Source organism: Pseudomonas sp. PGPPP1, from assembly GCF_002255865.1.
In the GTDB taxonomy this organism is placed as follows: domain Bacteria; phylum Pseudomonadota; class Gammaproteobacteria; order Pseudomonadales; family Pseudomonadaceae; genus Aquipseudomonas; species Aquipseudomonas cremoris.
Window position 1 is genome coordinate 1 of record NZ_NKIG01000032.1, and the last position, 56434, is coordinate 56434.

The following is a 56434-nucleotide window of genomic DNA, read 5'->3' on the forward strand; positions in this document are numbered from 1 at the left end:
GGGGTACCTGTTTTTACTCATCTCACGACCTCTAAAGCAGCTTGCGCAATGCAGTTGGGTTTTGATCGCCAACACTTCACCCTGCCAAGGGTTGGCATTTCTCTTCGATTGAATAAGAGCCTGCCCGTCACGCCATAACTGTACGTTTCACGGACCTGCGGTGAGTTCTTATTCGATTTCGTGGTTAAAGGCCTTGTTACAGACCAATTCCATTTGGTGCGGGTAGTTGAAAGGCTGCCGGAACCTTGGGGTCGCACAGAGCCATCCATCTGCCCCTCGACCGCTCCAGTGCTCAAATATTGAACAGCACCGGACATTCAGTGCGGGCGATTGTAGTTAGCTAGCGATGTATAAACCATGTCTTATAAAGAAATAATTTTTATCGATTACAGCAATAATCCTTCACCATTATTGCAAGTGTTCGCGATCTTATCGCGTTCGATTCTCAACAAAAACCACAAAAATTGCCGTGTTATTGGGCAACCCACCCCATCCCTTACGCGCTGTAAGGGCATGCAAAACCGGTGCAACCCCCCATAAAACAAGGCATTCGGACATTACCGAATGACTCACGTGGCGCACGCCTTGTGGCGGCGTGTAAACGACGAACTGACAGCACAATTTACCCTTGCGATGCAAATTTAAGCGCCGGTTTATCGGGTCAGAAACGTCCTGCGGCAACCTCCGTGTGACAACATGTCGCACACTGCGCACACCTGAAATTGTCCTGCGTCACGCTCCGTTCACAAATCCCCGCAAGCAAAAACGCCCCGGCCTTCCCTCAAGAAGGACCGGGGCGTTTTGGAGGCAGCGACTCAGGCGTTGCGTTGGCGATTGCGATAGATACCCAGTGGCACCAGGATCACCGTCAGCACGAACGCCACCAGCGCCCATTGCGCCAAGGACAGGCCCAGCACCGGCGGGTAAGGCGTGCTGCAGAAGCCATCGACCTGGAAGCCCAGCGGGAACACTTTGGCCAGTGGCAGTTCATCGACAATCGGTTGCAGCACATCGACGCCGCAACTGACCTCTGGGAAGAACTGGGTGTACACATGGTGACCGGCTGCCGCCACGCCGCCGAGGGCACTGAGTATCACCAGCCCTTCAAAAAACGTGAGGGCACCCTTGGTGCGCATGGCTGCGCCGATGAACGCGAAGATCGCGATCAACAGCAAGGCATAACGCTGCAGGATGCACAGCGGGCAAGGTGCCTCGCCCAGTACCACCTGCATATAAAGTGCACCGCCGATCAGCGCCAGGCAGATGATGCCCAGCAACACCAGAAAGCGCCGCTCCCTGCCTAAACGCAATTCGTCACTCATCTTAAGTTTCCCTTTGTCTGGTCGAGCCAATGGCCGCAAGTTTACACACAGAGAGTGGTTTAAACAGAGAGGCGTTAACAGCGGATTAATCAGGAGGAATGTTGTGAATGGACGAACGCCATCGCGGGCAAGCCCGGCTCCCACAGAGGACCCCATTTCCCTGTGGGAGCCGGGCTTGCCCGCGATGGCGCCGACTCGATGTGACGGTTAAAACTTACTCCAGCGCAGCAGCCGGCCCAAAGAACTCATACCGGCTTTGCTTCTCCGGTACACCCAACGCCTTGAGGTGGCGCTTGATCGCCGCCATGAAACCTTTAGGCCCCAGGAAGTACGCGTCCACATCCCGCTGCTCCGGCAACCACGCCGCCAGTTGCTCCTGGTTCAGCAGGCCGACCTTGTCCGCCGCCGGGCTCACGCCATCGTCCTCGGCGTAGCAATAAAAACGCTTGAGCTGCGGATGCTGCGCCGCCAGGCCATCGACCCAGTCACGGAAAGCATGCACCCCGCCGTTGCGCGCGCAGTGGATGAAGTGCACCGGGCGCTGTGTGGCCAGGGCCGCTTCCAGCATCGGCAAGGTTGGAGTGATACCCACGCCGCCGCTGATCAGCACCAGGGGCTTGTCGCTGGCGGCCAGGGTGAACTCACCGGAGGGCGGGAACAGGTCGATGGTTGCACCGACAGGCACCTGATCATGCAGGTAGTTGGACACCCGCCCACCCGCCTCACGCTTGACGCTGATACGGTACAGGCCCGAATCGCTCAGGGCCGACAGCGAGTAGTTGCGGCGCACTTCTTCGCCATCCAGCACCAGTTTCATGCCGATGTATTGGCCTGGGGCTGCGGCCAGGATCGGGCCGTTATCCACCGGGGCAAAGTAGAAGGAGATGATTTCGTCGCTCTCCTCCACACGCTTGACCAGCAGAAATGGCCGCGCCCCCCGCCAGCCACCCGGCGCCTGGGCTTTCTCGTCGTAAATCGCCGCTTCAGCGCCGATCAGGATATCCGCCAATTGGCCGTAGGCCGCACCCCAGGCACTCATCACCTCAGGGGTAGCGATCTCATCGCCCAACACTTCGGAAATGGCCCGCAGCAGGCACGCGCCCACGATCGGGTAATGCTCCGGCAAGATCTGCAGGGCCACGTGCTTGTTGATGATCTTGGCCACCAAGTCGCCCAGTTGGTCCAATTGGTCGATGTGCCGTGCGTACATCAGCACGCCATTGGCCAAGGCACGGGGCTGGTCGCCGCTGGCCTGGTGAGCCTGGTTGAACAACGGGCGAACTTCTGGGTACTCGGAGAGCATCATGCGGTAGAAATGGGTGATCAGCGCTTCGCCGCCGCTTTCCAGCAGGGGCACAGTGGATTTGACGATGGCACGGTCTTGGGCACTAAGCATGGCAGACTCCTGGGTCTTTTGACTGATTACCCTTGCTTACTCAGTATTCGTGCCAACTTATAAATCGTTATTTATCAATGACTTAAAATCAATGTAGTCAGTATGACTTCCTACGCCGTATAGTCATAAGGACTACAAGGAGTCATTATGACTGCGCAATCGTTGCTCACCACCCTGCTGCCTCTGGTCGCCGACCTGTCCCGCGAACTGCCTGAAGGCGAGCGCTACCGCCGCCTGCTGCAAGCCATGCGCGCCCTGCTGCCGTGCGATGCCGCCGCCCTGCTGCGCCTGGACGGTGAATGGCTGGTGCCGCTGGCGGTGGATGGCCTGAGTCCCGACACCCTGGGCCGGCGCTTCAAGGTCAATGAGCACCCGCGCTTTGCCGTGCTGCTGAGCAGCCCTGGTCCGACGCGCTTCGACAGTGACAGCGAACTGCCCGACCCCTATGACGGCCTGGTCGATGGCCTGCATGGGCATCTGGAAGTCCACGATTGCATGGGCTGCCCGCTGTTCGTCGACGATCAGCCTTGGGGGCTGTTGACCCTCGATGCCCTCGACACTGAGCGCTTCGAACGCGTCGAACTGGACGCCCTGCAAGCCTTCGCCAGCCTCGCCGCGGCCACCGTCAACGTGGCCGAACGTATCGAGCGCCTGACCCTGCGCGCCGAAATCTACCGCGAGGCCAGCGGCCAGCAACACAAGGAAATGATCGGCCAGAGCAAGGCGCACAAGCACCTGGTGGAAGAGATCAAGCTGGTGGGCGGCAGCGACCTTACCGTGCTGATCACCGGCGAAACCGGGGTGGGCAAGGAGCTGGTGGCCCAGGCGATCCACGCTGCCTCAACGCGGGCCGACAAACCGCTGATCAGCCTCAACTGCGCCGCCCTGCCGGAAACCCTGGTGGAAAGCGAGCTGTTCGGCCATGTGCGCGGCGCCTTCACCGGCGCGCTGAACGAGCGGCGCGGCAAGTTCGAGCTGGCCAATGGCGGCACGCTGTTCCTCGATGAAGTGGGCGAGCTGTCCCTGTCCGTACAGGCCAAGCTGCTGCGGGTGTTGCAAAGTGGCCAGTTACAGCGCCTGGGTTCGGACAAGGAACACCATGTGGATGTGCGCCTGATCGCCGCCACCAACCGCGACCTGGCCGACGAAGTGCGCAACGGCCGCTACCGCGCCGACTTCTACCACCGCCTCAGCGTCTACCCGCTGCAAGTGCCAGCCCTGCGCGAGCGTGGGCGGGATGTGTTGCTGCTTGCCGGCTTCTTCCTCGAACAGAACCGCTCACGCATGGGCCTGGGCAGCCTGCGCCTGACCGCCGATGCGCAGGCGGCGCTGTTGGCCTATAACTGGCCGGGCAATGTGCGTGAATTGGAACACCTGATTGGCCGCAGTGCCCTGAAAGCCTTGGGTAACTGCCGCGAGCGGCCGAAGATTCTCAGCCTGAGTGCCCAGGACCTGGACTTGCCGGACGTTAGCGCGCCCGCCATCGAAGCACCGGCCGAGGTGATCCCCATCGTCACCGGCGACCTGCGTCAGGCCACCGAGCACTATCAGCGCCAGATCATCAGCGCCTGCCTGGAACGCCATCAGCACAACTGGGCCAGTGCCGCCCGCGAACTCGGCCTGGACCGCGCCAACCTGGGGCGCATGGCAAAGCGGCTTGGATTGAAATAACGAGCACACTGAGTTCTAAGGTGGGAGCTGGCTTGCCTGCGATAGCATTGGGTCAGTTAAAAGTGAGCTGGCTGATACACCGCTATCGCAGGCAAGCCAGCTCCCACATTAGACCTGCTGTACCTTGAGGATCGTGTTCACAGGCTTAGGCTTCCTGAACACCAACACATTCCCCAACATCACCAGCACCAACCCCGCCAGCGCCGGTGCCGTCCACTGGTAGCCCTCGGCAAACGCCGACACATTCAACGCCACCACCGGGAACAACACGGTGCAATACGCCGCACGCTCCGGCCCCATGCGCCCGACCAGGGTCAGGTACGCGGTAAAACCAATCACCGAACCCGGGATGACCAGGTACCACAGCGCGCCGATGTACCGCGCACTCCAATCCATCTCGAACGGAATACCGCGCACCGCGCAGTATGTGGCCAACATCGCTGAGCCGTAGGCCATGCCCCAGGCATTGGTGGTCAGCGGCTTGAGCCCGGCCTTCTGTTGCAGGCTCGAGAGCATATTGCCCGCCGAGAAACACATCGTCCCCAGCAACGCCAGGCCCAGGCCGAGCAAGGTCTGCGGGCTGGCGGTATGCCCCACCAGTTCTGGCCAGAACAGCAAGCCCAGCCCTGCCAGACCAAGCCCGCCGCCCATCAATACGTTGCGCGCCACCCGCTGGCCGAAGAACACTCGGGCATTCAGCGCGTTCCACAGGGTGGCCGTGGAAAACACCACCGCCACCAGGCCGCTGGGGATCCATTGGCTGGCGGTGAGAAAGCACATGAAGTTCACGCAAAACAGGCACAGCCCCTGGGCCAGGCAGATCAAATGCCCGCGCCGGTTCATCACCTGCAACTTGCGGCTCACCAACAACAGCGCAAACAGCACCAGCGCCGCCAGGCCAAAGCGATAGACGATGGACACCGGGATCGCCACTACGCCCAACTGCCATTTGAGGGCGATCCAGGTGGTGCCCCAGATCAGCACGGTGAGTAGGTACAGGGAAAGGTTCATAACGGGCTCCATCGATTGAGCCACAGTGTTGCCCTGAACCCGCGCAAGGCGCTTGCACAATCTTGCGCTTTTGTCGGGAGGTGGGATCACAGCCATCGCCGCGCGGAGTAGGATGCAAGGCGTCAAAGAGTAATCACCATGCCTGATCTGGAATCGCTGCAAGTCTTTCAAGCCCTTAACCGCTCGCCCAACGCACGCCTGGAGGCCTGCGCCGAGCTCGGTGACGGCTTGTCTGCGGCCTTGTGGAGCAACCATCACGATGCCCAGGACTACCAGGCGCCAAGCCATCACACCTTGTCGTGCTACATCGGCGGTGGCACCGGCACCTTTCGGCGTGACCAGCCGGGCACCAAGGGCGGGCCCGACAAGCTGTGCATCCTGCCAGCCGAACATCAATCCGCCTGGGTGATCAACGGCGAAATCCGCCTGGCACACGTGTATTTCAGCCCGGAGCAATTCGCCCTCGGCTGCGTCACCCTGCTGGACCGCGAACCGCGCACGCTGCAATTGCGCGAAAGCACGTTCCTGGAAGACCCCAGCCAAGCGCGTCGCTTCCATCAGCTTATTGCGTTGAACTGGCATGAACCCGCCGAACGCCTGCTGACCAGCAGCCTGGCCCATGAAATGCTCAGCCACACCCTGCTCAGCCAGGTCGGCGCTCGCGAAGGGTTGCGCTTGAAAGGCGGATTGGCCGCGCACCAACGGCGGTTGTTGGTGGAGTACATCGACCAGCACCTGGAAGACCCGATCAGCCTCGGGCAACTGGCCGGGATGTGCGCGCTGTCCGAATACCATTTCGCGCGGATGTTCCGCCAAAGCTTCGGCTTGCCGCCTCACCAATATCTATTGGCGCGCCGGCTGACCCGCGCCCAGGCCCTGCTGCGCAATGGCGCCCTGCCCTTGGGTGAGATCGCCTGGATGTGCGGTTTCTCCAGCGCCAGCCACTTTACCCATCGCTTTCGCCAAGCCATGGGTGCCACGCCCGGCGAGTACCGCCAGGCGTTCTGCGCCTAGACCATCAAGCCCAACGTCTTGGCCTTGGCCACCGCTTGCGTGCGCCGCTCCACACCGAGCTTGCTGTGGATACGCCGCGCGTGCGTCTTGACGGTGTGCAGGGAGATAAACAGCCGGTCGGCGATTTCCAGGTTCGAGCTGCCCTGGGCGATCAGTTGCAACACTTCCAACTCGCGCTGGCTGAGAGGGTTTTCCACGGTACCCGGCGTTGAGGCCTGAGGCTCCATGCCCAACTCACTCAACAAGCCCGGCGAACGCAGACGCAGCTCGCGAATGGCCTGCTGAACCTGGCACCGCGCCGCCAGCTCCAGCCCGGTTTGCAGCGACCGTCGGGCAAGAGCGGGATCGCCGACTCGCCAGGCCACCTCCCCCAGCACCAGGTGCAACTCGGTCTCCAGGCAGAGCATGCCGCGCTGATGAGTGCTTTCCAACAATGCCATAAGCCGGGCCACCGGCTGCTCGGCGCAGCCCACTTTGACCTCGGCCAACACCAGCAGGTACTCGAGCCGTGGGATCAGCTCCAGGGTTGCCGGCGGCGCTTGCTTGGCCGTGGGCCCACGGAAATGGCGCAGTACACGGCGCACCGCTTCCACCGTCAACTCCGCACGGCCCTGCTGCAACCAGAAGTGCCCGCTGACCAGCAGCAATACCGCGCGGTATACCGTGTCCGGTACCTGGCGTTGCTGCATCAGGCGCTCGGCGTCGCGTAACTGGACAAAAGCCTGGGCATAGTCGCCGCGGTTGGCAGCCAGCAACGCCAGGCCAAGAAACCCGTAGAGCACACGTTTGTCCTGACTGTGCAGGCACATCTTCAAGCCGTTCTCGAAACATTCTGCGGCCAGGCTGTCCTGCCCCTGGCGCAATGCCAAATGCCCACGCCGCAAAGCGATACGTCCTACCAAGGGCCCGGCCTTGAGCCGCTGTTTGAGCAGTATCCCCTGCACATTCTCCAGCAAGCTTTGCGCGCGATACGGTGCGCCACGCTGTTCCAGCAATTGTGCATGGTCCAGCTCAAGCAGCGCTTCCAGCAGCAACGAGCCATGGGCACGCGCCAGGCACAGCGCCTCACGATTAAGTGACTGGGCCACGTCCAGCTCACCGCGCAACAAGGCTTGTTGGGTGAGCCCCGACAGGCACATCAGTCGCGACGTCCACGCGCTGTCGGGCAACGCTTGCAACGCTTCAAGAAAATGCACACGAGAACGCTCGGCATCACCGCCCAAATGCAACAGCCAACCCCATTGCGCCTGCCAGCGCGCCAGCAGGTAGCGTTGCTGCGCGGCCGTCGGCTGTGGCGCAAACCGCGCCAACTGGTCGATGCACTGCGCGGCCTGGTCAAAACGCCCGGCAAACAGCAAAGCGGCGGTGACCAGGCCCACCAGTTGCGCCGAGCCGAGCATCAGCTCATCGCCATGTTGTTCATGCAGGCGCAACAGCAACACGGCGTTCTGTTGACGGAACAGGTCCTCGAAACTGAAGTGCTGCAACAGGCTCACCGCCACTTCGTACTCCTCGGCCAGCAACGCCTGCTCGAAGGCGGCCTGCCAGTCCTGTTCGGCGGTAAACCACTGGCAGGCGCGTCGGTGCCAGGAGCGCTTGGCTGGCCACGGCTCGTCACGCAGCAATTGCGCAAGCGGCGGGAAGACCTGCAGCCAGTCAGTGTCTTCCCACGGCTGGATGAACGCACCGAGGGCCTGCAAATCACGCAAATATTGATCACCGTCGCCATAGCCAAACAGGTGCTCACACAGCCCGGCGTTGAAGCGCGGCAGGTGGGCGAGCACGCGCCAGGCGTCGGCCAATTCGATTGGCAAGGTGCTGAACAGTTCGTGTTGCAGGTAGTCGAGCAAGGTCTTTTGCGGATGACCATCGCCCAGCAACGCGATGCGCACGCCGGCGCACCAGCCGGCGCTGAACTGCAGCACGTTGTCGACAGACTGCCCCGGCGAATGGTTTAACAACTGCTGGATTTCGGCAGGGGTAAACGCCAGGTCGGCGCCGCATTCAAGCAGTTCATCGTCGAGCAGCAAGCGCGGCCAATTGCACATGGGGCGCCGCCGCGCCCCCAACCACCAGGTCAGCGCCGGGCTGCTGGCGGTGAGCAGACGGTCGAGCAAGGCATCGGTGTCCGGCGTGGGGAGCCGGCAGAAATCATCCAGGAACAGCCATGCAGGCGACAGCCAACGGGAGAGGTCCCGCAGCAGTGTGGCTTCATCGATAAACGCCAAGCCCAGGTTTTGCGCCAGGCGTTGGCAAAGTTCGAGGGGACTTAAGGCCACGCCATTGAGCGGCAGCCAGTACACCTGGCAGCCCTTGGGTGCCTGTAAGGCGCATTCGGCTAGCAGCGCGCTCTTGCCGCTGCCGCCAGGGGCGCACAGCAACTTGACCCTGGCTTGCGCTGCCAACAAAGGCTCGGCCAGGCGCGGACGCAATAAATGATGGGAGGACAGCCGGGGCATGAATCCAGGACGGTCCAGGCAGCGTGTCATGGCGGTCATTGCTGCATCCTGCTTTTTTATTGTTTTGCAACCTGGCGCCTACCCTAGTCCTGTGGCTGGCGGTTGTTGAAGAAGTATTCAGCAGGGTGATTGAAGGACATGCACAGAACCAGAGGTGAGAGGTGTTTGTGTGGGAGCTGGCTTGCCTGCGATGCAGGCACCTCGATCTGTCAGTGACACCGAAGCGATGCTATCGCAGGCAAGCCAGCTCCCACTTGTTGGTCCCACTTTGATTGGAAGTTAACGTATGCCCTCGGACCTCAGGGCAGCCGGGGTGTAGTCCGCCGCCTTGGCGGCGAAGCCGAACACGAAGCTGCTCTTCTCCTCGTTCTTCATGCCCAGGGCGATGTAGCGACCGGCGATGATGTCGTACAGGGTTTCCACGGTGTACGCCGGCACCTGGTGGTCGTAGTAGAACTGCGCATGCCCTTCGGCGACACGCCACAGTTGGCCACGGCCGTCGTAGTGGTCCACCAGCGCGACTTGCCAGCTGTCTTCGTCGATGTACATGTGGCGCTTGGCGTAGATGTGCCGCTCACTCGGCTTGACCGTGCCGACCACTTCCCACACGCGGTGCAACTCGTAGCGGGTCAGGTCCTGGTTGATGTGGCCGGCCTTGATGATGTCGTCGTACTTGAGCGTCGGCTGATCCAGCTTGTAGCTGTTGTAGGGAATGTACATCTCCTTCTTGCCCACCAGTTTCCAGTCGTAGCGGTCGGGGGCACCCGAGAACATGTCGAAGTTATCCGAGGTACGCAGGCCGTCGGAGGCGGTGCCCGGCCCGTCGTACGCCACTTGCGGCGCACGCCGAACACGGCGTTGGCCGGCGTTGTAGATCCACGCCAGGCGCGGTTCCTTCACCTGGTCGAGGGTTTCATGCACCAGCAGCACGTTGCCCGCCAAGCGCGCCGGCGCGGTGACCGATTGCTTGAAGAAGGTCAGCACGTTGGCGCCCTTGGCCGGGTCCATGTCGGGGATCAGTTGCGGCACGGCCACTTCTTCCTCGAAACGGATCGGCGTGTAGCTGCCGTTGGTCTGCGGGGTGGCCTGGGTGATGATGCGGCGCAGGTTGCCGCCGTGGTAACGGGTGATGTGGTTCCACAGCACTTCCACGCCGTTCTTGGGAATCGGGAACGCGTAGTAGCGGTTGCCGGTGAAGTTTTCCAAGCCATTGCCGTCGTTGATCGCATGCACGTTCAAGGCACTGCGCTTGATCGACTCGTAGATATCCGGCGGCAGGTTGACCGTGCGGTGGGTCGGGTACACCGGGATCTTATAGGTCTCGGGGTAGCGCTTGAACATCGCCACCTGGCCCTCGGAAAGTTTGTCCTTGTACTTGTCGACCGTCGCCGCGGTGATTACGAACAGCGGTTTTTCAGTGGCGAATGGGTCGGCGAGAAAGCCCTTGCTGTCCACGGCACCGGCGTTTTTCGGGATGCCACCGGTCCAGGCCGGAATGGAGCCATCGGCGTTGCCGGCTTTTTCGGCGCCGACCGGGGTCAGGGTGGTACCCAGCTTGGCGGCTTCTTCCGGTGTCACGGCGGCCATGACGTTGGCAGCCAACAGGCTCAGGGCCAATACGCCGCATTGCAGAATCATCTTGCGCATGAAGTTGTCCTTTTCAAACCGTGATCAGAAGTTCGCGCCGACGCTGAAGGAAAGGAAGTCGCGGTCGGTCAGGGTGTTGTAGTCGCCACCGAAAAAGTCGGTGTAGCTGAGGCTGGCGGTATAGGTGCTGCGGTAATCCGCATCCACGCCGATGCTGATGGCCTTGGCGCCTTTGTTGAACAGGCCGTTGGGACCATAACCGGCCACGTCATGGGACCACGACAGGTTGGGCTTGAGGTTCACCCCGAACAGCGCGTTGTTGTAGTCGAGGATCGCCCGGGCGCGGTAGCCCCAGGAGTTCGCCGTGACAAAGCCGTCGGTGTCGCCTTGGAAACCATAGGCGCCGTAGACCGAATCACGGCCGTAGCGAAGCTTGGATTTGTCTTCCAGCCCGCCGACGTGCACGTAGGCCGCCTCGCCCACCAGGGTCAGACGCTCGGCACCGAGCACCTGGTCAAAGAACTGGGTCATGGTGCTTTGGATCTGGGTGATTTCCTTGCGGCGGTAACCTTTGTTGTCGTCGCCGAAGTTGCTGCGGATGGGTGAGGCCAGTTGGCCGGAGACTGGGTTGATCAAGGCCAGGGTCAGATCAGTCGTATTGAGCTGCACCGGCGCATTGGGCCGGTAGCTGATTTCCCCGGTCCACGCCGTGCCGGTGGGCAAGGTGGTGGAAAAGCTGGCACCGAACAGGCGAATATTTTCCGGGTAATCGAGGTAGTACTGGCCGCGTCCGAGCATCAGACTCTGGACCAGGCCGGGGCCGCTGGTGGGCGCACGAGCGTTGGCGGCGGCGGAGATCGCGGCAAGTGTGAGTGGGTTCGCGGTATTGGTGATGGTGCCGACGGTGGGTGTACGACTGTGGTAATTCATGAAGTACAGGCCGTACTCGGTGTCATCCCCCAACCAGCGCAACGCCGCACCGAACTGCCCGCCATCACGGGCATCCCGATCCCGTGCGCGCTGCACAATCACACCTTCGCGCGTTACCTCAAACCCCTGCCCAAATGCTGCAGCCACAGGTTGCAAGGGCGCGATGGCCGGATTACCCACGGTGTAATTGCTATTGCACCCATGGGCTGCCACATCCCCACCGAAGAATGTGCCGCAGTTATCAAGCACCGTGTTTTCCCAGTTCAACTGGTAGAAGCCTTCTACCGTCAGTTGGTTGGTCAGGCTCTGGGAGGCAAACAGCATGTTCACCGGAATCAGCCCTTCCTTGATCTCGGCCCCCGGACGGCGGAAAGCCGAAACGTCGATGGGGTTGATGCTGTTGATGGAGTTACCAATAAAGGTACTTTCGCCCCAACTGACCACTTGCTTGCCCAGTCGCACGTTGCCCGGCTGATCGCCAATGGCGTAGTTGTGATACACAAAGGCATCGAGCAACTCATAGCCGGATGAGCGTGCGCCCTCGTCGCGATGGTGATTGCTGATCTGTTTGAATTCGCGGTCTTCGTCCTGCAGCTCAAAGTCGTACCAGTACTTGCCGCGCACGAACACGCCGCTGTCGCCGTACTTGAGCTCCAAGTCGTGAATGCCCTTGAAGATCTTGGAGAAGGTCTCGCCCTTCTTGAAGTTCAGCCGGCCGTCATCCCCGGTAGACGCCTGCCCGGTGCCACCGTTGACGGTGCCCACCAGCTTCTTGTCGGCGTCGCGCATGCCCCAACTCGCGCCCACCGAGAGTGATGAGTCGAATTGCCCTTCGATCTCATCGCCAATGTTGAACGAAACAGCCTGTACCTGGGCACAGCAACCCAGTGCAACCGCAGCGGCCAGCGCCTGTGGCCTGAAGATGGCGCGCATTGTTGTTTTTGTCATGCGTCTTCCCCGGTGAGTGACAGAAGGCCCCACCCTACTGCCGCGCATCAGGAGCGATAAGCGCACCAAGGAGGGATTCGTGTTGTCGCTCAAAAGGATTAACGGGCGCTCTGGCCGGCGTCTTGGCGCGGGCATGGATCGGGTGGATGGCGGGTTATCAGGGGAATGGATAGCGCCCAGACCGACTATTGCCAGTTTCGCAACAGTCCTTGTCATGAATCGGGATTACTCATTTTGTTACAAGCGACTATTCTTATCTCGCTTTCAGGGCAAACGGCCCGCTTCCCCAACCGGAAGAAAAGCCAGTCTTGAATGGATTGATGCCTGTTTTCAATCTGTTAACGGTGTTCACTGACGTTGATTTGTCGCTCCTTGATCCAACGTCTTACTTTGGCCGCTGCCTTTGCAGCGGCCTTTTTTATGCCAAAAATAAAACGGGGCGCCATCAGCGCCCCGCAGGATTCAAATCTTTTCAAGCAACGATCAGAGGCTGTACTTCTGTAAGTTGGCCATCATCTCCTTCAACGCCTCGATGTTGTCCTTAGGATGAGCCGCACCGTCGAAGTCGCAAATCTGCTGCCAATGCGCTGCCACATCGTCGGGGGAGAAACCTGCCTCAGGGTCAAAGCCCACCCCCAGGCTGCGTTCCCAACGGGTCTTGCCGATCCAGCCGCCGCCCACTTCGAACAACCCCGACGTTTCCTGGCACGCTTCGCTGCCCAGGTACACCACCAACGGGCTAACCAGCTCAGGTTTGAGACGCTCGAACACCTGCGGCGGGATCAGGCCTTCGGTCATGCGCGTGCCGCCGGTGGGGGCAATGGCGTTGACCAGGATGTTGTTCTTGCGCCCTTCCAACGCCAGGGTGCGAGTCAAACCGTACAGTCCCAGCTTGGCCATGCCGTAGTTGGACTGGCCGAAGTTGCCGTAGATGCCCGAGGTGGACGCGGTGAAGATCACCCGGCCGTAACCTTGCTCGCGCAGATGGGGCCAGGCGGCGCGGGTGACTTTGTAGGCGCCTTCGACATGCACCCGGTAAACCAGGTCCCAATCGCTGTCGTCCATTTTGTGGAAGGTCTTGTCGCGCAGGATGCCGGCGTTGTTGACCACCACGTCGATACGGCCGAACGCGTCGAGGGCGTTCTGGACGATCTTGTCACCGTCGGTGACAGAGTCATGGTTGGCTTCGGCAGTACCGCCTGCTTCGCGGATTTCAGCAACCACCCGGTCGGCAGCCGAGGCATTGGCGCCCTCGCCCTGGGTGGAGCCGCCCAGATCATTGACCAGCACTTTAGCCCCGTGTTTGGCGAACAGCAGCGCATGAGCCCGGCCCAATCCGCCGCCGGCACCGGTGACGATCACGACCTTATCCTGGAACTGCACTGACTCACTCATACCGAACTCCAATGGCGACAATGGGAATGGGTCGAGTGTCAGGCACACAGGCGCGGGTCACAATAAAGTCGGCTGGGGCTGAATGGTGCGCGATAAGGCTGGGGGATGATTGTGGGAGAGCAGGCTTGTGTGGGAGCTGGCTTGTCTGCGATAGCATCACCGCGTTTTTTTCATATGGACCGAGGTGTTTTCATCGCAGGCAAGCCAGCTCCCACACAGGGCCGGCAATCCGCTCGCGAAACGCCCAGTAATGCTTGAGCACCTGCACCGGTGCCTCGATCTGCGGGTAGTGGCCGATGTTGGCCAGCAACACCGTGTCAGCGTGCGGGACCAGCTCGCAGTACCGCTCCACCATGTGCGCGCCGGAAATCGGGTCGACTTCACCGTCGATCACCCGCAGCGGTACTTCATCGCGCTGCATGGCCTGCACCCAACGCTCACGCATGCGCCTGCGCTGCGGAATATAGGCAATGAGCTTGTGCAGGATGCGCGTGCCTTCGTTGCAATTGATCAGGCTCCAGAAATCATCCAGGGCGCTTTCGCTGGGGCGGGTGTTAGGGCCGAAGATCTGGCTGAAGCTGTTGGACAGCGCATTGCGACCGAACGCGCGACCGATCATCCAACCCAGGGGGCTGAGCAGAAGCTTCTGCACCAGCGCCGGGCGATGGGTTTCGGGGAACAAGCCACCGTTGAGAAACACGCAACTGGCCATCTGGAAACGGCCTTCATAGTGCCGGGCCAGCAGTTCCTGGGCCACGCTGTCGCCGTAGTCATGGGCTAACACATGCACCGCCTGGTCGACCCCAACGTGTTCCAACAAGGCCTGCTGCAAATCGGCCTGTTCCAGCAAGCAGTACGCGTGATCCAACGGTTTGGCCGAATCGCCAAAACCCAGCATGTCGCAGGCGATGACCAGGTTGCGCTGGGCCAGGGGTTGCCACAGGTAATGCCAGTCCCAACTGGCGGTGGGGAAGCCGTGGATCAACAGCAGGGGCTCACCCTGCCCCGCCACCCAATAACGGATGGTGCGACCACGGAACACAAAGCTCTGCCCGCGCTTGCGCCAGGCTCTGAGCGGGATCTCGGCGAGTGGCATCAGCTTTTATACCCCGGGTCTTGGCTGTCCAACTTGCGCAGCAACGCTGGCCACGCCAGCGCGCCACCCATACCTTGTGCGCTCTTGGTGACGGCGGCGACCATCGCTTTAGCGCCTGCGAGAATCTGCGGCCCGATGGGAATCAACTCCGCACCGCCATTCTGCGCCAGCACCTGGATATCGCAGGCGCGCTGGAAGGTGAACATCATCAGGAAAGTGTCGGCGATGGTGCTGCCACAGGTCAGCAGGCCGTGGTTGTGCAGCATCAGGAAATTGTTGTCGCCGAGGTCGGCCTGCAAGCGGGCCTTCTCTTCATGGTTCAGCGCCACGCCTTCGTAGGCGTGATAGGCCAGGCTCGACAGCACGAAGATCGATTGCTGGCTGATGGGCAATACGCCCTGCTTCTGCGCGGCCACCGCAACACCCGACGCAGTGTGGGTGTGCAGCACGCAAGTGACGTCATGGCGTACTTCATGGATGGCACTGTGGATGGTGTAGCCCGCCGGGTTGATCTCGTAGGGGCTGTCCATCAGCTTGTTGCCGGCCTGGTCGACCTTGACCAGGCTCGACGCCGTGATCTCGTGGAACATCAGCCCATAGGGGTTGATCAGGAAGTCTTCGGTGCCCGGCACCTTGGCCGAGATGTGGGTGAAGATCAGGTCGTCCCAACCGTGCAACGCCACCAGGCGATAGCAGGCCGCCAGGTCGACGCGGGCCTGCCACTCGGCAGCACTGACCTGATCTTTGACATTCTGTGGCGATAGAACGGGGGCTAGGCTCACGACAATGACCTCCTTGGCGCATTTTCTTATTATTTTTTTAGGTGAAGGGCCAGTCTAGTCAGACGCCCTGCCCGCCGTAGTTGCCTTGGCAGCCAGCTTGATGACCGTACGAGTCAGCGTTGAGAATAGTTTAAATCTGGCGAACCGGCGTCAGAGAAGCGCCGCCAATAAAGGCGCTGCAAGTAGGTTGAGCAAGCCCGTCAACACCATCACCAAGCCCGCCACAGAACCTTCTTCGCCGCCCACTTCCCGCGCACGGCTGACACCCACGCCGTGCGCGCCAACGCCAAACAATGCGCCCCGCGCCATCGGTGTACGCAGCGGCAGCCACTTAAGCAGCACGCCGCCAAGCATGGCGCCGAACACACCGGTGAACATCACAAAGACAGCAGTGAGTTCCGGCACGCCGCCGAGGTCGGAAGACACCGGCATGGCGAACGGCGTGGTGATCGAACGGGGCACCAGGGACAGCGTCACCGAACTGTCCAGCGCCAACGCATTGGCCAAGCCGAACGAGGTGGCAATCGACGCCACGCTGCCCGCGATCATGCCGAGCAACAACGCCGACCAGTGACGCGCGAGCAAGCGACGCTGTTGCCAGATCGGCACGGCAAACGCCACGGTGACCGGGCCCAGTATCAACATCAGCCAATGGGTGTCGGCGGCATACTCGGCATAAGCAGTGTTCAGTGGCACGGCCACCGCCAGCAGCAGCACCGGCACCAGGATCGCCGGTGACAACAGGTAGCGCCCGGTGCGACGGTAGATCCAACGGCTGAACACATAGGCGCCCAAGGTCAGGGCGAGCCAGAACAACGGCATCAGTTCAAGATTCATGGCGCAGCTTCCAGCGACACACCAGTTCCACGGTAAAGGCCGTCACCAGCATCACCGCCAACGTACTGAACGCGATCACCAGTAGGATGCGCCAGCCGTCGTTGCGCAACAGGCCGCCGTAGTCCAGCAGGCTCATCAGTGCGGGAATAAAGAACAGCAGCATTTCCGCCATCAACACACCCGCGCCCAGTTGCAGGGTCGCCGGCTTGACCAGGCCGCTGGCGAAGGTTGCCAGCAGCAACCCCAGCCCGACGACACCGCCAGGGATCGGCAACGCCAGCCACGTCGACAGTTGGCAGCCAAACAGGTAAATGGCCAATAAAACGACCAGTTCAATCAGCAGACGGATGAAACGTTTCATGAGCTTTGATTCCTCGTAGGCGCTCATTTTAAAGAGTCACCTCCCATCCCCACAGCGAATTGTTAGACTGCCAGCCATTCCAAACTGGAATTATGATCATGGAATTCAAACAGCTGCGCAGCTTTGTCGAAGTCATCCATCGAGGCGGTTTCACCCAAGCGGGCAAAACCTTGCACATCAGCCAGTCCGCCGTCAGCAAACAGGTGGCACAGCTTGAACAGAGCTTGGGCACGCCATTACTTGAACGCACCGGCTCGCAGATCCGCCTGACCGCCGCCGGCCAGGTGGTGTTGCAACGGGCCGAAGCCATGCTGCGCCTACAGGGCGAGTTGCTCAGCGAGTTGGATGACATGCAGCAACTGACCCGTGGCGAATTGCGCCTGGGCTTGCCGCTGCTGGCGGGCGACACCTTGTTCGCCGGGCTGTTTGCCGAGTACCGGCGGCGCTATCCGAAGGTCACCATTCAACTGCTGGAAGGCGGCAGCCGTACCATCGAACAGGCGATCCTGAGCGGTGAGTTGGATGTGGGCGGCAGCCTGATGCCCAGCGACCCGGCATTCGCCTGGCAGCCCTTCTGCGATGAACCGCTGGACGCCCTGCTGCCGATGGATCACCCGCTGGCGCAAAACGCCCAGGTACGCCTGGAGGAATTGGCTGACACGCCATTTTTGATGTACCAACGCAGTTTTGTGCTGAACGACCGACTGCTGCAGGCCTGCCAAGGGGTGGGCTTTACGCCGAAGGAAGTCGGGCGTAGCGGGCAGGCAGATTTTCTGGCGGCGCTGGTCGCGGCCGGCCAGGGCGTGGTGCTGTTGCCCAGCGTGGTTGCCCGTGCGCTGGTGCGACCGGGTGTGGTGCGCCTGACGCTCAAGGCGCCCGACTACCTGCGCTGGGACATCGCGTTTATCTGGCGTGAGGGCGCCTATCTGTCGAAAGCCGCCCAGGCCTGGCTGGCGTTGTTGCGCGAGTTTCCGGTCAACCGCGCAGTGCAGTGACCAACTCGGCCAACCAGGGTTCGGCGTCGGCCTCGGGGGTGACGCTTTCGCTGGCGTCCAGGCGCAGCATCGGCAGCACCTCACGCACACCCAACTCGCCGAACAGCTCGCGCATTTGCTCGCCGCCGCCGCAGAAGGTGTCGCCGTAGCTGGCGTCGCCCAGGCCAATCACTGCGCCGGGCAGGCCACGGAAGGCCGCAGGCAGTTGATCGCGAAGGGTGGAGTAAAGCGGTTGCAGGTTGTCGGGCAGCTCACCCATGCCGGTGGTGGATGTCACCGCCAGGAACGCATCCGGTGCAAACGCTTGCACATCCGCCAGGGTGGCGCGGGGGTTGTGCCAGGCGTCGAAACCGGCTGCGTTGAGGATACCGGCGGCGTGGCGGGCAACTTCTTCTGCCGTGCCGTAGACCGAGCCGGAAAGGATGGCGACTTTCATCAATCTGATCCTGTAGTTGAGCGAAAGCGTGGGATGTTAGCAGCTCAACTGCGGCGGACGAAAAAACGTCTCGATCACATGGACAGATTGCTACGTTGTCTTAGACTTGCGACAACCTTAAAGCACGGATTTGCCCGCAATGATTAACGCCCAACTGATGCAAATGGTCATCAACGCATCCAACGACGGTATCGTTATCGCCGAACGGGAAGGCAAGGACTTGCCGCTGATCTACGTCAATCCGGCTTTCGAGCGGCTGACCGGCTATTCCCGCGACGAGATCCTCTACCAGGACTGTCGTTTCCTGCAGTCCGGCGACCGTGATCAACCGGCCCTGATCGCTATCCGCGAAGCCCTCGCCAGCGGCGGCACTTGCCGTGAAACCCTGCGCAACTTCCGCAAGGACGGCACGCACTTCTGGAATGAGCTTTCGCTATCAACCACTTACAACCCGGCTGACAAGCAGACTTACTTCGTGGGCGTGCAAAAAGACGTCACGGTTCAGGTCAAGGCCCAACAACGTGTGTCCCAGTTGGAAGCCCAAGTGGCCGAGCTCAAGGCCGAGTTGGCCGCACTCAAAGCGACGGGCGGATCTAACATTAATTAGAAAAAACGGTCATTAAGAGGATAATGGCGTTTTAACACCTAGCCCTTGAGCAAGCCCCATGCAACGCGACACATTGTTGACGCAGGACGAGCTGGACTTCATTCAGATGATGCACCACAACCCGCAGCTCAACCTGCGGGATGCATCGTCGAGCCTGACCGTTAACGGCGGCGCACAGATTCGTGATTTGCTCACTCGCCTGGCCGCCCACGACCACGTAACGATCCAGGCGCAGTTCGACAACCAGCAACTCACGTTCCCCCTGCACCTGGTGGAAGATGAGTTTCACGCGGTGCACCTGCGCCTGGGCGTGCCGACGATCTTCGAAGACGGCCCCATGATTCGCCCGTGGCGCCTGGCGCTGGAAGCAGCGGTGGCGCTGGAAAACATCAGGGGGCACGCCAGCGCGTTGTGGGTGCATGAAGTGTCGTTCAAGGGTGTGTTGGTTGAGATACGTGGCCGGGTCAAACCGCCCAAAACCTTCTCCCTGTGGTTCAGTCCTTCGGGCTATGAGCGCATTGCGCTGCGCGGGACGTTCGAGCGCGAAACCGCGCGCGGGCTGTTCGCCTATCGGCTAAGCCAAGCCGATGCCGACGAAACCGAGCGCCTGCGCCAGTTCATCCTGCATCAGCACCGCCTGGTGCACCCCGAAGTCCACGCCTGAGATCAGGTGTCCAGGTGACCACTTAGAAACTGCTGCAAGCGGCGCTGCATCAGGCGCCCTTCATTGCCCAGGCAGCCGATGGAAGAACCCGACAAGTCGGGCTGGATCAGGTCTGACGCATCGCCGGCCAGCAGCAAGGGACAATCCAACGTCAGCGCCAAGCGCTGGAGCCGCAGCGGCAGCTCGCTGCTCGGGGAGCGGTTGGAAAAAAGCACCAACGCTTGGGGACGGGTCTTTTCACACACCAGCGTCAGTTCATCGAAAGGCTGGCCGACACCGACCACCTTGACCGAGTATTTCTCTCCCGACATCAACACACCGGCCACCAGTAGTTCCAGCTCACGGCACTCTCCGGCAATGGCCGACAGCAGTACCCTGGGTACCGGCGCAGCACAGGCCAGTTGCAGGCGTTGGGCAGTGCGTGAACGCAGGAAGTTGTCGTAGAACAGCCATTCACTGGCTTGGCCAAAGTGGCCCTGATGACGCAGCAACTGTTGCCACAGCGGCATCAAAATATCTTCAAACACCACGTCGATGGGATAGGCGCAGAAGATCTGGCCGTAGAGCCGGTCGAGTTGACGGTCGTCGAAAGCGCTGACGGCCGAACGCAGTTGGCTCTGCCACTGGGTCCAGTCCACCTCGGTGTCAGCTCTTGCGAGCGCAGCAGTTTCGGCGTGCTGAGCGTCACGGGCAAGGATTCTGCCGACTTTGCTCACCGCAACGCCGCGCTCGATCCAATCGAGGATGCGGTGCACGGTGTCGATATCAGTGCTTGAGTACAGCCGATGCCCACTTTCGGTGCGAACCGGCTGGATCAAACCGTAGCGCCGTTCCCAGGCGCGCAGTGTGACGGGGTTCACGCCTGTCATGCGCGCAACTTCGCGAATCGGGAACAACACCTCGCTATCGCCGTGGATAGCGGATGCGGTTTCGCGAAGAGGAGCAGTGATTTCGGGCATCTGGAGTCGAAAACGTCCATGTAGGGAGGGTCGCATTTAACGCTGTTTAGCGCACCTGATTCAAGGTTTTCGGCGGTCCGTCAGAAGTGTCTGGCGTATTTTGGCAAAACAGGAATAATCCTTGCCTGCTTTTTCAAGCGTAGCAGCTCTACCCGCCGCTATGCCTGGTGCACCGCCTACCCGGTCAAGTGCACCCACAAATACGGAGATACACAATGTCTACCTCTCCCGTCACCCTGATGGTTGCGCGTCGCGTGGCCAAGGGTCGCTACGAAGAATTGATGGCCTGGCTGCGTGAAGGCGAGCAATTGGCCACCGACTTCCCCGGTTACCTGGGTTCGGGCGTACTTGCCCCGCCGCCCAATGATGATGAGTTCCAGATCATTTTCCGCTTCGCCGATGAGAAGACCCTGCATGCCTGGGAATTTTCCGCCTCGCGCAGTGCCTGGTTAAGCCGTGGCAGCGAGCTGTTTGCCAACCCCTCGGAACATCGCGTGAGTGGCATTGATGGCTGGTTCGGCGCAGTCGGTGCACGCCCGCCACGCTGGAAACAAGCCGTGGCGATCTGGCTGGCGTTTTTTCCGGTGTCGCTGATCTTCAACTTTGTACTGGGCCCGTTGCTCAGTGAGTTGGACCTGCTCCCCCGTGTGTTCGTCAGCACCCTGGCCCTCACGCCGCTGATGGTTTACTTGTTCATTCCGCTGTCGACTCACCTGCTGGCCAACTGGCTGCACCCCACGCCCACACCGCGCAAGGCCACCGAAGCCGCCGCGTGAGTACAGGGGGCCCGGTCGCTGGTATGATTTGAGCCTGCCAGCGAATCGAGCCCTCCATGACTGCAACGAACGCCCCGATCCTGATCACCGGCGCCGGCCAGCGTGTCGGCCTGCATTGCGCCCAGCGCTTGCTGGACGAAGGCCACTCGGTGATTTTCAGCTACCGCAGCGAACGCCCCGGCGTGCAAGCCTTGCGCGAACGCGGCGCGATCGGTGTGTTTGCCGATTTCTCCAATGAGGCCGGCATCCTGGCGTTTATCGCAACGCTGAACACCCACACCCAAAGCCTGCGCGCAATCATCCACAACGCCTCGGCCTGGATCGCAGAAACGCCTGGCGAAGAAAGCCGCGCGTTTACCGACATGTTCAGCGTGCACATGCTTGCGCCGTACCTGATCAACCTGCATTGTTCACCCTTGCTGCAACGCTCGACACCCGCCGACATCGTGCATATCAGCGATGACGTGGTGCGCAAGGGTAGCCGCCAGCACATCGCCTATTGCGCCACCAAGGCCGGGCTCGACAGCCTCACGCTGTCGTTCGCCGCGCAGTTCGCGCCGTCGATCAAGGTCAACGGCATTGCCCCGGCAATGGTGATGTTCAACGAAGGCGATGACGCGGCCTACCGCGCCAAGGTGCTGGCCAAGTCGGCACTGGGCATCGAACCCGGGCCCGAGGTGATCTACCAGAGCGTGCGTTACCTGCTGGATAACCCTTATGTCACCGGTACCACCCTGACCGTCAACGGCGGGCGGCATATCAAGTAAGCCGTTTGTGAGGATGTTGTATGACCTTATCCCTGCCCCAACACTACCGCGAGATTCTCAAAGGCCTGGGCGAAGACCCGGAGCGTGAAGGCCTGCTCGACACCCCTAAGCGTGCCGCCAAGGCGATGCAGTACCTGTGCCATGGCTACGAGCAGAACCTGGAAGAAATCGTCAACGGCGCGCTGTTCACCTCCGACAACGACGAGATGGTAATCCTCAAGGACATCGAGTTGTACTCGCTGTGTGAGCATCATCTGCTGCCCTTTATCGGCAAGGCCCACGTGGCCTATATTCCGACCGGCAAGGTGCTGGGCCTGTCGAAACTGGCGCGCATCGTCGACATGTATGCGCGGCGCCTGCAGATCCAGGAAAACCTCACGCGGCAAATCGCCGACGCCATCCAGTCCGTGACCCAGGCCGCCGGCGTGGCGGTGGTGATCGAAGCCAAGCACATGTGCATGATGATGCGCGGCGTGGAAAAACAGAATTCAACCATGAACACCTCGGTGATGCTCGGCGCGTTCCGCGAATCGAACACCACGCGCATGGAGTTCCTGCAACTGATCGGACGGAGCAAGTAGCAATGCCACAACTTCAACCAGGCATGGCGCGCATCCGGGTCAAGGACCTGTGCCTGCGCACCTACATCGGCATCAATGAGGACGAGATCCTCAACAAGCAGGATGTGCTGATCAACCTGACCATCCTGTATGCCGCCCAGGAAGCCGTGCGCGACAATGACATCGACCACGCGCTGAACTACCGCACCATCACCAAAGCGATCATTGCTCACGTCGAGGGCAACCGCTTCGCCCTGCTGGAGCGCCTGACCCAGGAACTGCTGGACCTGGTGATGGGCAATGAATCGGTGCTGTACGCCGAAGTCGAAGTGGACAAGCCCCATGCGCTGCGCTTTGCCGAGTCGGTGTCGATTACCCTGGCGGCCAGCCGCTAACTCTAGAGATTTGCGTGAACCCTATGAACGACCAACAACGCCTCGAACTCGAAGCCGCCGCCTTCCGCCGGCTGGTGGCGCACCTGGACAGCCGCAAGGATGTGCAGAACATCGACCTGATGAACCTCTCCGGTTTCTGCCGTAACTGCTTGTCCAAGTGGTACAAGGCCGAGGCCGATGAGCGCCATATCGAGCTGAGCCTCGATGACGCCCGCGAAGTGGTGTACGGCATGCCGTACGCCGAGTGGAAAGCCCAATACCAGAAAGAAGCCAGCGCCGACCAACAAGCGGCGTTCGCCAAAGGAAAAACCCATGACTGATTTGAATGCCCTGCGCGCCAGCCTCAATAGCGGCGAACACGTTTTTGCCGACACCTTGGCGTTTGTGGCCGCAGGTTACGACTACCAGCCACAAGCCTTCACCAATGGCGACGTGGAAAACGCTGCTGGACAGAATGAAGGGTCGTGCAAGACGTTGGGCCTGGCGTTACTGGAAGGTTTGAGCGACCAGGAGGCACTGCTGGCGTTTGGCGAGCATTACCGTACTGTGGTGGCGACGCCTGAGGGGAGTGACCATGGCAACATCCGTGCGTTGATTGCGCATGGTCTGGCCAGGGTGAAGTTCACGGCACAACCCCTGACCCGCCGCTGATCCAAGAGCAGAACTCGGTCAATGTGGGAGCCGGACTTGCCCGCGATGGCGGTGGTGGCTGACACACCGCTATCGCAGGCAAGCCAGCTCCCACATTTATCCTGTGGTGTTGTTTGAATTGCGGACACAAAAAAACCGGCCTCGCAGCCGGTTTTTTAGTTCAACGGGTTTAGAACGCAGCGTCCTTCAAACCGTCGAGGTAACGCTCGGCATCCAGTGCCGCCATGCAACCGGCGCCGGCCGAGGTGATGGCCTGGCGGTACACGTGGTCAGCCACGTCACCGGCAGCGAAGATACCTTCCAGGTTGGTCGCAGTGGCATTGCCTTCACGGCCGCCCTGCACCACCAGGTAACCATCCTTGGCTTCCAGCACGCCTTCGAACAGCGAGGTGTTCGGGGTATGGCCGATGGCGATGAACACGCCGTCGACTGTCAGCTCGTCGAAGCTGCCGTCGTTGTTTTTCAGGCGGGCACCGGTCACGCCCATGTTGTCGCCCAGAACTTCGTCCAGGGTGGCGTTGAGCTTGAGGATGATCTTGCCTTCAGCGACACGGGCGTGCAGCTTGTCGATCAGGATCTTCTCGGCGCGGAAAGTCTCGCGGCGGTGAACCAGGGTCACGGTGCTGGCGATGTTGGCCAGGTACAGCGCCTCTTCCACGGCAGTGTTGCCGCCACCGACCACAGCGACCGGCTTGTTGCGGTAGAAGAAACCGTCGCAGGTGGCGCAGGCGGAAACACCTTTGCCCATGAACGCTTCTTCCGATGGCAGGCCCAGGTAACGGGCGCTGGCACCGGTGGCGATGATCAGTGCGTCACAGGTGTACACACCGCTGTCGCCAGTCAGGCTGTAAGGCTTCTTGGAGAAGTCGACCTTGTTGATGTGGTCGAAGACGATCTCGGTTTCAAAGCGCTCGGCGTGCTCTTTCATGCGCTCCATCAGCACCGGGCCGGTCAGGCCGTGGACGTCGCCCGGCCAGTTGTCGACTTCGGTGGTGGTGGTCAGTTGACCGCCCGCCTGCATGCCGGTGATCAGCAGCGGCTTGAGGTTGGCCCGGGCAGCGTAGACCGCAGCGCTGTAACCGGCAGGGCCGGAACCGAGAATAATCACTCGCGAATGACGGGTATCAGACATGACTCACTCCTATCGACCACCCGGACAACAAGGCGGCTGGAATAAAAAAGGACCGCGAAGCACTTGGGGAAGGCTTGAACTCGCACGTCCTGAAAAATAATGGGTGCAGCGTATAGAGGGGGGCAAGATTAAGGAAATACGGAATAACAATCCAGCTCATAGGTGGTCTCTATGCAGTCGAGTCGGTTGATCGACGCGTTTGTTACAGCTGATGTCGCCGCTTTCGCCTGTGTGGCAAAGCCGGTAAGGTCGGCGCGTTCGCCCCTTTGCTCGGAGTTTTCCATGCCCGCCCCTGCTCTTTCTGGCCCGCAATACCTGCGTGAAGGCCTCAAACTGGTGTTGAGCCCAGGCTTGCGGCTGTTTGTGTTGCTGCCGCTGGCGATCAACCTGGTGCTGTTCGTCGGCTTGATTTATTTCGCCGGCCATCAGTTCAGCCTGTGGGTCGATACCCTGATGCCGACGTTGCCGAGTTGGCTGAGCTTTTTGAATTACCTGCTGTGGCCGTTGTTCGTGGTGCTGGTGGTGCTGATGGTGTTTTTCACCTTCACCATGCTTGCCAACATCATCGCCGCACCGTTCAACGGCTTTCTCTCGGAGAAAGTCGAAGTGGTGGTGCGAGGCACCGATGACTTCCCGGCTTTCAGCTGGGGCGAGCTGATTGCCATGGTGCCGCGTACCCTGGCGCGTGAAATGCGCAAGCTGGGCTACTTCCTGCCCCGGGCCATCGGTCTGTTTATCCTGTCGTTCATTCCGGTGGTCAACCTGGTCGCAGCGCCGTTGTGGCTGCTGTTTGGCGTTTGGATGATGGCTATCCAATACATCGACTACCCGGCCGACAACCACAAGCTGGGCTGGAACGAAATGCTTGCCTGGCTGCGCCAGAAACGCTGGCAGAGCATGAGCTTCGGCGGCATCGTTTACCTGGTGTTGCTGGTGCCGGTGGTCAACCTGCTGATGATGCCGGCGGCAGTGGCCGGGGCGACGTTGTTCTGGGTGCGCGAGCAAGGCGCCGAGGCGATGGCACGGCAGACTGTAGCCAAGTCATAAATCCATCATCCCAATGACACAATGACGACATAGCCCACGGTGACACTGTGGGTCATGACAACAGCCTCGCTTCACATCACTCTGATTACCGAAACCTTCCCGCCGGAGATCAACGGGGTGGCCAATACCCTTGGCCGCCTGTGCGAAGGTTTACGCGCACGCGGCCATCAGGTCGAGTTAGTGCGCCCGCGCCAGGGCAGCGACCAGAGCCGCCCCAGTGACGACGAGTTGCTGCTATGCCGTGGCTGGCCGCTACCGGGTTACCCGGGCCTGCAATGGGGCCAATCGTCGATGCATAAACTGCTGCGGCGCTGGACCCGTCAGCGTCCGGACGTGCTGTACATCGCGACAGAGGGTCCTCTGGGGCTATCGGCTTTGCGTGCAGCCCGCCGCCTAGGAATCAGCGTGGTCAGCGGCTTTCACACCAACTTCCAGCAGTACTCGAACCAATACGGCTTGAGCATGCTGAGCCGGATGGTCACTCACTATCTGCGTTGGTTCCACAACCGTTCGACCTTGACCCTGGTGCCCAGCGCCAGCCAGCGCCTGGAATTGGAGCGACGACATTTCGAGCGCCTGGGGATGTTGGCGCGCGGGGTGGACAGTCAATTGTTCCATCCGGCGAAACGCGATAACGCGCTGCGGGAAAGCTGGGCTTTGAACAGTGAGCAAACCGCGGTGCTTTATGTGGGCCGATTGGCGCAGGAAAAGAACCTCGGTTTGCTCAAGCGCTGCTTCGAGACGCTGCAGGACACCTATCCATTGCGCCAGATGAAACTGATCATCGTCGGCGACGGCCCGCAACGGGCAACGCTGGAAAAGGAGCTGCCAGAGGCGATTTTCTGCGGTACCTTGCGCGGCGAAGAGCTGGCACGGCATTACGCATCGGGCGATGTGTTCCTGTTCCCCAGCCTCACTGAAACCTTCGGCAACGTGGTGCTGGAAGCGATGGCGTCAGGGTTGGGCGTGGTGGCCTATGACCAGGCCGCTGCGACCCAGCATATTCGCCACGGCTACAACGGTGTGCTGGCAATGCCGGGTGATGAGGGCGCTTTTTGTGATGCCGCCAATTGGTTGCTGGAGGACGCCGAAAGCTTGCGCCGCATGCGCCTGAATGCGCGCCAGCATGCCAGCCGCCAGGGCTGGCCGGCGATTATCGAGCAGTTTGAACGCCAGTTGCGGGGCGTGTGCAAGGACGGGCATCCACTGCCCGTCCTCTCGCCCATTACACCAGGGTCGTCAACGCCTCACGACTGAACGGTAAGATGTCGCTCTCGCGCCCTTCGCGCACTTTGACTGCCCAGTCTGGGTCCACCAGCAGTGCACGACCCACGGCAACCAGGTCGAACTCGTCGTTGTTCAGGCGCTCCAGCAGTTTTTCCAGGCTGGCCGGCTGCGCGACTTTGTCAGTGTTGACCATAAATTGCAGGAACTCGCCGTCCAGCCCGACGCTGCCAACAGTGATGGTCGGTTTGCCGGTGAGCTGGCGGGTCCAGCCGGCGAGGTTGAGGTCGGAACCTTCGAATTCCGGCTCCCAGAAACGACGGGTGGAGCAGTGGAAAATGTCCACGCCAGCGTCAGACAACGGCTTGAGGAATTCACCCAGCGCGTCAGGGGTTTGTACAAGGCGGGCGGTGTAGTCCTGCTGCTTCCACTGCGAGAAACGGAAGATGATCGGAAAGTCAGGGCCTACCGCTGCGCGGGTCGCCTGGATCAGCTCAATGGCAAAGCGCGAACGGTTGGCCAAGCTGCCGCCGTATTCGTCTGTGCGCTGGTTGCTGCCTTCCCAGAAGAACTGGTCTACCAGGTAGCCGTGGGCGCCGTGAATCTCCACACCGTCCATGCCGATGCTCTGGGCATCCTTGGCAGCCTGGGCGAAGGCGTTGATCACGTCTTTGATGTCTTGCTGGGTCATGCCATGGACGACCACATTGCCGTCCTTGAGTTTTTCCATCGGGCCGTAGGCCGGCACGCTGGCGTCAGGCTCGGTACCGATACGGCGCACACTGCCCACGTGCCACAGTTGCGGAACGATTTTGCCGCCTTCGGCGTGCACCGCGTCGACGACTTTCTTCCAGCCGGCCAACGCCGCTTCACCGTAGAAATGCGGAACGTTGGGGTAGCCGTTGGAGGCTGGGTGGCCGACTACGGTGCCCTCGGTGATGATCAGGCCGACACCGGCGGCAGCGCGGCGGCGGTAGTACTCGATAACTTTGGAGTTGGGTACGCCACCCGGGGAGAACGAGCGGGTCATGGGCGCCATGACTACGCGGGTCGACAATTGCAATGCACCGAGCTGGAACGGTTTGAACAAGGCTTGGACAGGCATGGGATGCTCCACGTAAGGCGGGTTTATGACGTGGATAATATTGGTCGCGCACGCCCTTGAACATCACTATTGATTTGAGTGATTAAGGGGTAAAAGCGAGGGTAGTCATGGACACTTACCTGTGCCGAGGGAGCTTGCTCCCTCGCCACAAAGAGATGTGTTCAGCTCAGCGCTTTTTCGATGGCTTGGACGATGGAGGGATCATCCGGAGCGGTACGTGGCGAGAAGCGCGCCAGCACTCGTCCATCCTTGCCCAGCAGGAATTTTTCGAAGTTCCAGGTGATATCACCCGGAAACTCAGCACCCTCACCCGCCAGCAAGCGGTAAAGCTGATGACGGTCATGGCCGTTGACGTCGAGCTTGCTACCCAGAGGGAAGGTCACGCCGTAGTTGAGGCTGCAAAACTCACGGATTTCCTCTTCGGTACCCGGCTCCTGGCCAGCAAATTGATTGCACGGCAGGCCAAGCACGGTAAACCCCTGGTCCTTGTACTGCTGATAGAGGTTTTCCAATGCCGCGTATTGCGGGGTCAAACCACATTTGGAGGCCACATTCACCACCAGTACAACTTGCCCCTTGAAAGGCGCCAATGGCAGCTCTTGTCCGTCCAAAGCTTTGAGTTTCAGGTCGTGGAAAGCACTCATGACGAACTCCAGATATCCCATGTTCTTAGCAAAGCGGCTTTCGAGATTACAACCCGCAAGCCTGCAATCATAGACGCCGATTGCAAAACTCGCTCGCGGGTTACTGAGCGGTAGGCCAGGGCAGAATCGGAATCGCCGTCACTGCGTTTTGCGGGCTGCCTTCGATCAGGCGGTCGCTGTAAACCAGGTAAACCAGGGTGTTGCGCTTCTTGTCGAGGAAGCGCACTACCTGCATGGTCTTGAACACCAGCGAGGTGCGCTCCTTGAACACTTCGTCGCCGTCCTTGAGCTCGCCCTTGAAGCGAATCGGGCCCACCTGGCGGCAGGCAATCGAGGCTTCGGCGCGGTCTTCGGCCAGGCCCAGGCCGCCTTTGACGCCGCCAGTCTTGGCCCGCGACAGGTAGCACGTCACGCCATCGACCTTGGGATCATCAAACGCTTCGACGACGATCCGGTCGTTGGGGCCCACAAACTTGAACACGGTCGACACCTGGCCGATTTCCTCGGCGGACGCCAGCAGCGGCATCGCCAATAACAGGCCGATTAATCCTTTCAATATGCGCATCGTGTAATTCCTTTGCTTAGACCAGGATCAGGTTATCGCGGTGCACCAGTTCGGGCTCCGCCATGTAACCCAATAGACCCACAATCGCGTCAGACGACTGCCCAATGATTTTCTGCGCTTCGAGGGCGCTGTAGTTGGCCAGGCCACGGGCGATCTCACGACCGTCCGGCGCGACGCACACCACCATTTCGCCACGACGGAAGCTACCCTGCACCAACTTGACGCCAACCGGCAGCAGGCTCTTGTTGCCCTGGGACAAGGCCGACACGGCGCCATCGTCCAGCACCAAGGTGCCACGGGTTTGCAGATGACCGGCCAACCACTGTTTGCGCGCCGCCAGCATGCCGCGTTCCGGCGACAGCAGCGTGCCGATGCGCTCACCCGCCTTGAGGCGATCCAGCACGCGCTCGATGCGCCCACCGACGATGATCGTATGAGCACCGGAACGCGCCGCCAGACGTGCAGCGCGCAGCTTGGTCTGCATGCCGCCACGGCCCAGGGCACCGCCAACGCTGCCGGCGACGGCGTCCAGCGCCGGGTCATCGGCACGCGCTTCGTAGATCAACTGGGCATCTGGGTTGTTGCGCGGGTCGGCGTCGAACATGCCGTCGCGGTCGGTGAGGATCACCAACAGGTCGGCTTCCACCAGGTTGGCTACCAAGGCGGCCAAGGTGTCGTTGTCGCCGAAGCGGATTTCGTCGGTGACCACGGTGTCGTTTTCGTTGATCACCGGGATGACTTTCAGCTCCACCAGTGCGCGCAAGGTACTGCGGGCGTTGAGGTAACGCTTGCGGTCGGACAGGTCGTCGTGGGTCAGCAGGATCTGCGCCGTGTGGCGGCCGTGCTCGGCGAAGCTGGATTCCCAGGCTTGCACCAGGCCCATTTGACCGATGGCGGCGGCGGCTTGCAGTTCGTGCATCGCGCTGGGTCGCGCGGTCCAGCCAAGGCGGCTCATCCCGGCGGCAACCGCCCCGGACGATACCAACACCAACTCGACGCCAGCCTCATGCAAGGCCACCATTTGCTCGACCCAGACGCTCATGGCTGCGCGATCCAGCCCCTTGCCATCTGCCGTCAGCAGCGCACTTCCGATCTTTACGACCCAGCGCTGCGCACCTGTCACTTTGCTCCGCATCATCATCAACCTTAGATTGAGGGCTGCGCGACCCAGCGCGGCCCATAACGTTATACCCGGATACTAAAACGCCGCTCTAAAGGAGCGGCGTTCAAGTTTATCGCAACGGATCAGTCGCGCACGTAAATGATTTCCGGGCCATCTTCATCATCCACGTCTTCTTCGTCCCAATCGTCGTCACCGATGTCATGGACCGACTTCACGCCGCTGCGGCGCAGGGCACGTTGGTCGTCCAGTGCCTGCAACTGGGCGCGGGCTTCGTCTTCGATGCGCTGGTCGAGTTCAGCCAGTTCGGCCTTGAAGACCGGGTCGGCCGCCAGGCGGTCGGCACGGTCTTCAAGGTAGCGCATGATGTCGCGGGTCAGGCGCTCGGTGCCTTCTTTGGCGATGGCCGAGATCACGTAGACCGGACCTTCCCACTCCAGGCGGTCAACGATTTCCTTGACGCGCTCTTCGTGTTCTTCTTCGAGGATCTGGTCGCACTTGTTCAGTACCAACCAGCGATCACGCTCGGCCAGGGACGGGCTGAACTTGGTCAGCTCGCTGACGATCACTTCGGCAGCGTCCGGCGCGCTGGTGTCATCCAGCGGTGCCATGTCGACGAGGTGCAACAACAGACGGGTACGCGACAAGTGCTTGAGGAAGCGAATCCCCAGGCCCGCGCCATCGGAAGCACCTTCGATCAGGCCAGGAATGTCGGCGATCACGAAGCTTTTCCAACGGTCGACGCTGACCACGCCCAGGTTTGGCACCAGGGTGGTGAACGGGTAGTCGGCCACTTTCGGCTTGGCGGCCGAGACCGAGCGGATGAAGGTACTTTTACCGGCGTTCGGCAAGCCCAGCAGGCCCACGTCGGCCAGTACTTTCATTTCCAGCTTGAGGTCACGCTGCTCGCCCGGCTTGCCAGGGGTAGTCTGGCGCGGCGCACGGTTGGTACTGGACTTGAATCGGGTGTTACCCAGACCGTGCCAGCCGCCCTGCACAACCATCAGCTTCTGGCCGGCCTTGGTCAGGTCGCCAATCACTTCCTGGGTGGCCGAGTCGATGATCGTGGTGCCGACCGGTACGCGCAGCACCAGGTCTTCGCCTTTCTTGCCGGTGCAGTCGGTGCTGCCGCCGTTGGAGCCACGCTCGGCATCGAAGTGCCGGGTGTAACGGTAGTCGACCAGGGTGTTGAGGTTTTCGTCGGCCATCATGTAGATGGAACCGCCATCACCGCCGTCACCGCCGTTGGGGCCACCGTTTTCGATGAATTTTTCGCGACGGAAACTCATGCAACCGTTACCGCCGTCGCCTGCTTTTACTCGGATGGAAACTTCATCAACGAACTTCATAACAAAACGCCTCTCGTCGCATGGACGAGCTTAAGAAACCAAGACATAAGACTCTTGCAAAAATGAGCGCAGCGACCTCAATCAGCGACCGCAAATCCAGCGCCTGAGCCCATCACAAACAGCTTTGCAAGAGACTCACTCCACAAACGAAAAAGCCCCGTCGCAAGACAGGGCTTTTCCAGCGATCTCGCAATTAAGCTGCGACAACGCTCACGTAACGGCGGTTGAAAGCGCCTTTTACTTCAAACTTGATCACGCCTTCGATTTTCGCGAAGAGGGTGTGATCTTTACCCATGCCTACACCGTAACCGGCGTGGAATTGGGTGCCGCGCTGACGCACGATGATGTTGCCCGGAATGATTTTCTGGCCGCCATACATCTTAACGCCAAGGCGTTTGGCTTCTGAGTCGCGACCGTTACGGGTACTACCACCAGCTTTTTTGTGTGCCATGAGTCAATTCTCCTAGTGAGGAATTAGGCTGAAATTAAGCCTGAATACCGGTGATTTTGATCTCGGTGTACCACTGGCGGTGGCCCATACGCTTCATGTGGTGCTTACGACGACGGAACTTGATGATGCGGACTTTATCGTGACGACCTTGGGAGATCACTTCAGCCACAACGGTAGCGCCAGCAACAACTGGAGCGCCGATGTTCACGTCATCGCCATTGGCGACCAACAGAACGCGATCAAAAGTAACGGATTCGCCAGTAGCGACTTCCAGTTTTTCGATCTTCAGGTATTCACCTGGGGCGACCTTGTATTGCTTGCCACCAGTAACAATTACTGCGTACGACATGGTATTTCTCCGATAATCCTGCTCACCCAGCTCTTTATAAGAAGAGGTATTGGCTGGCATGGCTGCATGGGATGGACGTCCCGAATGCAATTGCGTAAGGCAGGTGCTGCCCAGGAAGTTCAGGGTGCGCGATTGTACGCAAGCTATAAGAGGCTTGCAAGGGGCCGTCCATCGCGCCTTGACACCCGGGGGTCAGGGTCCTAGCATGCCGCGCAACCCTTCTGGAGCGACTGTCGCTGATGCAACCCCAAGCTTTCTACCGCGCGGTCGCGGACGATTTTAGCGCCGTCGACGGCATCATCAAGAAGCAGCTGACTTCTAAAGTGCCGCTGGTCTCCAAAATTGGTGACTACATTACGTCGGCGGGCGGCAAACGCCTGCGCCCTTTATTAGTGTTGCTGTGCGGCAAGGCCCTGGGCCGTGAAGGCGATGATTTGCGCCTGCTGGCCGCCACCATCGAATTCCTGCACACCGCCACCCTGCTGCATGACGACGTGGTCGACATGTCCGGCATGCGCCGTGGGCGCGAGACCGCCAATGCAATGTGGGGCAACGCTCCCAGCGTATTGGTGGGCGACTTCCTGTATTCGCGCTCGTTCGAAATGATGGTCGAGCTGGGCTCGATGCCGGTGATGAAGATTCTTTCACAGGCCACGCGCATCATCGCCGAAGGCGAAGTACTGCAACTGTCCAAGGTCCGCGACGCCAGCACCACCGAAGAAACCTATATGGAAGTGATTCGCGGCAAAACCGCGATGCTCTTCGAAGCCTCCACCCACAGCGCCGCCGCGTTGTGTGGCGCAACTGCCGAACAGGCCGAAGCCCTGCGCACATTTGGCGACCACCTGGGCGTGGCGTTCCAACTGGTGGACGACCTGCTCGACTACCGTGGCGACGCCGAAACCCTGGGCAAGAACGTCGGTGACGACCTGGCCGAAGGCAAGCCGACCTTGCCGCTGATCTACACCATGCGCGAGGGCACGCCGGAACAGGCCGCCCTGGTGCGCAAGGCGATCCAGAAAGGTGGGATCGAAGACCTGGAAGCCATCCGTGCAGCGGTCGAAGCCTCGGGTTCGCTGGACTACACCGCGCAGTTGGCGCGTGATTTCGTGGCGCGTGCGATCAAGTGCCTGGAAGCCCTTCCTGCCAGCGAATACCGGGATGCCCTGGTTGAGCTGAGCGAGTTTGCGGTCGCGCGTACTCACTAAAGCGCGTGCCTGTGTGGGAGGGCCCCCTCCCACATTTAGATTTCACACAACCTGTAAGACTGCAAAACCCTATATAATGTGCGCCCTTTAGCCATCCCTGACTCTCAAGGAGCCTTAGTGAGCACGTTGCCACCCTGCCCAAAATGCAATTCCGAATACACCTACGAAGACGGCACCCAGCTGATCTGCCCGGAATGCGCCCATGAGTGGTCCGCTAACGGCGAGGCCGAAGCGGCCGGTGATGAAACCGTGAAGAAAGACTCTGTGGGCAACGTCCTGCAGGACGGCGACACCATCACCGTGATCAAGGACCTCAAGGTCAAGGGCACCTCGCTCGTGGTAAAGGTCGGCACCAAGGTCAAGAACATCCGCCTGTGCGATGGCGACCACGATATCGATTGCAAGATCGACGGTATCGGCCCGATGAAGCTCAAGTCCGAGTTCGTGCGCAAAGTCTGATTTTGCTACCTCCATCCCGCGCCCGCCGCGGGATGGCGTTTCGCCCTCTCCTTTGATCCCGCGCAATAACCGCACAGAAAAAACCAGAATCCGCCAATAGGCACTTGCTATTCTACGAATAAGAATTATTCTCATTGAAACCCATCAAGGAGATGCGACCCATGACTTATTTGATAGATGCCTGGCTGGACCGCCCACACCCTTACCTTCGAATCCTGCATCGGGAAACCGGCGAAGTCTGTGCTGTGCTGGAAGAAGAAGCGCTGAATGAACTGCAGGACCAGGGTGACCTGGACGTGAATGGCCTGAGTTCGAGTGAACCTGGGGTGCTCAAAGAGGTGGTGCGTAATCTGTTTCTGTTCTGCTATGCCCGAGCGTTGCGCCCGGCGACGGAGTTGAATGGCAAATTCCATCCATGAAACTACCCGCAAAACCTGAATGCACCGATTTCGTGTGGGAGCCGGGCTTGCCCGCGATGCAGACAACTCGGTCAACCCTGCTACCGAGGTGATGCTATCGCAGGCAAGCCAGCTCCCACATGAAGCCGGCGCCATTGCTGCAAGGTCTTACAGAACGTCGAGCAGCTCGACGTCGAACACCAGAACGCTGTGCGGCGGGATGCTGCCAACGCCTTGAGCGCCGTAAGCCAATTCGCTCGGCACGTACAGGCGCCATTTGCTGCCGGCATTCATCAGTTGCAGGGCTTCGGTCCAGCCAGCGATCACGCCGCCTACCGGGAATTCTGCAGGCTGGCCACGCTCGTAGGAACTGTCGAACACAGTGCCGTCGATCAGGGTGCCGTGGTAGTGAGTGCGTACTTGGTCTTCACGGGTCGGCTTGGCGCCGTCACCGGCAGTCAGCACTTCGAATTGCAGGCCGGAAGCCAGGGTGGTGATGCCATCACGCTTGGCATTTTCAGCCAGGAACGCCAGGCCTTCGCCAGCAGCCGCTTCTGCCTTGGCAGCCGCTTCTGCTTGCATGATTTCGCGGATAACCTTGAAGCTGGCGGCCATTTGCTCTTGGTCAACTCGGCTTGGCTTGCCAGCGAAGGCGTCGGTCAGGCCGGCCAGGATCGCGTCCAGGCTCACACCCGGTGGCGGGTTGTCGCGCAGTTGGTCGCCCAATTGACGGCCAATACCGTAGCTGACGCGGGTTTCGTCGGTGGACAGATTAACTTCGGACATGGAAGGCTCCGCTGTAGGACAACACTGAATACCGGCGCAGAGGCCGCTATTCCCGTGCCATCCAGAACTAAAAGGGCCCGCAGACTAGCACAGAACATTGCCTGTTGATGAGCCCCTCCCCTGCCGCGCGCATAGCTATTTACCGCCGTCGCCCGTGCCCTGCCCCCCAAGCTGAGGATTCCTTTTATCTTCATGGGGGCTGTGCCGATGAGCACTCCAAATCACCCACCTGCTACACCCACACTCCAGACCGTACAAACCCATCTGTTGGAAATCGACCCCACGCTGCGCGCACGCACCCGGCAACCCGTGGCATTACCCGAATCGCTGATGGCGCTGGAAAAGCTCAATATCACCCTGAAGGATGCCAACGCCAAGCTACTCACTCAGTCGCGGGCCTTGTACAAGGACATGACCCAGGTCGGACTCAGCACCGAAGCCGGCAAAAAAAGCTTGGCTGATCTCGACAAAAATCTGCAAGCCCTGGTTGAGACAGACATCATCGAGCGTCAGGGCCGCCGGACCTTCATGGCGGTGACCGCCGGCAGCGTAGCACTGGAGCACGAAGCCAGGCTCAACGTCAGCGACCACCTGCTGGCCGCCACGGACCAGCGCATGCTCGAAGACTGCAGCCTGGGCCCCGCTTTTCGCCCGGGCATGTATGCACTGACCTTCACCTACCAGGACCAGACCGTCGAGTTTGCCGGAGCCTTTGTGCTGACGCGGCAATCGAGCCCGGTAGTTGATAACCTGACGACCGCCCACGATGTCGGCCCCGTGCTGCTCTTCACCCCCTCCCGTGGCCTGGAAGCCTTCCCTTCGCTGCAGGAACTGGATCAGCGCCTGCTGGAGGCCTTTGCCCTGCCGGCCGGGCACGCAGAGTTCATTCGGCATCTGCCGGTTCGCTACCAGGCATTGGACGTAACGGGGATCTGGCCCCTGGCGTTGCGCCCGATCGAGGGGGCGCCGCTGTTCGAATACACCTGGGATGCCATCCTCGAAAAGCGTCGCCAGGACATCAAGCACGCGCTGGACCAGCCACTGGACGCCCCCAAACTGATCGACGCCCTGGACAAAGCGTTGACCGATGCATTGCCCGATCTGACCTTGCGCCTAGGCCTGCGCGCGCAACGCTTGCTGGAATGGCACCTGCATGAGAGTTTGCCGAATTGGTTCCGCAGCGCCGAGGACACTCAGCGATCGGCGCTGATGCAACAAATCACCGTTTACAACCGTGCACGCCAGGCCTTTATCAACGCCTTGGGCCCGGCGGCGACCCCTCAGTCCCTGGCGCACTTCCAGTTGGTCGAACAACTGGCCGAGGACCTCGACATCCACGACCTGAACCCCGATCAACTGCTTGTCACCACCCGTCGCACGGTGCCGCATGTGGGCACCTACACGCAGAGCCACAGCCTGGTTGAACTTAGCTTGCGCGGCCTGCATACCGGCGACGAGTTGCCAGGGTCGGCCTTTATCAAGCACACCACGCTCACCTATGCCGGCGCTGCCTTGAGTACCGCCCACGCAGCACTGTCCCCCCCGAACCTACTGACGTTGCTGAAGGACCTGCAACCGCGCCTGGACTTCGCCCACGTTCAAAAAACCACGCAGGCCAAGCCGGAAATTCGCCTGGCCGCCCGCACCCTGCAGGATCAACGTCTGGTGACACTGGCGCTTATCGCCAATCTACAAGGCCAGTTGAACGCGGCTGACTTCCGTCTGTTCGAGCAATTGCGCGAGCTGCCCGAAACACGCTTGCGTGCACACACCGTTTCGCTGCATGGCGCTCAACTCAAGGACCTGTGGGTACTGCGCGAGGAGAGCGCCGCGGGTGAGGTCAAACGCCTGCTGCTGTGCACGCCGGAGTCACCACGCGCCCAATCGTTTATTGCCTTCAACAGTGAACGTGAATGCCAGACCCACATGCTTGCCTGGGCCGATGACAGCACTCGCACCGATAACCGCTCCATGAGCGACTACATAATGGAACAGGTGCCATTGCGCTTTCACCCCAAGATGGGGGTATTCCTGCGGTCCCTGAGCTTCAGGCCAGATGCCAATGAACACCTTGAAGTCACCTTCAGCCCCTCGTACAGCTACTCCGAATGCCTGGATGCCATGGTGACGCACCTGCTCGATAGTCGGTTGGTGGACGACTATCAACACGGCACTCCCTCCAGCTATCGCGCCGCCAGCGCAGCAGACCGAATGCGCCTGACCACCTTCAGCAATGACGCGGTCGGCGCCCTGCAAACCTACAACGCCCGACACGATTCGGAGGCCAACTTCGATGACTTCAAAACCTTCCTGCACAAGCAAGCCAAGCTCAGTCTTAATAAGTTGTTGGGCCAAGATAAGAACGACGTCGATCCTAACAGCGTGTTTGCCCACGCGCCCAAAACCTTGCTAGGGCAACCACCAAAACCTCTTTCCTACACCGAGCTGTATCGCGACGGCTACGAAGACGGAATTGGCTTTATCAATGAAAAATTTTCAGCGTCAGCCACCTTTCGAGGGCCCCCGGATGTCGACCTCACACCCTTGACCGCGCAGAACGTAGCCCGCTCAGTCACCGGCGTGTGGATCGGCCAGCGTTATGCCGACGAAGTGCGTAAACGCTTGTTACCCGCCGACAGCCAAGGCTATGCCGCTCGCCGGGAGGCAATCCTGAAAGTCACCCAACTACAAATGAAAAGTGCAGCCCTGGAATCGCGGCTGCAAGGCCATATCGCCAGCCAGGACCTGGCCTGGCTGGAGCGCGCCATCGACAGCATGCCCGACACCAGCGTCGCGTCGCGCAATACCTACCAGGTGCATCGTCTGTCCATTGAGGGTGATTGGGTGAACGGCTGCTACCTGTTCCGCCACGCCAACGAGCCGGTGATGCTCTACACCCCCAATGCCCCGGACACTGTCGGGTTTCGTGAGGCACGGCTGTTCAACTACCTGGTAAAAAAAGACAACGGCTTTCTTGCCTACTTCACAGAGAGGGTGCCGGTCCAGTCCAAGGTGCGTATCAGCCAATTTTTACAGGACGCAAAAAAAGCGCTGCCGGATGACATCAACCCCACCACACCCAGTCCCGCCCGCCACGACCCCCTCGTGCGCGCCATGCCACTCACCGATCTGCGCCACGACCTCTACAACATGCGCCTGCAACGCAAGATCGACGATGTGCACGCGACGACGGTCAACCGCACGCAGATGATCACCGGCATTCTATGGACCTGCGTGGAATGGGTCACCGCCATTGCGACTATCCCGTTTCCCGCCTTAAGCCTGAGCCTGGGTGGGTTGCTGGCGTTCAAGGAGGCCATGCTGGGGATTGATGCCTACTATCAAGGCGACAACAGCGGCGCGCTGATGCATTACATCGGCTATCTCGCCAACCTCGTCGGCGCCTTGCTGTTTGACCTGCGCCCAGCCTTCACCGGCCCTTTCCACATAATGACACCGGTGCGCCCGGTCATCAGGACCGGCAATCATGCTGTAGAAGCCGAACACCTCAAACAACTGTTGCCCGATCCACCCAAAACCATGCAACCGGTGTTGTATGAAGGGCAAACACTGTGGACGCCTCAAACCCCGGATGCCCTGGGTCGCCATTTGCTCTACCGCAATGATCCGGTAAGCGGGCAAATGCTCTCCACCGGTCGATTGGTTAATCAGGGGGCAGACGGGCAATGGATTCGCTCGGGAGTCGCTGGAGGCGGTCGGGACAGTTATCAAAAATTGGTAGACGAGACTGACAACGCATTGGCGATTTACGAGACGCCGGCCGACCAGAGCAAAAACTTCAGGGCCCTGCTCGACCCAGACTTCAATACCCGCATCACTCAGGACTGGAACGCCGTCGCCGCACACGCATCCCAGAGCAATGCCCATCAATCCCTGCAACCCGTGCGCACCCACTATGCTCGCCAGGTGGACCGCCTGACCCAGGACGCCAACGCCTTCTTCCAGATGCCACCAGCGATCCCCGTCCGTGGCGAACTGCCCGAATTGGCCGCGCAAACCGCGCATGCAGAGCTTCTAAAAAACCTGCTGGGCCAGAACAAAGGGTTAGTCGTTGGCGCGGTCAACACCTCCATCGCCAGCAAACAATTGCTGATCGAGAACATTAAAACCCTGGCCGAACTGGGCGTAAAACGCCTGTACATCGAAAACCTGCCAGCCGATCTGTTTCGCAAAAAACTCGCCATTATCAACCGGCAAGCAAAGGGCAACATCGCCAGCGCCCTTAAAAGCATCGAGGATCACCTAGCGCGGGTCGACTTGGCGCTGGGCTACACCCGTGAAGCACCCTACACCTTTCGCACACTGATGCTGCAAGCCCATCAGCACAACATTGCGGTTGAAGGGCTGGACGCAACCTGCTCCTACCACATGAACCATCTGTTGGACCTAAGAGACGGCGAGCGCTTTATGCCTCGGTCCAGCCGCTTGAGAAATTTCTACTCGCATAAAGTAATCGAACGAAATACCGCGAAGAACGCGGATGAAGGCTGGATCGCCCTGGTAGAGCAGAATCGGCTGGGTACCTATGAAACAGTGCCAGGCCTGCCAGACTTGCAAAACACGCTGGCATTGCGAGTCGTGGACGCAGCACCCGGTCAGTCCTTGGGTGTTGCGGCCGACACCTCTGCGCCCGGGTTGTCGCGAGGGCATTACACAACGACCCTGTTGACCTCCCACCATGCGCGGGTCAAACCCGGTACTCCTCAGCCCCCCATGCCCGCCGTCAGCGTTGCGCATTACAGCGAATTCGATATGCCGCCCCCTTTGCAGGCCCAAACTCGGCTACTGGCCGGCTCCCATCGCGGCCTGGACACTCGCTATAGCATGGGGGACATCAACGATCCAGGCTACCCGGCCTTCCAGGCGTTCTCCACGATGCGCCAGGACTTGCTGGATCGTGCCAGGGCCACATTCAGGAATTACACGCCACCCGCTCGCCCATCCCTGGCTCGCATCGCAACCACAACCGGCGAAGAAGAGTTCATTGAGCAGGTGTATCAATACAAGTTGGGCCTGATCATCGGCGAAGCCCACGCAGCGCAATCGAGCAAGAACTTCCTGATCAAGCACATGAAGCGGCTCAAGGAACTAGGGGTCAAGACTCTGTACGTCGAGCACCTGCTGACAGATTTGCTCCAACACGAACTGAACACCTTCCACGACACGCTGATAATGCCGAGCTACCTCAAGGCTTACTTGAAACAACAGGACAACGGGCACATGCCCATGTACACAGGTCCTGACAACTATTCCAACGTGGTCAAGGCAGCCAACAAGTACGGCATTCGGGTACGCGCGCTGGACTGCACCGCGAGCTACCACGTCAAGGGAGCCAAAGGAACCAGCCCACGCAATACGATGTTCAGCTACTTCGCCAATGAGGTCATCAAAGCCGATCAGGCCGCCTACGGGCCGCATAAATGGGTGGCCTTCATGGGCAGTGGCCATGTCGACATGCACGAACTGGTTCCGGGAGTCGCTCAACTGCAGGATGCCGTGAGCCTGCTCGTACGTGATATGCCGGCTGATACGGCGCGAACCCTGCGCGTTGGAGGCTGGATCGTCGATGAGTATTCATGGACCGCCTTTCGCAGCGACTTTCTCCTGGAAATGGGAATTGCCGGCAGGCCGGCCATCCGCCCCCCCGCGCCTGCGAGCCGCTCACGGCTAAAGGACATTGGGCATTTCCAGATCGAGCGCCCATCGCTCCACGAAACCCATCTGGTACACAAATCCAACAGTGGAGAAATCGTGGTCACACCGATCCAGATCGATGATAAGGGCCAGTTCTTCATTGATCGCTGGGAAGCGTTGCGCGGCCAACGCTTCCTGTACCAAACCCATCTGATTGAAGCCCTCAAACGCACCATTCATCTGGTGCCCGCCCCTTGACGGGAAAGCGGCTCACCTGACCCTGCCCGCACTGCGTGCAGGGCCATTTATGAAACTGTCTGACAAATGGCATTTCAGATTCAGCGCTCGACGCCGATACCTCCCCATACACCTCAGCTGGCTCAAACAACAACACCGCCCAGCACTCAGTTTTAATTTTTGCGGAGCATTCGATGAACAGCTGGTTCGGTAACATCAGCGTCAACCTCAAACTCGGCCTGGGCTTCGGCCTGGTGCTGGTTCTCACCTCGATTTTGGCCCTCACCGGCTGGACCAGCCTGGGCGGCCTGATCGACCGCAGCAACTGGATGAGCGACATCACCCAGCTCAATGCGTCGCTGACCAAACTGCGTGTTGCACGCCTGCAGTACATGCTGGCCAACGGTGACGAAACCGCCGCGCAGAATGTGCAGACCAACCTGGACGCCTTCATCGCCCAACAGCAAAAACTGCTGAACAGCTTCAAGAGCCCGGATAACGTCAAGCTGCTCAACGAGCAGAAATCCATCATCACCGCGTACCAGCAGTCCTTGAACAAAATGCGCGAGGCCTACCGTAATGGCAGCGCTGCGCGCCAGACCATGGGCGACAAAGCTGAAATCGCCAATGCCCAGATCGACACGTTGGAAACCAGCGTAAAACAAATGCCCGACAGCTCGGAGCATTTGGCGCAGTTCCAGGCGGTGGCCGACGCCAAAATGCAATTCCAATTGTCGCGTTATGAAGTACGCGGCTACACCGGCAACGTCAGCGCCGACACCGAAGCACGCGCCGCCGCACAAATCGAAAAAACCATCACCGGTTTGAAGGACCTGAGCGCCGTATTCGGTGCCAGCCAGCAAAGCGCACTGACGGCGCTGGAATCGGCCCTTGGCGCCTATCGCAGCGCCGTGCAGAACTACAAGGCGGCCAACGCCAACATCGTCAGCGCCCGTGCCGAAATGACGGTGCAAGGCAACGATATCGTCACCATCAGCGACAAGCTGTACGACATCCAACTTGATCGCCGCGACGCCGAGAGCGCCCAGGCCCGCAGCCTGCAATTGATCAGCACGTTGCTGGCCTTGCTGGTTGGCATCATTGCGGCCTTGGTCATTACCCGCCAGATCACTCGCCCGATACAGGAAACCCTGGCGGTGGTGGAACGCATCGCTTCCGGTGACTTGAGCCACAACATCCAAGTCACTCGCCGCGACGAACTGGGCGTGCTGCAGCAGGGCATCCAGCGCATGGGCACGACCTTGCGCGAATTGATCAGCGGCATTCGCGACGGCGTCACCCAAATCGCCAGCGCTGCCGAAGAATTGTCGGCCGTCACCGAGCAGACCAGCGCCGGCGTCAACAGCCAGAAGATCGAGACGGATCAGGTCGCCACCGCCATGCACGAGATGACGGCCACCGTGCAGGAAGTCGCGCGCAACGCCGAGCAAGCATCACAGGCCGCAGCCGACGCCGATGGCCAAGCCCGCGCAGGCGACAAAGTGGTGGCCGAAGCCATCGCCCAGATCGAACGCCTGGCCGCCGAAGTGGCACGCTCCACTGACGCCATGACGCACCTGCAGCAAGAGAGCAACAAGATCGGCAGCGTGATGGACGTGATCAAGGCTGTGGCCGAACAGACCAACCTGCTCGCACTCAACGCCGCCATCGAAGCAGCACGTGCGGGTGAAGCCGGCCGTGGGTTTGCCGTGGTGGCTGATGAAGTGCGTGGCCTGGCCCAGCGCACGCAAAAGTCCACCGAGGAAATCGAAGGCCTGGTCGCCGGTTTGCAGAACGGTACCCAGCAAGTAGCCAACGTGATGAACAACAGCCGCAGCCTGACCGACAGCAGTGTCGAGTTGACGCGCAAGGCCGGTGTGTCACTGGAGAACATCACTCGCACGGTGTCGAATATCCAGTCGATGAACCAGCAGATCGCCGCCGCCGCCGAGCAGCAAAGCGCCGTGGCTGAAGAGATCAGCCGCAGCATTGTGAACGTGCGTGACGTGTCGGAACAGACCGCAACGGCCAGCGACGAGACGGCTAAATCGAGTGTGGAACTGGCGCGTTTGGGTAGCCAGTTGCAGCAGATGGTCAGCCATTTCCGGGTGTAAGAAACATCACCTTGGCGAGGGAGCACGCTCCCTCGTCACCTATTGTACAAACCTAGATTGCCTCTTCGACAAACACCAACCGATTGCCGAAGGGATCCTTGATGCTCATCTCCCGCGAGCCCCAAGGCGTTTCTTCAACGCCAGGCTTGGCATAACGGTAATTCTTGGCCAGCAGCTGCTGCTGGTATGCATCCACCCCTTGCGCCTGAATCCGCACCGCTGCGCCCGGTGAAGCATCGCCATGGTGCTCGGACAAATGCAGCACACACTCGCCGAACGACACCTGCAAATACAACGGAAAATTCGCCTCGAAACGATGCTGCCAATCGACCTTGAATCCCAGAAAGTCGACGTAGAACTCCAGCGCCTTGGCCTCGTCGAAAATCCGCAATATGGGGGTGACTTTTCCTAAGTGCATGGCGACCGGTCCGTGTATGAAAACGCCCACTATAGAGACGAAAAACCCTTACGCAAATCCCCACTACGCGCCAGAAATCGACCCGGCCGCAGGCCGTTCGCCTGCCCTTCGCTGTAATTCAACACGCCGTTGACCCACACCGCGTCAATCCCTTCTGCCGCCCGCTGCGGCTCTTTGAAATCCGCCACATCGCGCACCCGCAACGGATCGAACAACACCAGGTCAGCCCAGTGTCCTTCGCGGATTTCGCCACGATCCGACAAGCCGAAGCGTGCCGCCGACAACCCGGTCATCTTGTGCACTGCCGTGTGAAGCGGGAACAACCCCACATCCCGACTGAAATGCCCCAGCACCCGTGGAAACGCGCCCCACAAACGTGGATGAGGGAACGGATCTTCGGGCAGCCCATCGGAGCCCACCATCGACAACGGGTGCGCGAGAATGCGTCGTACATCTGCTTCATCCATTCCGTAATACACCGCCCCCGCCGGTTGCAGGCGACGTGCGGCGTCCATCAGTGAAACGTCCCATTGCGCGGCGATGTCTTGCAAGTCGCGTCCGCCCATCTCCGGGTGCGGCGTCGACCAAGTGATGGTGATGCGAAATGCATCGGTGACTTGCTTCAAATCCAACGTCGAAGAACTCGCCGCATAGGGATAACAATCACACCCTACCGGGTGGGTTTTCGCCGCCAATTCCAGCGAGGCCAACAACTGCGGACTGCGACCCCAGTTGCCCGCGCCGGCGCACTTGAGGTGGGAAATGATCACCGGGGCCTTGGCGTGCCGGCCGATCAGGAACGCTTCGTCCATCGCCTCCAGCACCGGTTCGAATTCGCTGCGCAAATGGGTGGTGTATACGGCACCGAATGCGGTCAGTTCTTCACTGAGTTGCAGCACTTCATCGGTCTCGGCACTGAACGCGCTGGCGTAGGCCAGGCCGGTGGATAACCCGAGGGCGCCGTCTTCGAGACTCTCGTGCAGCTGCAAGCGCATGGCCGCGATTTCATCCGCCGTGGCAGTGCGATGCAGGTCGTCCATATGGTTGCTGCGCAGCGCTGTGTGGCCGATCAAGGCCGCGACATTAACCGCAGGGTGAGCGTTTTGCACCGCCGTTCGGTAATCGGCAAAACGCGGATAAGTGAACGCCTCACGCGTGCCGAGCAAGTTCATCGGGTCCGGCGGGTCGTTGCGCAAACTCACCGGTGAAGCGCTGATGCCGCAGTTGCCCACGATCACTGTGGTCACGCCCTGGCTGAGCTTGGGCAGCATCTGCGGATGACGGATCACTACGGTGTCATCGTGGGTGTGCACGTCGATAAAACCCGGCGCCAACACGCGGCCACGGGCATCAATTTCATGTTCGGCGGTCGCTGCCGAGAGATCGCCAATCGTCTCGATGCGCCCGGCAAGCAGCCCCACATCGGCCAGATACCCCGGCGTGTTGCTGCCATCAATGATCAGCGCCTGGCGAATCAACGTGTCGTACTTCATATCAGTCTCCGAGCGGCAGGCTGTCAGGGCCGCCGCGATAATCGTCCAGGGCCAGCTTGATCCGGCGCAGGCGTTCCTGGTTGTCGTCCGGCATGGCCAGGGCCAGCTCGGTGGCGAGCAGGTCGATGGCCAGCAGCATTCCGTAGCGCGCCGCAGTGGGCTTGTAGATAAAACTGGTTTCGGCCGGTTGCAACGGCAGCACGACGTCCGCCAATTGGGCCAGAGGAGAATCGGCCAGGGTGATCGCAACGATGCGTGCATCGTAGTTGCGCGCCAACGCCACCACGTCCAACAGCTCGGGGGTAAGACCGGTCAGGGAACACACGATCAAGGCGTGCTCGGGGCCCAAGGTTGCGGCGGTTACGCGCATCATCACCGGGTCGTGACAGGCGGCAATCGGGTAGCCCAGACGCACCAGGCGCACTTGCAATTCCTCGCTGCACAGGCTCGACGGGCCACCCATGCCGAAGGCGTGGATCATCCGCGCCTTGCCCAGCAGGCTGACCGCGTCGACAAAACTCGCCTGGTTGAAACCCGACAAATGCTGGCGCAAGGTCGCTTCGATATCCCCCAGAATCTGCCGGTGAAATGCCGACTGCTCCGGCAACCCGGCGGGGTCGAGAAAGCGACTGCCAACCCCGCTGGCCTGCGCGAGTTGCAGGCGCAAATCCCGCAAGTCCCGACACCCCACGCTACGCGCAAACCGCGACAGCGTGGCTGTGCTGACCTCGGCCCGTTGGGACAGTTCTTCCAGGCTGGCCGACGCCGCAAACCCCACATCGTCGAGCATCAACTTGGCGATACGCCCTTCGCCGGCGCTGAAGGAATCCTGGCGGGCGCGGATCTGGTAGAGGATGTCCATGGGGTCTCCGGGTTACAGAATGCAGGACAGACCGTAAGTCAGACCGAAGGCGACCACTGAAATCAGGGTTTCCAGCACGGTCCAGGTCTTGAAGGTCTGGATCACCGTCATATTGAAGTATTCCTTGATCAGCCAGAAGCCGCCGTCGTTCACGTGGGAAAAGATCACAGAGCCGGCGCCAGTGGCCAACACCAGCAATTCGGGGTGTGGATAACCCAAGCCCATGGCCACGGGCGCAACCACGCCCGACGCGGTAGTCATCGCCACCGTCGCCGAACCGGTGGCGATGCGCATCAACGCGGCGAACAACCAGCCCATCACCAGCGGCGACAGGTGGAAAGCGTGGGCCAAGCCGAGAATTTCGTTGGTGACGCCCGCGTCCACCAGGATGCGGTTCAAGCCGCCGCCCGCACCCACCAGCAACGTAATGCTCGCGGTCGGCGCCAGGCACTCGTTGGTGAATTTGAGGATAGCTTCGCGGTTGAAGCCTTGTGCCAGGCCCAGCGTCCAAAAGCTCACCAGGGTCGCCACCAACAGCGCAATCACCGAGTTGCCGATAAACAACAGGAAGTGGTTGAAACCGGTGCCCGGCGTGGAAATCACGTTGGCCCAGCCGCCGATCATCATCAGCACTACCGGCAACAGGATGGTGCTCATGGTCAGCGCGAAGCTCGGCAATCGGGTGCGCGGCTCACGGTCGATAAACTGGCGCTCCAGCGGGTTTTCTGCGGGCAGGTGAATACGCGGCACGATGAATTTGGCGTACACCGGCCCGGCGATGATTGCCGTAGGAATGCCGATCAGGATCGCGTACAGCACGGTCTGACCCACCGACGCGTTATACGCCAGCACCGCCATCATCGCCGCCGGGTGCGGTGGCACCAGTGCATGCACCACCGACAGGCCGGCGACCATCGGCAAGCCGACCATCAGAATCGACACGCCGACGCGCCGCGCCACGGTAAAGGCGATGGGCACCAGCAACACAAAACCTACCTCAAAAAACAGCGGCAGCCCCACCAGGAACGCGATGCACACCATGGCCCAGTGGGCGTTACGCTCGCCGAAACGGTTGATCAGCGTGCGCGCCACCTGCTCGGCACCGCCGGACTCGGCCATCATCTTGCCAAGCATGGTGCCCAACGCGACCACCAGGGCGATATGGCCCAGTGTCTTGCCGACACCCGCCTCGTAGGAACCCATGATGGTGTCCGCCGGCATCCCGGCCATCAGCGCCAGGCCAATGGATACCAGGGTGATGACGATAAACGGGTTGAGTCGGTAACGTGCAATCAGCACGATCAAAGCAATGATGGCAATGGCAGCGTATGCCAATAGCCCGAAGCCCGGTGATGCGGCCATGCGGTACTCCTCGGAAAGGGTCACGTCGAATCTGTTGTGAAACTCATAAATCATTACTGAGGAGTATTTTCAATTTTTATGAAAGTAATTTTCGCCCACAGACAAGCGCTGTCGCGCGGGGATATGCCCGACAGCCATGCATGAAAATTCGGGGGGGTGTTCTTACATGAAGATCAGAGGATGTCGGAAACTCAGTGGCCGCCATTCAGTCATAGAATGCGCAACCCCTCATGCCCAGGAAAACCGACCATGATTCGCACCTCACTCGCCGTCAGCGCCCTGCTGCTTGCCGTCTGCGGCACCGCCTCAGCCGCCGATAACGCCGCGCTGAAAAAATGCATGGACACCGCCAACACCTCCGCCGACATGGTCAATTGCAATGCCAAGGAAACCAAGGTGCAGGACAAGCGCCTGAACACGGCCTACAAGACCGCCCTCGCCGCCCAGGAAGGCGCGCGCAAGCAGCAATTGCAAGACGTGCAGCGCCTGTGGATAAAGTACCGAGACGCCAATTGCGCGTTTGCAGGCAGCGCGACTGGCGGCACCATCGACCAGGTCAATGGCTCCGGCTGCGTGCTGGACATGACTCAGACCCGCGCCCAGGAACTGGAAGACCTGGTCGGGCCGTGATCGATCAGTCGTGATGCACTCGGGCGCGCTTGAGCAGCTTCTTGCAGCGCTCGGATAAATGCAGCACCCGCAGGTGCTTACCGGCCTTGGCATAGCGCTCGCGCAGGGTCATCAGCGCGGCAATCGCCGAGTAATCGACGAAGCTCAGGTGACGGCAATCCAGCGTCACCTGGGCCGGGTCGTTGGCGGGGTCGAACTGGTTCAGGAACGGCGTGGTCGAGGCAAAGAACAACGTACCGTGCAGGCGATAGAGCTTGCTGCCATCGGCCTCCAAATGCTCATCCGCGTACAGCTCGCGAGCCTGTTGCCAAGCGAAGTTCAGCGCCGCAATCACAATCCCGCACAACACCGCCGTGGCCAGGTCGGTGAACACGGTAATCACCGTCACCGCAATAATCACCAGCACATCGTTGAGCGGCACCTTGTTGACTACCCGCAAGGAGGCCCAGGCGAAGGTCTGTTGGGACACCACGAACATCACCCCCACCAGCGCTGCCAGTGGAATCCGCTCGATAAACGGCGACAGAAACAGAATGAACAACAGGATCATCACCCCGGCAAACACCCCGGAGAATCGCCCGCGCCCACCGGAGCTTAAGTTGATCACGGTTTGCCCGATCATCGCGCAGCCACCCATGCCGCCGAACACGCCCGAGACCATATTCGCCGCGCCCAGGGCCACGCTTTCGCGGTCGGGGTAACCACGGGTCTCGGTGATTTCGTCGGTGAGGTTGAGGGTGAGCAGCGTTTCCAGCAGGCCGACCATGGCCATCAGGAACGCGTACGGCGCGATGATACCGAGGGTTTCCAGGGTCCAGGGGATTTGTGGCAATGCGAAGGTTGGCAGGCCACCGGCGATGTGAGCCATGTCGCCGAGGGTGCGCGTCGGCAGGCCAAGCAGGTACACCGCCAGGCCCACGCCGAGGATCGCCACCAACGCTGGCGGCACGGCGCGGGTGATGCGCGGCAGCAGATAAACGATGGCCATGGTCACCAGCACCAGGCCAATCATCACGTACAACGGCGTGCCGCTGAGCCAGTGCTCACCGCTCTTGAAATGCTCCAACTGCGCCAGCGCGATAATGATCGCCAGGCCGTTCACGAACCCGAGCATCACCGGGTGCGGCACCATGCGCACCAGCTTGCCCAGGCGCAACAGGCCGAAGGCGATCATGATCAACCCGCCCAGCAGTACCGTCGCCAGCAAGTAGTCGACGCCGTGCTGCACCACCAGTGCGACGATCACCACCGCCATCGACCCCGCCGCACCAGAGACCATACCCGGCCGACCGCCGAACAACGCGGTGAGGGTACAGATGATAAAGGCGCCGTAGAGCCCCATCAGCGGGTTGAGGTGGGCCACCAGGGCAAAGGCGATGCATTCGGGCAGCAGCGCAAACGACGTGGTGAGGCCGGCCAGGGCATCGGCGCGCAGACGGGTGAGGTTCATGAGGTACCAGGGTAATGCGGGGGATAAGGCGGGGAATGGTACGGAATTGCGGGGGGTGGGGCTAGTCTGGAAGACCGAGGTGCGGCCATCGCAGGCAAGCCAGCTCCCACACTTGAATGTAATCACACATCAAAATGTGGGAGCTGGCTTGCCTGCGATAAGGGCAACTCGGTGCTAAGCGAACATCACACCATCTCGTGGCGGATCCACTCCACAACCGACGTGCGCTTCGGCACCCAACCCAGCAACTCACGCGCATGCTTGCCACGCACCCGGCTGTTGGAGCCCAAACCATAGTTGGCCATTTCATAGCCCCACTCGGCCTCGGCATCAGCCAACGGCCAATCCTGCGGCTCACCCAGGTTCAGTGCTTGGGCAATGGCGGTGGTCATGTCGACAAACGCCGCTTCACTGCTTTCGACAAAGTAGAAGGTGCCCGGCACATTCTTGGTCAGCGCCAGCAGATACAACGCCACCACGTCTTCAATGTGCACGTTGGACCAAATGTTCTGCCCCGTCCCCACATGGCGCACCACCCCACTCTTGCGTGCCTGCTTGAGCAACCGCGGCAATTGCACGCTGTCACGTTTCACGCCCAGGCTGTGGCCGTAGATGAGGGTGTTGCAGATCACCGCTGAATTCACACCTTCATTGGCGGCAGCGAGGATCAGGTTATCGATCGCCACGCGTGCGGCCTTATCCACCGTCGGCTCCGGCAAGCTGTCTTCGAAGTAGATAACGTCGCTGGCCTTGCCGCCCGATGCATCACCCACGATGCTCGAACCGCTGGTGTGCAAAAACGGCTTGTTCGAGCCTTTCAAGGCAGCCAACAACGTTTCCACCGCAGCACGATGATCACTGCTAGCGGCGTTGATCACCGCGTCGGCTTTGTGCGCCTGCTCGGTCAATACAGCGGCGTCATCCAGGGTGCCAATCACCGGGGTGATGCCGAGCGCGGTCATCTCTGCGGCTTGATCGGGGCTGCGCACCAGGCCCGTAACGGAGTGGCCGGCCTTGACCAGGCCCGTTGCGATGGAACCACCGATAAAACCTGCGGCGCCGGTAACGAATACGTTCATGGAAGATGCTCCTGACGGGGTAAGTGATGGGCCCAGTATCAAGGAGCGATCCCCGACGAATAAGCCCGTGCCACCCAATTCAATCTTGCGCGACGGTCACGAATCAGCAGGCATACCGCGCCAGTTTGGCCTGAATAAAGTCCAGGAAACACTGGATGCGTAGCGCCAGCTGCGAGTTGCGGTAGAACACCGCATGGATCGGCTGGCGATACCCGCTGTTGAATGCTTCCAGCACCGGCACCAGGCGCCCTGCGTCGATGTCGTCGACGGTCATGAAGTTCGACAGGCAGCAAATACCCTGCCCTTCCAATGCCAACTGCCGCACGGTTTCACCGCTGGACGCAGAAACGCTGGGCTGGATCAACCAGCGGTCGCCTTCCACATGGCGCAGCGGCCAATGGTTGAGCGTTTCGGTCTGGGAGAAGCCGAGCAAGGTGTGGCCCGCCAGTTCGGCCACCGTGTCCGGCGTGCCGTATTGCTTGAGGTAAGTGGGGCTGGCGAGGATATGCAGCGGCGTGCACCCCAGCGAGCGGGCATGCAAGGTGGAGTCGGCCAGCGCACCGATGCGGATCGCAATATCGGTGCTCTGCTCCAGCAGGTCGATGATCAAGTCGTCGCTGTTCAGCTCCAACTGGATCTCGGGGTACAGGCTGCGAAACTCGGCGATGTACGGCACGATTCCATGCAGCATGAACGGCACCGCTGCATTGATGCGCAAGCGCCCCGCCGGTTTTTTCTGGCGCGACGACAGGCGCTCCTCCAGCTCTTCCATCTGCGCCAGGATCACCTTGGCCTGTTCGAAGAAGTACTTGCCCTCTTCGGTCAGGTCCATGCGCCGTGTGGTGCGGTTGATCAGCGTGGTGTCGAGCTTGGCCTCCAGGCGCGACAGCGTGCGGCTGACCGCCGACGGCGTCTGCCCGACCTGCTCGGCCGCGGCGGAAATCGAGCCGCACTCAATCACACTGACGAAGATTTGTAGCTCGTCGGATCGGGCTTTCACAGGCTGTCCTCGTTATCGGTTCGCAGCAGCTTACACCGAGAGGTGGAACACCTGCGCCAGATGCTGCTCGTAGCGCGCCACGTCGGCTTCGATGGCTGGACGTTTCATCACGTCCACGCACAGGAAGGTCGGCAACGCGCTCATGCCGAGGAATTCGTTGGCCTTGTGGAACGGGAAATACACGGCGTCCACACCCTTGGCTTCGAAGAAATCGCTGGGGTCGTCGAAGGCTTGTTGCGGTGCGTTCCAGGTCAGCGACAGCATGTACTGCTTGCCCTGGATCAGGCCGCCACTGCCGTATTTCTGCGAGGCATCGGAGCGGGTGCGACCATCGCTGGCGTACAGGCTGCCGTGGCCTTCGGTGAAGACTTCGTCGATGTACTTCTTGACGATCCATGGCGCGCCCATCCACCAACCCGGCATCTGATAGATGATCACGTCGGCCCAGAGGAATTTGGCGACTTCTTCGGCCACGTCGTAGCCTTCGTCGATATGCGTAACCTTGACGTCGATACCGCCACGGTCCAGCACGGCCAGGGCGGCATCATGCAGTGTGGTGTTGTAGCGGCCATCGGAGTGAGCGAACTTTTTGCCGCCGTTAAGCAGGAGTACTTTTTTCATGGGAAGTTATCCAGAGGTTGAAAATGTCTGGATGCAGACTATCGACCTCCGGCCCTCGGAATAAGCGGCGGCGCGGCAAAATACATTTGACCGGAATGCACGAATAACAAGTTATTGTTAACCGCTGATCAGCAGATGACCGCCCAACAGCGCCATACCGACGAAAAATACGCGCTTGAACAGCACCGCACTGATGCGCTGGCGCACCACTTGGCCCAGCCACATACCCAGCAGCGCCGGTATCAGCGCCAGCAGCGACGCATTGATTTCGCCACCGCCCAGCGTGCCGCGCCAGGCCAGCCCGGCGGCCAGGGCCAGGGTCGACACGGTGAACGACAGCCCCAACGCCTGCACCAGTTGATCGCGATTCAAGCCCAGGGCTTGTAGATACGGCACGGCCGGAATCACGAATACACCCGTGGCCGAGGTGATAACGCCAGTGATCACCCCACACAAAGGGCCGAGCCAGCGTTCGGTCGCAGGCTTGACCTTGAGCGTGGGCAGGAACAACCCGCTCAGCGCATACACCAGCAACGCCCCGCCCAACGCGTGAACGACCCAGCCGCCACCGTCCATGCCCAACCATACCGTACCGAGCCCGGTGCCAAGAAAGATCAACAGCAGCATCGGCCACAGTCGTTTGAGCAAGGCACTCAGGTGGCCGCCGAATGCCAGTTGCCAGAGGTTGGTGACCGTTGAGGGAATGATCAGTAATGCCGCAGCCTGCGCCGGCAGCATAGCCAGGCCGAGCAGGCCCATGGCGACGGTGGGCAAGCCGAGGCCGATCACGCCTTTGACGGTGCCGGCCAGCAGGAAGGTGCCAAATACCAGCAAGGTCAGGGCCGGGCCGATGTCTTGATAAAACGCTAGGAAGGTATTCATAAGGGCATTGTGGCGTGTGACAGCGGATTCGGAAATTCGCCATATACTGAGGCAGCCTCTTGTTTTGTGTGAGGCTGACGCCGTCATCGCAGGCAAGCCAGCTCCCACATTTTGATGTGTGAATACATTCAAGTGTGGGAGCTGGCTTGCCTGCGATGAGGCCAGTTCTATCACTCGAGACCCCCAGCCATGCACTTTGACCTGATCGACCTGCGCCTCTATCTCCACATCCTCGACACCGGCAACATCACCGCCGGCGCAGCCCGCAGCCATTTATCCCTGGCGGCTGCCAGTGCCCGCATCCGCACGATGGAAGCGTCCTTGGGGATCGAGTTCCTCGCGCGCGGTCGCCGTGGCGTCACCCCCACACCCGCAGGCATTGCCCTGGCCCGTCACGCCCGCCTGCTGCTGCAACAAGCCGAGCACCTGCAACAGGACCTGGCCGAATACGCCAACGGCGTCAAAGGCCAGGTGCGCCTGTTGTGCAACACCACCGCCCTCAGCGAATACCTGCCGGAAGTGCTGGCGGACTTTTTGCGCGAGCATCCCAACCTCGATATCGACCTGCAGGAGTTGCCGAGCTTGCGCATTACCCAGGCATTGCGCCAGGGCACGGCGGACCTGGGGATCATCTCTGATGCGGTGGACACCCACGGCCTGCAAACCCTGCCCTTTCGCGATGACCCACTGGTGCTGATCATGCCGCTGGATCACCCACTGACGGCGCAAAGCGCGAGCTTTATCGACAGCCTGCAATACGACTACGTCGGCCTGGCTGCCAACAGCGCGTTGGCGGTGTACCTGGAAGAGCAAGCGCTGCACACAGGATTTCGCCTGCAAACACGCATCCGCGCCGATGGGTTTGATGGGGTGATTCGCATGGTCGCCGGCGGCGCTGGCCTGGGCATCGTGCCCCAGGCCGCACTGGAGCGCTGGCCGGCAGAACGCCGTTTCAAGGCCCAACCCTTGCGCGAAGAGTGGGCCTGCCGAACGCTGCTGCTCAGTGCGCGCTCGTTTGAAAACCTGCCCGGTTACGCCAAGGCCTTGTTCGACGCCTTGGCCCTGCCTTTGCGGAAGAACCCGTAGTACACCGCCGACAGAATCACCAGGAACGGCACCCCAAATACCAAGGTCATCTTGAATGCCAGTATGTGGGGTCAGGTTTGCCCTGCAACATAGAATCTCCCACATTTTGATCTACGTTGTATCAGGTCACGCTGTTGCGCACTTTGAATTGCGGTTGGTCCCAGGTGCGCTTGTTGAGAATCTCGCCGAGGATTTCCACCGCGTCGAACACCTCAGTGAAGCTCGTGTACAACGGCGTAAAACCGAACCGCATAATGCGCGGCTCACGGTAATCACCAATCACGCCCCGGGCGATCAGCGCCTGGATCACCGCGTACCCTTCTGAATGCTCGAAGCTGACGTGGCTGCCGCGCTTGGCGTGTTCACGTGGGGTGATCAGTTCCAGCCCGTGAGCTGCGCAACGCTCTTCGACCAACGCGATAAACAGGTCGGTCAACGCCAGGGATTTGCTGCGCAGGCTGGCCATATCGGTTTGAGCAAAAATCTCCAGGCCGCATTCCACCATCGCCAGCGAGGTGATCGGCTGAGTGCCGCACAGGTAACGCGCAATGCCGGCACTCGGCGCGTAGGCCGACTCCATCGCGAACTGACGCGTATGCCCAAACCACCCCGACAGCGGTTGACGCACCACATCCACCAGCTGTGGATTGACCCACACAAACGCCTGGGAGCCCGGCCCGCCGTTGAGGTATTTGTAGGTGCAGCCAATCGCGTAATCCGCTTCGGCCTGATGCAGGTCGATCGGCACCGCGCCCGCCGAATGTGCCAGGTCCCAGATGCTCAACGCGCCGCACTCGTGGCTCAACGCGGTCAGCGCCTGCATGTCGTACATGTAGCCGGTCTTGTAGTTGACGTGCGTGAGCATCACCACCGCCACGTCCTGGTCGATCGCTTGCGGCAGTTCGTCCGGGCTGTTGACCAACCGCAGGGAATAACCCTGTTGCAGCAACTCAGTGAGGCCTTCGGCGATGTACAGGTCGGTGGGAAAGTTGCTCGCCTCACTGACGATCACCTTGCGATTTGGCTGGCGCAGGCGCTGCACGCTCAACGCCGCGCTGAGCACCTTGAACAGGTTGATCGACGTGGTATCGGTGATCACCACTTCGCCGTCGCGCGCGCCGATCAGCGGGGCCAGGCGATTGCCCAAGCGCTGGGACAGGTCCGCCCAACCGGCGCTGTTCCAGCTGCGAATCAGGCCATTGCCCCATTCCTCGGCGATCACCTGCTGCGCCCGCGCGAGCGACGCCACCGGACGCGCGCCAAGCGAGTTGCCGTCGAGGTAGATCACGCCGTCCGGCAAGGCGAACTGCTGACGCAATGGCGCCAGCGGATCCTGGGCATCGAGGGCTTGGCAATGGCTTCGGGTGGTCATGGTTCGTCCTGGTTTTTATAAGTGAAGACGCAGCAAATAATGAACGAAGCTTTAGAGAATTTTCGTGCAAAGTGGTGGGTAACAGGCTAATTAAGCCGTAGGAAATTCGAATTAAACCTCTAAACACGCGGATTTATTCTAACCATGATTCTCGACGCCACCGACCTGCGCCTCCTGCATTTCCTGCAACAGGATGGCCGAATCAGTAACCAGGAATTGGCGGAGAAAGTCGCGCTCTCGCCCTCTGCCTGCCTGCGTCGCCTGCGCTTGCTGGAGAGCGAGGGCATCATCAGCGGTTACCGCGCGGTGCTGAATGCCGAGCAATTGGGGATCGAACTGGAAGCCATCGTCCACCTGTCATTGCGCCAGGATGTAGAGGACTGGCATGAGACATTTATCAAGAAGGTGCAGGGCTGGCCGGAGGTGGCGAGCGCCTACGTGATCACCGGCGCGAGCAACTATGTGCTGCGGGTACAGGCGCGCAACCTCAAGCACTTTTCGGACTTTATCGTGAACCACCTGAACCGCACCGCGGGGGTAGTGGATATTCGTTCGGAGATCGTGCTGCAGAAGATCAAGGATCGGGATGAGGTGCTGGATTTGGTGGTGCGCAAGTAACCCCCTCGGCACGAACGCGACGCTCAACAGTATTACGAAAAGTTTACGCAGAGTAATATCTGCCCCCTCAGCACTTCTGAGGGGCTGGTGCTGCGTGCA

General features: G+C 60.5%; 54 protein-coding genes and 1 pseudogene. 22 read left to right on the forward strand and 33 right to left on the reverse strand.

The features are described from left to right. Window positions 1–815: 815 nt before the first annotated feature. Entirely contained in the window at window positions 816–1322 is a 507-nt protein-coding gene (locus CFE47_RS26125; protein ID WP_286841474.1) for a disulfide bond formation protein B, read from the reverse strand. 214 nt (window positions 1323–1536) lie between these two features. Further along, window positions 1537–2718 (reverse strand): NO-inducible flavohemoprotein, encoded by a 1182-nt coding sequence (gene hmpA / locus CFE47_RS26130; RefSeq protein ID WP_185710349.1) that lies wholly within the window; start codon window positions 2716–2718, stop codon window positions 1537–1539. Window positions 2719–2865: 147 nt separating this feature from the next. On the opposite strand from hmpA, the gene norR reads away from it, so the two are divergent. After that, window positions 2866–4389 (forward strand): nitric oxide reductase transcriptional regulator NorR, encoded by a 1524-nt coding sequence (gene norR / locus CFE47_RS26135; RefSeq protein WP_286841477.1) that lies wholly within the window; start codon window positions 2866–2868, stop codon window positions 4387–4389. A gap of 108 nt (window positions 4390–4497) precedes the next feature. On the opposite strand, the gene CFE47_RS26140 is transcribed toward norR, so the two are convergent. Next, window positions 4498–5400 carry a DMT family transporter gene (locus tag CFE47_RS26140; protein WP_286841479.1) on the reverse strand — a complete coding sequence of 301 codons (903 nt, stop codon included), beginning with the start codon at window positions 5398–5400 and terminating at the stop codon, window positions 4498–4500. A 138-nt stretch (window positions 5401–5538) separates the two neighbouring features. Here CFE47_RS26140 and CFE47_RS26145 point away from each other — a divergent pair, with 138 nt between their 5' ends. After that, window positions 5539–6414, forward strand: coding sequence for a helix-turn-helix domain-containing protein (locus CFE47_RS26145; protein WP_286841481.1), 876 nt, complete (start codon window positions 5539–5541; stop codon window positions 6412–6414). Here CFE47_RS26145 and CFE47_RS26150 read toward each other — a convergent pair. The 8 genes from CFE47_RS26150 to CFE47_RS26185 all read right to left on the reverse strand — a co-directional run bounded on the left by CFE47_RS26150 (window position 6411) and on the right by CFE47_RS26185 (window position 16809). After that, window positions 6411–8912, reverse strand: a complete 2502-nt coding sequence (locus CFE47_RS26150) for a LuxR C-terminal-related transcriptional regulator (protein WP_286841483.1) — start codon at window positions 8910–8912, stop codon at window positions 6411–6413. The genes CFE47_RS26145 and CFE47_RS26150 overlap by 4 nt on opposite strands. Before the next feature lie 240 nt (window positions 8913–9152). Continuing rightward, window positions 9153–10520: a DUF1329 domain-containing protein gene (locus CFE47_RS26155; RefSeq protein ID WP_185710354.1), complete on the reverse strand. Its 1368-nt coding sequence runs from the start codon at window positions 10518–10520 to the stop codon at window positions 9153–9155. 24 nt (window positions 10521–10544) lie between these two features. Beyond that, window positions 10545–12323, reverse strand: a complete 1779-nt coding sequence (locus tag CFE47_RS26160; RefSeq protein ID WP_286841577.1) for a DUF1302 domain-containing protein — start codon at window positions 12321–12323, stop codon at window positions 10545–10547. Window positions 12324–12821: 498 nt separating this feature from the next. Beyond that, entirely contained in the window at window positions 12822–13733 is a 912-nt protein-coding gene (locus CFE47_RS26165; protein WP_286841485.1) for an SDR family oxidoreductase, read from the reverse strand. Window positions 13734–13923: 190 nt separating this feature from the next. Then, window positions 13924–14829 carry an alpha/beta fold hydrolase gene (locus CFE47_RS26170; protein ID WP_286841487.1) on the reverse strand — a complete coding sequence of 302 codons (906 nt, stop codon included), beginning with the start codon at window positions 14827–14829 and terminating at the stop codon, window positions 13924–13926. Further along, complete coding sequence (locus CFE47_RS26175) at window positions 14829–15611, reverse strand: class II aldolase/adducin family protein (protein WP_185710357.1); 783 nt, start codon at window positions 15609–15611, stop codon at window positions 14829–14831. Before CFE47_RS26175 ends, CFE47_RS26170 begins: the two co-directional genes overlap by 1 nt. A gap of 150 nt (window positions 15612–15761) precedes the next feature. Next, a complete protein-coding gene (locus tag CFE47_RS26180) occupies window positions 15762–16448 on the reverse strand; it encodes an LrgB family protein (RefSeq protein ID WP_286841489.1) in 687 nt (228 codons plus the stop codon). Continuing rightward, window positions 16438–16809, reverse strand: a complete 372-nt coding sequence (locus CFE47_RS26185; RefSeq protein ID WP_286841491.1) for a CidA/LrgA family protein — start codon at window positions 16807–16809, stop codon at window positions 16438–16440. Before CFE47_RS26185 ends, CFE47_RS26180 begins: the two co-directional genes overlap by 11 nt. A gap of 98 nt (window positions 16810–16907) precedes the next feature. Here CFE47_RS26185 and CFE47_RS26190 point away from each other — a divergent pair, with 98 nt between their 5' ends. After that, entirely contained in the window at window positions 16908–17804 is an 897-nt protein-coding gene (locus CFE47_RS26190) for a LysR family transcriptional regulator (RefSeq protein ID WP_185710360.1), read from the forward strand. On the opposite strand, the gene CFE47_RS26195 is transcribed toward CFE47_RS26190, so the two are convergent. Next, complete coding sequence (locus CFE47_RS26195; RefSeq protein ID WP_286841493.1) at window positions 17785–18240, reverse strand: flavodoxin; 456 nt, start codon at window positions 18238–18240, stop codon at window positions 17785–17787. The genes CFE47_RS26190 and CFE47_RS26195 overlap by 20 nt on opposite strands. 139 nt (window positions 18241–18379) lie before the next feature. Between CFE47_RS26195 and CFE47_RS26200 the strand changes: the two genes are divergently transcribed. Next, the gene (locus CFE47_RS26200) at window positions 18380–18847 is read left to right on the forward strand and encodes a PAS domain S-box protein (RefSeq protein ID WP_286841495.1); all 468 of its coding nucleotides are present in this window, start codon (window positions 18380–18382) and stop codon (window positions 18845–18847) included. A gap of 58 nt (window positions 18848–18905) precedes the next feature. After that, window positions 18906–19511 carry a hypothetical protein gene (locus tag CFE47_RS26205; protein ID WP_286841497.1) on the forward strand — a complete coding sequence of 202 codons (606 nt, stop codon included), beginning with the start codon at window positions 18906–18908 and terminating at the stop codon, window positions 19509–19511. Between the two features lie 2 nt (window positions 19512–19513). On the opposite strand, the gene CFE47_RS26210 is transcribed toward CFE47_RS26205, so the two are convergent. Beyond that, complete coding sequence (locus tag CFE47_RS26210) at window positions 19514–20470, reverse strand: MerR family transcriptional regulator (protein ID WP_286841499.1); 957 nt, start codon at window positions 20468–20470, stop codon at window positions 19514–19516. A gap of 215 nt (window positions 20471–20685) precedes the next feature. Here CFE47_RS26210 and CFE47_RS26215 point away from each other — a divergent pair, with 215 nt between their 5' ends. The 6 genes from CFE47_RS26215 to CFE47_RS26240 are packed head-to-tail and all read left to right on the forward strand — an operon-like array spanning window position 20686 to window position 23619. Continuing rightward, complete coding sequence (locus tag CFE47_RS26215) at window positions 20686–21246, forward strand: antibiotic biosynthesis monooxygenase (RefSeq protein ID WP_185710365.1); 561 nt, start codon at window positions 20686–20688, stop codon at window positions 21244–21246. Window positions 21247–21302: 56 nt separating this feature from the next. Further along, complete coding sequence (gene folM, locus CFE47_RS26220; RefSeq protein WP_286841501.1) at window positions 21303–22013, forward strand: dihydromonapterin reductase; 711 nt, start codon at window positions 21303–21305, stop codon at window positions 22011–22013. A gap of 20 nt (window positions 22014–22033) precedes the next feature. Beyond that, window positions 22034–22594 (forward strand): GTP cyclohydrolase I FolE, encoded by a 561-nt coding sequence (folE, locus tag CFE47_RS26225; protein WP_185710367.1) that lies wholly within the window; start codon window positions 22034–22036, stop codon window positions 22592–22594. Between the two features lie 2 nt (window positions 22595–22596). Then, window positions 22597–22968: a dihydroneopterin triphosphate 2'-epimerase gene (folX, locus tag CFE47_RS26230; RefSeq protein ID WP_033896194.1), complete on the forward strand. Its 372-nt coding sequence runs from the start codon at window positions 22597–22599 to the stop codon at window positions 22966–22968. Window positions 22969–22991: 23 nt separating this feature from the next. Beyond that, window positions 22992–23288: a DUF1244 domain-containing protein gene (locus CFE47_RS26235; RefSeq protein ID WP_065908484.1), complete on the forward strand. Its 297-nt coding sequence runs from the start codon at window positions 22992–22994 to the stop codon at window positions 23286–23288. Further along, on the forward strand, window positions 23281–23619 hold the full coding sequence (locus CFE47_RS26240) for a HopJ type III effector protein (RefSeq protein ID WP_286841503.1): 339 nt from the start codon (window positions 23281–23283) through the stop codon (window positions 23617–23619). The genes CFE47_RS26235 and CFE47_RS26240 overlap by 8 nt, the downstream gene beginning before the upstream one ends. A gap of 169 nt (window positions 23620–23788) precedes the next feature. Here CFE47_RS26240 and trxB read toward each other — a convergent pair whose 3' ends face one another. Beyond that, window positions 23789–24751 (reverse strand): thioredoxin-disulfide reductase, encoded by a 963-nt coding sequence (gene trxB, locus CFE47_RS26245; protein WP_185710369.1) that lies wholly within the window; start codon window positions 24749–24751, stop codon window positions 23789–23791. Between the two features lie 128 nt (window positions 24752–24879). Beyond that, window positions 24880–25035 carry a hypothetical protein gene (locus tag CFE47_RS26250; protein ID WP_185710370.1) on the reverse strand — a complete coding sequence of 52 codons (156 nt, stop codon included), beginning with the start codon at window positions 25033–25035 and terminating at the stop codon, window positions 24880–24882. Between CFE47_RS26250 and cysZ the strand changes: the two genes are divergently transcribed. Both cysZ and CFE47_RS26260 read left to right on the forward strand, forming a co-directional pair. Next, window positions 25034–25798, forward strand: a complete 765-nt coding sequence (cysZ, locus tag CFE47_RS26255) for a sulfate transporter CysZ (protein WP_286841506.1) — start codon at window positions 25034–25036, stop codon at window positions 25796–25798. The genes CFE47_RS26250 and cysZ overlap by 2 nt on opposite strands. Window positions 25799–25852: 54 nt before the next feature. Continuing rightward, complete coding sequence (locus CFE47_RS26260) at window positions 25853–27055, forward strand: glycosyltransferase family 4 protein (RefSeq protein WP_286841508.1); 1203 nt, start codon at window positions 25853–25855, stop codon at window positions 27053–27055. Here the strand turns inward: CFE47_RS26260 and CFE47_RS26265 are convergent. The 7 genes from CFE47_RS26265 to rplU form a co-directional block, all read right to left on the reverse strand. Further along, on the reverse strand, window positions 27024–28127 hold the full coding sequence (locus tag CFE47_RS26265) for an NADH:flavin oxidoreductase (RefSeq protein WP_286841510.1): 1104 nt from the start codon (window positions 28125–28127) through the stop codon (window positions 27024–27026). The two genes, CFE47_RS26260 and CFE47_RS26265, sit on opposite strands and share 32 nt — an antisense overlap. 161 nt (window positions 28128–28288) lie before the next feature. Next, the gene (locus CFE47_RS26270) at window positions 28289–28771 is read right to left on the reverse strand and encodes a glutathione peroxidase (RefSeq protein WP_286841512.1); all 483 of its coding nucleotides are present in this window, start codon (window positions 28769–28771) and stop codon (window positions 28289–28291) included. A 100-nt stretch (window positions 28772–28871) separates the two neighbouring features. Next, entirely contained in the window at window positions 28872–29336 is a 465-nt protein-coding gene (locus CFE47_RS26275; protein WP_286841514.1) for a CreA family protein, read from the reverse strand. Between the two features lie 16 nt (window positions 29337–29352). Further along, window positions 29353–30471 (reverse strand): glutamate 5-kinase, encoded by a 1119-nt coding sequence (gene proB, locus CFE47_RS26280; RefSeq protein WP_003176047.1) that lies wholly within the window; start codon window positions 30469–30471, stop codon window positions 29353–29355. A gap of 110 nt (window positions 30472–30581) precedes the next feature. Then, window positions 30582–31805, reverse strand: coding sequence for an Obg family GTPase CgtA (cgtA, locus tag CFE47_RS26285; protein ID WP_010206489.1), 1224 nt, complete (start codon window positions 31803–31805; stop codon window positions 30582–30584). A 193-nt stretch (window positions 31806–31998) separates the two neighbouring features. Next, window positions 31999–32256 (reverse strand): 50S ribosomal protein L27, encoded by a 258-nt coding sequence (gene rpmA / locus CFE47_RS26290; protein WP_003176049.1) that lies wholly within the window; start codon window positions 32254–32256, stop codon window positions 31999–32001. Between the two features lie 34 nt (window positions 32257–32290). After that, the gene (gene rplU, locus CFE47_RS26295) at window positions 32291–32605 is read right to left on the reverse strand and encodes a 50S ribosomal protein L21 (RefSeq protein WP_007950961.1); all 315 of its coding nucleotides are present in this window, start codon (window positions 32603–32605) and stop codon (window positions 32291–32293) included. A 239-nt stretch (window positions 32606–32844) separates the two neighbouring features. On the opposite strand from rplU, the gene CFE47_RS26300 reads away from it, so the two are divergent. The 3 genes from CFE47_RS26300 to CFE47_RS26310 all read left to right on the forward strand — a co-directional run bounded on the left by CFE47_RS26300 (window position 32845) and on the right by CFE47_RS26310 (window position 34691). Next, window positions 32845–33813 (forward strand): polyprenyl synthetase family protein, encoded by a 969-nt coding sequence (locus CFE47_RS26300; RefSeq protein ID WP_185710376.1) that lies wholly within the window; start codon window positions 32845–32847, stop codon window positions 33811–33813. Between the two features lie 117 nt (window positions 33814–33930). Continuing rightward, the gene (locus CFE47_RS26305) at window positions 33931–34272 is read left to right on the forward strand and encodes a zinc ribbon domain-containing protein YjdM (RefSeq protein ID WP_185710377.1); all 342 of its coding nucleotides are present in this window, start codon (window positions 33931–33933) and stop codon (window positions 34270–34272) included. A gap of 161 nt (window positions 34273–34433) precedes the next feature. Continuing rightward, on the forward strand, window positions 34434–34691 hold the full coding sequence (locus CFE47_RS26310; protein ID WP_003194088.1) for a PA4570 family protein: 258 nt from the start codon (window positions 34434–34436) through the stop codon (window positions 34689–34691). A gap of 147 nt (window positions 34692–34838) precedes the next feature. Here CFE47_RS26310 and bamJ read toward each other — a convergent pair whose 3' ends face one another. Then, entirely contained in the window at window positions 34839–35456 is a 618-nt protein-coding gene (gene bamJ, locus CFE47_RS26315) for a BamJ family beta-barrel-assembly machinery protein (RefSeq protein WP_017477811.1), read from the reverse strand. Window positions 35457–35663: 207 nt separating this feature from the next. On the opposite strand from bamJ, the gene CFE47_RS26320 reads away from it, so the two are divergent. The 3 genes and pseudogenes from CFE47_RS26320 (at window position 35664) to CFE47_RS31895 (ending at window position 43462) form a co-directional block, all read left to right on the forward strand. Next, complete coding sequence (locus CFE47_RS26320; protein ID WP_286841525.1) at window positions 35664–41369, forward strand: membrane-targeted effector domain-containing toxin; 5706 nt, start codon at window positions 35664–35666, stop codon at window positions 41367–41369. A 308-nt stretch (window positions 41370–41677) separates the two neighbouring features. Next, window positions 41678–42607, forward strand: a pseudogene (locus CFE47_RS31890) (methyl-accepting chemotaxis protein); the annotation flags it as partial. Beyond that, window positions 42599–43462: a methyl-accepting chemotaxis protein gene (locus CFE47_RS31895; protein ID WP_371923957.1), complete on the forward strand. Its 864-nt coding sequence runs from the start codon at window positions 42599–42601 to the stop codon at window positions 43460–43462. The pseudogene CFE47_RS31890 and the gene CFE47_RS31895, both read left to right, overlap by 9 nt. A 52-nt stretch (window positions 43463–43514) precedes the next feature. On the opposite strand, the gene CFE47_RS26330 is transcribed toward CFE47_RS31895, so the two are convergent. From CFE47_RS26330 to CFE47_RS26345, 4 genes are read right to left on the reverse strand one after another with little or no spacing between them, the layout of a single operon-like run. Beyond that, window positions 43515–43880, reverse strand: a complete 366-nt coding sequence (locus CFE47_RS26330) for a glyoxalase superfamily protein (protein WP_286841529.1) — start codon at window positions 43878–43880, stop codon at window positions 43515–43517. A 29-nt stretch (window positions 43881–43909) separates the two neighbouring features. Beyond that, window positions 43910–45373, reverse strand: coding sequence for an N-acyl-D-amino-acid deacylase family protein (locus CFE47_RS26335; protein ID WP_286841531.1), 1464 nt, complete (start codon window positions 45371–45373; stop codon window positions 43910–43912). A gap of 1 nt (window position 45374) precedes the next feature. Next, the gene (locus CFE47_RS26340) at window positions 45375–46235 is read right to left on the reverse strand and encodes a MurR/RpiR family transcriptional regulator (RefSeq protein ID WP_286841533.1); all 861 of its coding nucleotides are present in this window, start codon (window positions 46233–46235) and stop codon (window positions 45375–45377) included. A gap of 12 nt (window positions 46236–46247) precedes the next feature. Next, window positions 46248–47597 (reverse strand): GntT/GntP/DsdX family permease, encoded by a 1350-nt coding sequence (locus CFE47_RS26345; RefSeq protein WP_286841535.1) that lies wholly within the window; start codon window positions 47595–47597, stop codon window positions 46248–46250. Between the two features lie 249 nt (window positions 47598–47846). Here CFE47_RS26345 and CFE47_RS26350 point away from each other — a divergent pair, with 249 nt between their 5' ends. Continuing rightward, a complete protein-coding gene (locus CFE47_RS26350; protein ID WP_286841537.1) occupies window positions 47847–48227 on the forward strand; it encodes a lysozyme inhibitor LprI family protein in 381 nt (126 codons plus the stop codon). 4 nt (window positions 48228–48231) lie between these two features. Here CFE47_RS26350 and CFE47_RS26355 read toward each other — a convergent pair whose 3' ends face one another. From CFE47_RS26355 to CFE47_RS26375, 5 genes are all read right to left on the reverse strand, one after another. After that, window positions 48232–49677 (reverse strand): SulP family inorganic anion transporter, encoded by a 1446-nt coding sequence (locus CFE47_RS26355; RefSeq protein ID WP_286841539.1) that lies wholly within the window; start codon window positions 49675–49677, stop codon window positions 48232–48234. 185 nt (window positions 49678–49862) lie between these two features. Next, the gene (locus CFE47_RS26360; RefSeq protein ID WP_286841541.1) at window positions 49863–50756 is read right to left on the reverse strand and encodes an NAD-dependent epimerase/dehydratase family protein; all 894 of its coding nucleotides are present in this window, start codon (window positions 50754–50756) and stop codon (window positions 49863–49865) included. Window positions 50757–50859: 103 nt separating this feature from the next. Then, window positions 50860–51756, reverse strand: coding sequence for a LysR family transcriptional regulator (locus CFE47_RS26365; RefSeq protein WP_286841543.1), 897 nt, complete (start codon window positions 51754–51756; stop codon window positions 50860–50862). 30 nt (window positions 51757–51786) lie between these two features. Next, window positions 51787–52377, reverse strand: coding sequence for an NADPH:quinone oxidoreductase MdaB (mdaB, locus tag CFE47_RS26370; protein ID WP_286841545.1), 591 nt, complete (start codon window positions 52375–52377; stop codon window positions 51787–51789). Window positions 52378–52494: 117 nt separating this feature from the next. Then, window positions 52495–53259, reverse strand: a complete 765-nt coding sequence (locus CFE47_RS26375) for a sulfite exporter TauE/SafE family protein (protein ID WP_286841547.1) — start codon at window positions 53257–53259, stop codon at window positions 52495–52497. A 189-nt stretch (window positions 53260–53448) separates the two neighbouring features. On the opposite strand from CFE47_RS26375, the gene CFE47_RS26380 reads away from it, so the two are divergent. Beyond that, entirely contained in the window at window positions 53449–54345 is an 897-nt protein-coding gene (locus CFE47_RS26380; RefSeq protein WP_286841549.1) for a LysR substrate-binding domain-containing protein, read from the forward strand. 121 nt (window positions 54346–54466) lie between these two features. Here CFE47_RS26380 and kynU read toward each other — a convergent pair whose 3' ends face one another. After that, the gene (gene kynU / locus CFE47_RS26385; RefSeq protein WP_286841551.1) at window positions 54467–55717 is read right to left on the reverse strand and encodes a kynureninase; all 1251 of its coding nucleotides are present in this window, start codon (window positions 55715–55717) and stop codon (window positions 54467–54469) included. Between the two features lie 144 nt (window positions 55718–55861). Here kynU and CFE47_RS26390 point away from each other — a divergent pair, with 144 nt between their 5' ends. Then, window positions 55862–56335, forward strand: coding sequence for an Lrp/AsnC family transcriptional regulator (locus CFE47_RS26390; RefSeq protein WP_105700136.1), 474 nt, complete (start codon window positions 55862–55864; stop codon window positions 56333–56335). Window positions 56336–56434: the final 99 nt, after the last annotated feature.

Excerpts from the sequence above, each read along its gene's own strand:
- CFE47_RS26125 (WP_286841474.1), bottom strand. The coding sequence starts at position 1,322 with ATGAGTGACGAATTGCGTTTAGGCAGGGAGCGGCGCTTTCTGGTGTTG.
- hmpA (WP_185710349.1), bottom strand. The coding sequence starts at position 2,718 with ATGCTTAGTGCCCAAGACCGTGCCATCGTCAAATCCACTGTGCCCCTG.
- norR (WP_286841477.1), top strand. The coding sequence starts at position 2,866 with ATGACTGCGCAATCGTTGCTCACCACCCTGCTGCCTCTGGTCGCCGAC.
- CFE47_RS26140 (WP_286841479.1), bottom strand. The coding sequence starts at position 5,400 with ATGAACCTTTCCCTGTACCTACTCACCGTGCTGATCTGGGGCACCACC.
- CFE47_RS26145 (WP_286841481.1), top strand. The coding sequence starts at position 5,539 with ATGCCTGATCTGGAATCGCTGCAAGTCTTTCAAGCCCTTAACCGCTCG.
- CFE47_RS26150 (WP_286841483.1), bottom strand. The coding sequence starts at position 8,912 with ATGACCGCCATGACACGCTGCCTGGACCGTCCTGGATTCATGCCCCGG.
- CFE47_RS26155 (WP_185710354.1), bottom strand. The coding sequence starts at position 10,520 with ATGCGCAAGATGATTCTGCAATGCGGCGTATTGGCCCTGAGCCTGTTG.
- CFE47_RS26160 (WP_286841577.1), bottom strand. The coding sequence starts at position 12,323 with ATGCGCGCCATCTTCAGGCCACAGGCGCTGGCCGCTGCGGTTGCACTG.
- CFE47_RS26165 (WP_286841485.1), bottom strand. The coding sequence starts at position 13,733 with ATGAGTGAGTCAGTGCAGTTCCAGGATAAGGTCGTGATCGTCACCGGT.
- CFE47_RS26170 (WP_286841487.1), bottom strand. The coding sequence starts at position 14,829 with ATGCCACTCGCCGAGATCCCGCTCAGAGCCTGGCGCAAGCGCGGGCAG.
- CFE47_RS26180 (WP_286841489.1), bottom strand. The coding sequence starts at position 16,448 with ATGAATCTTGAACTGATGCCGTTGTTCTGGCTCGCCCTGACCTTGGGC.
- CFE47_RS26185 (WP_286841491.1), bottom strand. The coding sequence starts at position 16,809 with ATGAAACGTTTCATCCGTCTGCTGATTGAACTGGTCGTTTTATTGGCC.
- CFE47_RS26190 (WP_185710360.1), top strand. The coding sequence starts at position 16,908 with ATGGAATTCAAACAGCTGCGCAGCTTTGTCGAAGTCATCCATCGAGGC.
- CFE47_RS26195 (WP_286841493.1), bottom strand. The coding sequence starts at position 18,240 with ATGAAAGTCGCCATCCTTTCCGGCTCGGTCTACGGCACGGCAGAAGAA.
- CFE47_RS26200 (WP_286841495.1), top strand. The coding sequence starts at position 18,380 with ATGATTAACGCCCAACTGATGCAAATGGTCATCAACGCATCCAACGAC.
- CFE47_RS26205 (WP_286841497.1), top strand. The coding sequence starts at position 18,906 with ATGCAACGCGACACATTGTTGACGCAGGACGAGCTGGACTTCATTCAG.
- CFE47_RS26210 (WP_286841499.1), bottom strand. The coding sequence starts at position 20,470 with ATGCCCGAAATCACTGCTCCTCTTCGCGAAACCGCATCCGCTATCCAC.
- CFE47_RS26215 (WP_185710365.1), top strand. The coding sequence starts at position 20,686 with ATGTCTACCTCTCCCGTCACCCTGATGGTTGCGCGTCGCGTGGCCAAG.
- folM (WP_286841501.1), top strand. The coding sequence starts at position 21,303 with ATGACTGCAACGAACGCCCCGATCCTGATCACCGGCGCCGGCCAGCGT.
- folE (WP_185710367.1), top strand. The coding sequence starts at position 22,034 with ATGACCTTATCCCTGCCCCAACACTACCGCGAGATTCTCAAAGGCCTG.
- folX (WP_033896194.1), top strand. The coding sequence starts at position 22,597 with ATGCCACAACTTCAACCAGGCATGGCGCGCATCCGGGTCAAGGACCTG.
- CFE47_RS26235 (WP_065908484.1), top strand. The coding sequence starts at position 22,992 with ATGAACGACCAACAACGCCTCGAACTCGAAGCCGCCGCCTTCCGCCGG.
- CFE47_RS26240 (WP_286841503.1), top strand. The coding sequence starts at position 23,281 with ATGACTGATTTGAATGCCCTGCGCGCCAGCCTCAATAGCGGCGAACAC.
- trxB (WP_185710369.1), bottom strand. The coding sequence starts at position 24,751 with ATGTCTGATACCCGTCATTCGCGAGTGATTATTCTCGGTTCCGGCCCT.
- cysZ (WP_286841506.1), top strand. The coding sequence starts at position 25,034 with ATGCCCGCCCCTGCTCTTTCTGGCCCGCAATACCTGCGTGAAGGCCTC.
- CFE47_RS26250 (WP_185710370.1), bottom strand. The coding sequence starts at position 25,035 with ATGGAAAACTCCGAGCAAAGGGGCGAACGCGCCGACCTTACCGGCTTT.
- CFE47_RS26260 (WP_286841508.1), top strand. The coding sequence starts at position 25,853 with ATGACAACAGCCTCGCTTCACATCACTCTGATTACCGAAACCTTCCCG.
- CFE47_RS26265 (WP_286841510.1), bottom strand. The coding sequence starts at position 28,127 with ATGCCTGTCCAAGCCTTGTTCAAACCGTTCCAGCTCGGTGCATTGCAA.
- CFE47_RS26270 (WP_286841512.1), bottom strand. The coding sequence starts at position 28,771 with ATGAGTGCTTTCCACGACCTGAAACTCAAAGCTTTGGACGGACAAGAG.
- CFE47_RS26275 (WP_286841514.1), bottom strand. The coding sequence starts at position 29,336 with ATGCGCATATTGAAAGGATTAATCGGCCTGTTATTGGCGATGCCGCTG.
- proB (WP_003176047.1), bottom strand. The coding sequence starts at position 30,471 with ATGCGGAGCAAAGTGACAGGTGCGCAGCGCTGGGTCGTAAAGATCGGA.
- cgtA (WP_010206489.1), bottom strand. The coding sequence starts at position 31,805 with ATGAAGTTCGTTGATGAAGTTTCCATCCGAGTAAAAGCAGGCGACGGC.
- rpmA (WP_003176049.1), bottom strand. The coding sequence starts at position 32,256 with ATGGCACACAAAAAAGCTGGTGGTAGTACCCGTAACGGTCGCGACTCA.
- rplU (WP_007950961.1), bottom strand. The coding sequence starts at position 32,605 with ATGTCGTACGCAGTAATTGTTACTGGTGGCAAGCAATACAAGGTCGCC.
- CFE47_RS26300 (WP_185710376.1), top strand. The coding sequence starts at position 32,845 with ATGCAACCCCAAGCTTTCTACCGCGCGGTCGCGGACGATTTTAGCGCC.
- CFE47_RS26310 (WP_003194088.1), top strand. The coding sequence starts at position 34,434 with ATGACTTATTTGATAGATGCCTGGCTGGACCGCCCACACCCTTACCTT.
- bamJ (WP_017477811.1), bottom strand. The coding sequence starts at position 35,456 with ATGTCCGAAGTTAATCTGTCCACCGACGAAACCCGCGTCAGCTACGGT.
- CFE47_RS26320 (WP_286841525.1), top strand. The coding sequence starts at position 35,664 with ATGAGCACTCCAAATCACCCACCTGCTACACCCACACTCCAGACCGTA.
- CFE47_RS31895 (WP_371923957.1), top strand. The coding sequence starts at position 42,599 with ATGGGCACGACCTTGCGCGAATTGATCAGCGGCATTCGCGACGGCGTC.
- CFE47_RS26330 (WP_286841529.1), bottom strand. The coding sequence starts at position 43,880 with ATGCACTTAGGAAAAGTCACCCCCATATTGCGGATTTTCGACGAGGCC.
- CFE47_RS26335 (WP_286841531.1), bottom strand. The coding sequence starts at position 45,373 with ATGAAGTACGACACGTTGATTCGCCAGGCGCTGATCATTGATGGCAGC.
- CFE47_RS26340 (WP_286841533.1), bottom strand. The coding sequence starts at position 46,235 with ATGGACATCCTCTACCAGATCCGCGCCCGCCAGGATTCCTTCAGCGCC.
- CFE47_RS26345 (WP_286841535.1), bottom strand. The coding sequence starts at position 47,597 with ATGGCCGCATCACCGGGCTTCGGGCTATTGGCATACGCTGCCATTGCC.
- CFE47_RS26350 (WP_286841537.1), top strand. The coding sequence starts at position 47,847 with ATGATTCGCACCTCACTCGCCGTCAGCGCCCTGCTGCTTGCCGTCTGC.
- CFE47_RS26355 (WP_286841539.1), bottom strand. The coding sequence starts at position 49,677 with ATGAACCTCACCCGTCTGCGCGCCGATGCCCTGGCCGGCCTCACCACG.
- CFE47_RS26360 (WP_286841541.1), bottom strand. The coding sequence starts at position 50,756 with ATGAACGTATTCGTTACCGGCGCCGCAGGTTTTATCGGTGGTTCCATC.
- mdaB (WP_286841545.1), bottom strand. The coding sequence starts at position 52,377 with ATGAAAAAAGTACTCCTGCTTAACGGCGGCAAAAAGTTCGCTCACTCC.
- CFE47_RS26375 (WP_286841547.1), bottom strand. The coding sequence starts at position 53,259 with ATGAATACCTTCCTAGCGTTTTATCAAGACATCGGCCCGGCCCTGACC.
- CFE47_RS26380 (WP_286841549.1), top strand. The coding sequence starts at position 53,449 with ATGCACTTTGACCTGATCGACCTGCGCCTCTATCTCCACATCCTCGAC.
- kynU (WP_286841551.1), bottom strand. The coding sequence starts at position 55,717 with ATGACCACCCGAAGCCATTGCCAAGCCCTCGATGCCCAGGATCCGCTG.
- CFE47_RS26390 (WP_105700136.1), top strand. The coding sequence starts at position 55,862 with ATGATTCTCGACGCCACCGACCTGCGCCTCCTGCATTTCCTGCAACAG.